Annotated in this window: 43 protein-coding genes; 21 read left to right on the top strand and 22 right to left on the bottom strand. The window is 74.9% G+C overall.

Going from position 1 to position 43,904, the window contains the following annotated elements; all coding sequences use genetic code 11:
* Positions 1 to 108, top strand: a 108-nt coding sequence (locus A3CO_RS37965; RefSeq protein WP_018332118.1) for an integrase core domain-containing protein, incomplete at its 5' end; no start/stop codon positions are given.
* Here A3CO_RS37965 and A3CO_RS0110060 read toward each other — a convergent pair.
* Positions 105 to 1,001 (bottom strand): hypothetical protein, encoded by an 897-nt coding sequence (locus tag A3CO_RS0110060; protein ID WP_157647353.1) that lies wholly within the window; start codon positions 999 to 1,001, stop codon positions 105 to 107. The genes A3CO_RS37965 and A3CO_RS0110060 overlap by 4 nt on opposite strands.
* 53 nt (positions 1,002 to 1,054) lie before the next feature.
* On the opposite strand from A3CO_RS0110060, the gene A3CO_RS0110055 reads away from it, so the two are divergent.
* Positions 1,055 to 4,192, top strand: coding sequence for an ATP-binding protein (locus tag A3CO_RS0110055; RefSeq protein ID WP_018332116.1), 3,138 nt, complete (start codon positions 1,055 to 1,057; stop codon positions 4,190 to 4,192).
* Between the two features lie 420 nt (positions 4,193 to 4,612).
* Positions 4,613 to 5,467 (top strand): hypothetical protein, encoded by an 855-nt coding sequence (locus tag A3CO_RS35605; RefSeq protein ID WP_051085905.1) that lies wholly within the window; start codon positions 4,613 to 4,615, stop codon positions 5,465 to 5,467.
* Between the two features lie 308 nt (positions 5,468 to 5,775).
* On the opposite strand, the gene A3CO_RS0110040 is transcribed toward A3CO_RS35605, so the two are convergent.
* On the bottom strand, positions 5,776 to 6,498 hold the full coding sequence (locus A3CO_RS0110040; protein ID WP_018332115.1) for a hypothetical protein: 723 nt from the start codon (positions 6,496 to 6,498) through the stop codon (positions 5,776 to 5,778).
* A gap of 124 nt (positions 6,499 to 6,622) precedes the next feature.
* On the opposite strand from A3CO_RS0110040, the gene A3CO_RS0110035 reads away from it, so the two are divergent.
* The 6 genes from A3CO_RS0110035 to A3CO_RS0110005 all read left to right on the top strand — a co-directional run bounded on the left by A3CO_RS0110035 (position 6,623) and on the right by A3CO_RS0110005 (position 13,340).
* Entirely contained in the window at positions 6,623 to 8,461 is a 1,839-nt protein-coding gene (locus A3CO_RS0110035) for an ABC transporter ATP-binding protein/permease (RefSeq protein ID WP_084681678.1), read from the top strand.
* Between the two features lie 249 nt (positions 8,462 to 8,710).
* On the top strand, positions 8,711 to 10,315 hold the full coding sequence (locus tag A3CO_RS0110030; RefSeq protein WP_157647351.1) for a hypothetical protein: 1,605 nt from the start codon (positions 8,711 to 8,713) through the stop codon (positions 10,313 to 10,315).
* A gap of 225 nt (positions 10,316 to 10,540) precedes the next feature.
* On the top strand, positions 10,541 to 10,960 hold the full coding sequence (locus tag A3CO_RS0110025) for a hypothetical protein (protein WP_018332112.1): 420 nt from the start codon (positions 10,541 to 10,543) through the stop codon (positions 10,958 to 10,960).
* A 28-nt stretch (positions 10,961 to 10,988) separates the two neighbouring features.
* Positions 10,989 to 11,807 carry a CBS domain-containing protein gene (locus A3CO_RS35600; protein ID WP_157647349.1) on the top strand — a complete coding sequence of 273 codons (819 nt, stop codon included), beginning with the start codon at positions 10,989 to 10,991 and terminating at the stop codon, positions 11,805 to 11,807.
* Between the two features lie 239 nt (positions 11,808 to 12,046).
* On the top strand, positions 12,047 to 12,649 hold the full coding sequence (locus A3CO_RS35595; protein WP_026204459.1) for a hypothetical protein: 603 nt from the start codon (positions 12,047 to 12,049) through the stop codon (positions 12,647 to 12,649).
* A 91-nt stretch (positions 12,650 to 12,740) separates the two neighbouring features.
* A complete protein-coding gene (locus A3CO_RS0110005; RefSeq protein ID WP_425393407.1) occupies positions 12,741 to 13,340 on the top strand; it encodes an Rv1733c family protein in 600 nt (199 codons plus the stop codon).
* 5 nt (positions 13,341 to 13,345) lie between these two features.
* Here the strand turns inward: A3CO_RS0110005 and A3CO_RS0110000 are convergent, their stop codons facing one another.
* Genes A3CO_RS0110000 through A3CO_RS0109990 form a run of 3 tightly spaced genes read right to left on the bottom strand, consistent with a single transcriptional unit; the run spans position 13,346 to position 16,958 of the window.
* Complete coding sequence (locus A3CO_RS0110000) at positions 13,346 to 15,427, bottom strand: xanthine dehydrogenase family protein molybdopterin-binding subunit (protein ID WP_018332109.1); 2,082 nt, start codon at positions 15,425 to 15,427, stop codon at positions 13,346 to 13,348.
* Positions 15,424 to 16,431, bottom strand: coding sequence for an FAD binding domain-containing protein (locus A3CO_RS0109995; protein WP_018332108.1), 1,008 nt, complete (start codon positions 16,429 to 16,431; stop codon positions 15,424 to 15,426). The genes A3CO_RS0110000 and A3CO_RS0109995 overlap by 4 nt, the downstream gene beginning before the upstream one ends.
* The gene (locus A3CO_RS0109990; protein ID WP_342663154.1) at positions 16,428 to 16,958 is read right to left on the bottom strand and encodes a 2Fe-2S iron-sulfur cluster-binding protein; all 531 of its coding nucleotides are present in this window, start codon (positions 16,956 to 16,958) and stop codon (positions 16,428 to 16,430) included. Before A3CO_RS0109990 ends, A3CO_RS0109995 begins: the two co-directional genes overlap by 4 nt.
* Positions 16,959 to 17,331: 373 nt before the next feature.
* On the opposite strand from A3CO_RS0109990, the gene A3CO_RS35590 reads away from it, so the two are divergent.
* The 5 genes from A3CO_RS35590 to A3CO_RS0109965 all read left to right on the top strand — a co-directional run bounded on the left by A3CO_RS35590 (position 17,332) and on the right by A3CO_RS0109965 (position 21,269).
* Positions 17,332 to 17,820, top strand: a complete 489-nt coding sequence (locus A3CO_RS35590) for a thermonuclease family protein (protein ID WP_018332106.1) — start codon at positions 17,332 to 17,334, stop codon at positions 17,818 to 17,820.
* A 90-nt stretch (positions 17,821 to 17,910) separates the two neighbouring features.
* Positions 17,911 to 18,060: a hypothetical protein gene (locus tag A3CO_RS37960; protein WP_018332105.1), complete on the top strand. Its 150-nt coding sequence runs from the start codon at positions 17,911 to 17,913 to the stop codon at positions 18,058 to 18,060.
* Positions 18,057 to 18,647, top strand: a complete 591-nt coding sequence (locus A3CO_RS0109975; RefSeq protein ID WP_018332104.1) for a hypothetical protein — start codon at positions 18,057 to 18,059, stop codon at positions 18,645 to 18,647. The genes A3CO_RS37960 and A3CO_RS0109975 overlap by 4 nt, the downstream gene beginning before the upstream one ends.
* Positions 18,648 to 18,750: 103 nt before the next feature.
* Positions 18,751 to 19,632: an SDR family oxidoreductase gene (locus A3CO_RS0109970; RefSeq protein WP_018332103.1), complete on the top strand. Its 882-nt coding sequence runs from the start codon at positions 18,751 to 18,753 to the stop codon at positions 19,630 to 19,632.
* A gap of 116 nt (positions 19,633 to 19,748) precedes the next feature.
* Positions 19,749 to 21,269: a DICT sensory domain-containing protein gene (locus A3CO_RS0109965; protein WP_026204458.1), complete on the top strand. Its 1,521-nt coding sequence runs from the start codon at positions 19,749 to 19,751 to the stop codon at positions 21,267 to 21,269.
* Between the two features lie 2 nt (positions 21,270 to 21,271).
* Here the strand turns inward: A3CO_RS0109965 and A3CO_RS31240 are convergent, their stop codons facing one another.
* From A3CO_RS31240 to A3CO_RS0109940, 5 genes are all read right to left on the bottom strand, one after another.
* Positions 21,272 to 21,499, bottom strand: a complete 228-nt coding sequence (locus tag A3CO_RS31240; RefSeq protein WP_018332102.1) for a hypothetical protein — start codon at positions 21,497 to 21,499, stop codon at positions 21,272 to 21,274.
* A gap of 217 nt (positions 21,500 to 21,716) precedes the next feature.
* Entirely contained in the window at positions 21,717 to 22,181 is a 465-nt protein-coding gene (locus tag A3CO_RS0109955) for an Asp23/Gls24 family envelope stress response protein (protein ID WP_018332101.1), read from the bottom strand.
* 130 nt (positions 22,182 to 22,311) lie between these two features.
* Complete coding sequence (locus tag A3CO_RS0109950) at positions 22,312 to 22,944, bottom strand: TetR/AcrR family transcriptional regulator (protein WP_018332100.1); 633 nt, start codon at positions 22,942 to 22,944, stop codon at positions 22,312 to 22,314.
* Positions 22,945 to 23,218: 274 nt separating this feature from the next.
* Positions 23,219 to 24,028 (bottom strand): alpha/beta fold hydrolase, encoded by an 810-nt coding sequence (locus A3CO_RS0109945; protein WP_033414219.1) that lies wholly within the window; start codon positions 24,026 to 24,028, stop codon positions 23,219 to 23,221.
* Positions 24,029 to 24,083: 55 nt separating this feature from the next.
* Entirely contained in the window at positions 24,084 to 24,422 is a 339-nt protein-coding gene (locus A3CO_RS0109940) for a hypothetical protein (protein WP_157647345.1), read from the bottom strand.
* Positions 24,423 to 24,515: 93 nt separating this feature from the next.
* On the opposite strand from A3CO_RS0109940, the gene A3CO_RS0109935 reads away from it, so the two are divergent.
* Positions 24,516 to 25,277: a sulfite exporter TauE/SafE family protein gene (locus A3CO_RS0109935; RefSeq protein WP_018332097.1), complete on the top strand. Its 762-nt coding sequence runs from the start codon at positions 24,516 to 24,518 to the stop codon at positions 25,275 to 25,277.
* Between the two features lie 71 nt (positions 25,278 to 25,348).
* Here the strand turns inward: A3CO_RS0109935 and A3CO_RS0109930 are convergent, their stop codons facing one another.
* Both A3CO_RS0109930 and A3CO_RS0109925 read right to left on the bottom strand, forming a co-directional pair.
* On the bottom strand, positions 25,349 to 26,218 hold the full coding sequence (locus A3CO_RS0109930; protein ID WP_018332096.1) for an LLM class flavin-dependent oxidoreductase: 870 nt from the start codon (positions 26,216 to 26,218) through the stop codon (positions 25,349 to 25,351).
* A gap of 13 nt (positions 26,219 to 26,231) precedes the next feature.
* Positions 26,232 to 27,203, bottom strand: a complete 972-nt coding sequence (locus A3CO_RS0109925; RefSeq protein WP_018332095.1) for an aldo/keto reductase — start codon at positions 27,201 to 27,203, stop codon at positions 26,232 to 26,234.
* 102 nt (positions 27,204 to 27,305) lie between these two features.
* On the opposite strand from A3CO_RS0109925, the gene A3CO_RS0109915 reads away from it, so the two are divergent.
* Entirely contained in the window at positions 27,306 to 28,166 is an 861-nt protein-coding gene (locus A3CO_RS0109915; RefSeq protein WP_018332093.1) for a helix-turn-helix transcriptional regulator, read from the top strand.
* On the opposite strand, the gene A3CO_RS38990 is transcribed toward A3CO_RS0109915, so the two are convergent.
* Entirely contained in the window at positions 28,167 to 28,622 is a 456-nt protein-coding gene (locus tag A3CO_RS38990; RefSeq protein WP_018332092.1) for a MarR family winged helix-turn-helix transcriptional regulator, read from the bottom strand.
* Between the two features lie 61 nt (positions 28,623 to 28,683).
* On the opposite strand from A3CO_RS38990, the gene A3CO_RS0109905 reads away from it, so the two are divergent.
* Positions 28,684 to 29,898, top strand: a complete 1,215-nt coding sequence (locus tag A3CO_RS0109905; RefSeq protein ID WP_018332091.1) for an FAD-dependent monooxygenase — start codon at positions 28,684 to 28,686, stop codon at positions 29,896 to 29,898.
* 9 nt (positions 29,899 to 29,907) lie between these two features.
* On the opposite strand, the gene A3CO_RS0109900 is transcribed toward A3CO_RS0109905, so the two are convergent.
* Both A3CO_RS0109900 and A3CO_RS0109895 read right to left on the bottom strand, forming a co-directional pair.
* A complete protein-coding gene (locus tag A3CO_RS0109900) occupies positions 29,908 to 30,765 on the bottom strand; it encodes a cytochrome c biogenesis CcdA family protein (protein WP_018332090.1) in 858 nt (285 codons plus the stop codon).
* Between the two features lie 3 nt (positions 30,766 to 30,768).
* A complete protein-coding gene (locus tag A3CO_RS0109895) occupies positions 30,769 to 31,485 on the bottom strand; it encodes a DsbA family protein (RefSeq protein ID WP_026204456.1) in 717 nt (238 codons plus the stop codon).
* A 455-nt stretch (positions 31,486 to 31,940) separates the two neighbouring features.
* On the opposite strand from A3CO_RS0109895, the gene A3CO_RS0109885 reads away from it, so the two are divergent.
* Positions 31,941 to 33,734, top strand: a complete 1,794-nt coding sequence (locus tag A3CO_RS0109885; RefSeq protein WP_018332087.1) for an outer membrane protein assembly factor BamB family protein — start codon at positions 31,941 to 31,943, stop codon at positions 33,732 to 33,734.
* A 94-nt stretch (positions 33,735 to 33,828) separates the two neighbouring features.
* On the opposite strand, the gene A3CO_RS0109880 is transcribed toward A3CO_RS0109885, so the two are convergent.
* From A3CO_RS0109880 to A3CO_RS31220, 7 genes are read right to left on the bottom strand one after another with little or no spacing between them, the layout of a single operon-like run.
* A complete protein-coding gene (locus tag A3CO_RS0109880) occupies positions 33,829 to 34,284 on the bottom strand; it encodes an SRPBCC family protein (RefSeq protein ID WP_033414214.1) in 456 nt (151 codons plus the stop codon).
* Between the two features lie 60 nt (positions 34,285 to 34,344).
* Positions 34,345 to 35,097, bottom strand: a complete 753-nt coding sequence (locus A3CO_RS0109875) for an enoyl-CoA hydratase/isomerase family protein (protein WP_018332085.1) — start codon at positions 35,095 to 35,097, stop codon at positions 34,345 to 34,347.
* A gap of 31 nt (positions 35,098 to 35,128) precedes the next feature.
* Positions 35,129 to 36,376, bottom strand: a complete 1,248-nt coding sequence (locus A3CO_RS0109870) for an acyl-CoA dehydrogenase family protein (protein WP_018332084.1) — start codon at positions 36,374 to 36,376, stop codon at positions 35,129 to 35,131.
* Positions 36,373 to 37,887: an AMP-binding protein gene (locus A3CO_RS0109865; RefSeq protein WP_018332083.1), complete on the bottom strand. Its 1,515-nt coding sequence runs from the start codon at positions 37,885 to 37,887 to the stop codon at positions 36,373 to 36,375. The genes A3CO_RS0109870 and A3CO_RS0109865 overlap by 4 nt, the downstream gene beginning before the upstream one ends.
* Positions 37,887 to 38,807 carry an amidohydrolase family protein gene (locus tag A3CO_RS35585; RefSeq protein ID WP_018332082.1) on the bottom strand — a complete coding sequence of 307 codons (921 nt, stop codon included), beginning with the start codon at positions 38,805 to 38,807 and terminating at the stop codon, positions 37,887 to 37,889. Before A3CO_RS35585 ends, A3CO_RS0109865 begins: the two co-directional genes overlap by 1 nt.
* Positions 38,804 to 39,574 (bottom strand): enoyl-CoA hydratase/isomerase family protein, encoded by a 771-nt coding sequence (locus A3CO_RS31225; protein WP_018332081.1) that lies wholly within the window; start codon positions 39,572 to 39,574, stop codon positions 38,804 to 38,806. The genes A3CO_RS35585 and A3CO_RS31225 overlap by 4 nt, the downstream gene beginning before the upstream one ends.
* Positions 39,571 to 40,800: a CaiB/BaiF CoA transferase family protein gene (locus tag A3CO_RS31220; protein ID WP_157647336.1), complete on the bottom strand. Its 1,230-nt coding sequence runs from the start codon at positions 40,798 to 40,800 to the stop codon at positions 39,571 to 39,573. The genes A3CO_RS31225 and A3CO_RS31220 overlap by 4 nt, the downstream gene beginning before the upstream one ends.
* Before the next feature lie 119 nt (positions 40,801 to 40,919).
* Between A3CO_RS31220 and A3CO_RS0109845 the strand changes: the two genes are divergently transcribed.
* Genes A3CO_RS0109845 through A3CO_RS0109835 form a run of 3 tightly spaced genes read left to right on the top strand, consistent with a single transcriptional unit; the run spans position 40,920 to position 43,855 of the window.
* Positions 40,920 to 41,561: a TetR-type transcription factor C-terminal domain-containing protein gene (locus tag A3CO_RS0109845; RefSeq protein WP_018332079.1), complete on the top strand. Its 642-nt coding sequence runs from the start codon at positions 40,920 to 40,922 to the stop codon at positions 41,559 to 41,561.
* Positions 41,558 to 42,883: a phosphotransferase family protein gene (locus A3CO_RS0109840; protein ID WP_051085908.1), complete on the top strand. Its 1,326-nt coding sequence runs from the start codon at positions 41,558 to 41,560 to the stop codon at positions 42,881 to 42,883. The genes A3CO_RS0109845 and A3CO_RS0109840 overlap by 4 nt, the downstream gene beginning before the upstream one ends.
* Positions 42,884 to 42,886: 3 nt before the next feature.
* The gene (locus A3CO_RS0109835) at positions 42,887 to 43,855 is read left to right on the top strand and encodes an NADPH:quinone oxidoreductase family protein (protein WP_026204452.1); all 969 of its coding nucleotides are present in this window, start codon (positions 42,887 to 42,889) and stop codon (positions 43,853 to 43,855) included.
* Positions 43,856 to 43,904 lie beyond the last annotated feature (49 nt).

Here is a 43,904-nt window from a genome sequence, read left to right as displayed (position 1 = left end):
GCGCTGCCGGGGTGGCTGCACGAGTACAACCACCACCGGCCCCACAGCGCCATCGGCAGGCAAGCCCCCATCACCCGCTTGACCAACCTGTCCGGTCAGTACAACTAGTCCGCCGGCTCCCGGACGCGCTCGACCTGGTCGCCCGTCCACGCGGCGTCGAGCAGCATCCGCGGCGTCACGAGGGCGGGCGGCAGCCAGTCCTGCTCCGGGGCCCGGCCGGCAGGGCGCTTGTGGGGCTTGCGCCGGCCCCGGGACACGGGCGCCCCGTCGTGCCGGGCGAAGGGACTGAGCAGGATGTCGAGGGCGGACCGGTCGAAGAACGTCGGCATCACCTGCTCGACGACGACCGCGAGCTCCTCGAACGCGGCCTTGCGCTCGGCGTCGGCGAGGAAGGCGATCGAGCGGACGAGCACGGTGTCGAGGAACCCCTCGCGGGTCCGCGGGCCCGGTTCCTGCGGGTCGACGGGAGCGAGGTCCTCCACCGTAAACCGCGCGCCGTGCAGGTGCGCGACCAGTTCCGCGCAGAAGAACTCGCGGCGGTCGGCCACGCCGTCCCACGTCCGGGCCGCCTCGATCGCCTGGGCCCGGACCCGTGCCGCGTCCGCCGGGGCGAGGTCCGGGCCGAAGCTGGCCAGCGCGATCGCCACGATCATGAGCTTCGGGACGCAGAACCGGCCGTCGTCGTCGGGCAGGCGGACCTCGGCGAGCCGGTCGAGGGCCGCGGCGCGACGGTCGGCGGAGGGCACGGGCAGGCGGTAGACCTGCTGGCCGTGCTCCCAGAAGTGCGACAGCCGGTCCGCGCGGACGCCGCCGATGTCGAAGGGGTCGCTGCGGCAGAACGACAGGTGCGCCGACGCGACCCCGTCCCCGCCGAGGGCGATCCCGCTGTGGGAGAAGCCCGAGCCGTCGAGCCTGGTGATCATCTCGCCGAGCGGCTCACCCGGCATCGGGGTCACCAGCAGTACGTCGCCCGGCTGGATCCGGTCTAGGTCGATAACCACATCGGACGTATGGTCGAGATGACATGTCACTGGCGGTCACTCCTGGGGGAGCGGTGACGGGGATCCGTCTGCTGGGCGAGGTGGCGGTGGTGGGCGCACCGCCGCAGCGCAGCGCCGTGCTGCGCTCGCTGCTCGCCCACCTCGCGGTGGAGCCGGGGCGGCCGGTCGCCACGTCGGCGCTGATCGACGAGCTCTACGACGCCGAGCTGCCGAAGAACCCGTCGGCGGCGCTGCAGACCCAGATCACCCGGCTGCGCAAGTGGGTCGCACCCGCCGTCGTGACGAGTACCGGCGGCGGTTACGTGCTGGAGGTCCTGCGGCAGGACGTGGACCTCACGCGCTTCCTCGACGCCGGTCCCGACGACGCGGTCGCGGCGCTCGCCGCGTACGGCGGTGAGGCGTTCGCGGGCTGCCGGGTCGGGCCGCGGCTCGGCGCCGAGCGCCGGCGGGTACGGCGCCGCCATCTCGAGGTGGTCGAGGCGCGGGCCCGGGAGCTGCTCGCGGCCGGGTCCGCCCGCGAGGTCGTGGCGCTCACCGCCGACGTGCTCGACGGCGACCCCGATCACGAGGGGCTCGTCGCCGTCGCGGCCCTGGCCCTGCACGCCGAGGGGCGCGCCGGGGAGGCGCTGCGGCTGGTCACCGGGACCCGCCGGCGGCTGCGCACCGAGCACGGGGTCGACCCGGGTGACGCGCTCCGGGACGCCGAGCGGACGGTGCTGGACACCGAGCAGCGGCGCCGCCGCGACGTCGTCGGGCGCGGTGCGCCGCTGGCGCGGATCCGCGAATCGCTCGACGACCCTCACGCCGGGCGCATCGTGATCGTCGCCGGGGAGGCCGGGATCGGGAAGTCCACCCTGCTGCGCGCCGCCGCCGAGGAGGCCGAGCGACGCGGGGCGACGGTCGGGCACGGCCTGTGGGAGCACGACCAGGCGCCGTTCGCGGCCTGGGTCCAGGCGCTGCACGCCGTCGGCGTGGCGCCGCCGTCGCTGCGCGACCCGACGCCGGGCCGGACGCTGCGCCGACGGCTGTCCGCCGCCGCGGCGGCCGCCGAGGGGATGGTCCTCGTCGTGCTCGACGACGCCCACCGCGCCGACCCGGCCTCGCTGCACGTCCTGCGCGGCCTCGGCGGGGCGGGGCTGCCGCCCGGGGTCGTGGTGCTCGTCGCGGCCCGGGAACCGGACGCGACCGCGCACCCGGCGTGGAGCGAGGCGGCCGCCGACCTCACCCTGCTCGACGGCGTGCTCCGCCTCCCGCTCGCCGAGCTCGACGAGGCCGGCACGCGGGCGATGGTCGGCGACCCGCTGGGCGGCACGGCCACGGAGCGGCTCGTCGCCACGCTGTGGGCGCGGACCGGCGGCCACCCGCTCCACCTCTCGGCCCTGCTCGCCGAACTGCGCGACCTGCCCGACGACGAGTCGCGCGAGGCCGCGACCCGCCGGGTCCCGGCCCGGCTGCGCCCGCTGCTGGACCACCAGCTCGACGCCCTGCCCGAGGAGTGCCGGACCGCCCTGGAGGCCATGGCCGTCCTCGGTCCCGCGTCGCTGGCCGCCCTGGCCGACGCCCTCGGCACCGACGGCCGCACCCTTGCGCGGGACCTCCGACCCGCCGTCCGGATGACCCTCGTGGTGCCCACGCCCGACGGCTTCGCCTTCCGCCACGACCTGACCGCGGCGGCCGTCCTCGACGCCGTCCCCCCGGTGGTCCGGGCACAGCTGCACCGGGCACGGCTCGCCGCGCTCGGCCCCGACGCCGAGCCCTTCACCGTGCTGCGCCACACCGTCGGGGCGGCCGCGCTGCTGCCCGCCGCCGAGGTCGCCGACGCCCACCTGCCCGCGGCGCACGCCGCCTACCAGGACGGCGCGCTGGCGGCGGCGCTGGAGCTGCTCGACGTCGCGGCGGGTGCGACGTCGCAGCCCGTCCACGCCCGGATGCTGCGGGGACTCGTGCTGGAGGGGCTCGGCCGGGTCGAGGAGGCCGCGGACCTCTTCGACGCCGTCGTCGCCGACCCGGCCGCGGACATCGCCGACGCGGTGACCGCGGCGCTCGGCGACGACGCGCAGGGGCCGTCGATCGCCGGCCGCCCCCGCCGCCTCGAGCGGCTGCGACGGGTGCACGGGCTGCCCCTGACCGACGTCCAGCGGGCACGGGTGCTGCGCGGCCTCGTCGTCGAGGAACAGCAGCTCGACATCGAGGGGTCCGCCGCCCTGCTCGCCGAACTGCTCGCCCTCGGCGCGACCGCCGACGAGCCGGTGCTCGCCGCCGAGGTGGCCGTCACGGAGGCCTACCTGCAGCTCGGCCTGTCGATCCCGTCGGCGCAGCGGGTCGCGACCGCCCGTCGGGCGGCGCACCTGGCCCGCGCGGCCGGTGTGACCGCGCTCCGGTTCGAGGCCGACGAGCTCCTCGTGGCAGCACTGGTCGGCGGCGGTGAACTGGCCGGGGCCATGGACCTGCACGCCGCCCTGGCCCCGGAGGCCGAGCGGCGGCACCGCCCGCGCACGATGTGGGCGGTGCGTCTGGTCGAGGCGTCGCTGATGCTGGCGGCGGGCAAGATCGAGGAGTCCGACCACGCGGCGCAGGAGGCGTTCCAGCGCGGTGTGGAGCTCGGCATCGCCGACGCCCTGGGCGCCTTCGGGGCCCACCTCGTCATCCGGCACCTGCTGACCGGGAGCCTGCCCGTCCTCGGCGGCCTGCCCGCCCGTACCGCCGCCGACTACCCCAACGTGCCCGCCTGGGCGGCCTGCGCCGCCGTGGACGCGGTGCAGGGTGGCGACCCTCCGGCGGCCGCCGCGCACCTGGCCGAGTTCCACCGGCGACGGCAGGGCCGCGAGTCCGGGCTGTTCGACCGCGTCGGGCTCTGCCTCGCCGCGTGCGCCGCCTTCGCCCTCGACGACGGCCCGACCGCCGACCTCGTCCTGCGGGCGCTGCCCGACGACCCGGGCGGCACCGTCGTGGTGGGGATCGGCGCGGCGTTCCTGGGCCCGGTCGACCTGTACCGCGGCCTCGCCTGCGCCGCCCGTGGCGACCTCGAGGCGGCGCGGCGGCTCTTCCGGTCGGCGGCCGGCACCGCGACCGCGCTCGGTTGGACGCCCTGGGCCGACGCGGCCGAGGATCTGGCCGAGGTGACGGCCCCGGGGCGGCCCTCCGACACCCCGGGACCCTCGCTCCCCCTCGGACTCCGGCGAGCGCTCTGAGAGCGTTCCCACCCGGCCAGCGTCCATCGTCGGTATCGAAGCTGGTTCCACTTTCCGGAACCTTTCCCCGACGGCCGGGGTGATCACGGCGACAGGCGGGGCCCGGTCCGCGGGGCGGCCCGGACCGATCATGAATGGCTCCGGGAAATCGTGCATGACTCCCGGCGTGCCGGGGTAGCTTAGTCGGTTTTGTTTTCGGTCACGATTCGTGGTGGGTCGTGCAGACGGGCCATGTCGGTGTTTCTGCTGCTCACCGACGTGACGGCGTTCTTTTTCGTGATTTTCGCGAATGGTGCCGTCACCCGTTCGTGATCACCTCGTTATCCGCATCAAGCGACGGTCCGTGACCGTCGTTCCCGGTTCGGGGGACACCGGGTCCTCCTGCCGTGCGATGTCCACGGACGACCCGAGGAGGACCTCATGGGTGCACACCACGCTCCCCGCCGTCGCGACGGCCGGCTCGGCACCATCGCGGGACGGGGCGCCTTCGCCACCGTCGCGGCGCTGACGCTCGCCGGTGGCGGCGCCGGTGTCGCGCTCGCCGGTGAGATGCCGACGACGCACACCCACAGCACGGAGTCCGACGAGCACCAGCAGACCCACGAGTGCGGCTGTGGCCAGGGGGGCGAGCACGGCGGGAAGCACCACGGCGGCAAGCACCACGGGCACGGCTCGACGGGCGAGCACGTGAAGCCGACCCACCCGGACGGGATGCTCCCGGGGATGCTGGGACTGCCTGGAGTGCCGACGTTGCCGGGTTCGGGTACGAAGCCGGACCCGGGCACCACGGGCACCTCGACGTTGCCGGGTTCGGGTACGAAGCCGGACCCGGGCACCACGGGCACCCCGACGTTGCCGGACGCGGGTACGAAGCCGGACCCGGGCACCACGGGCACCCCGACGTTGCCGGACGCGGGCACGAAGCCGGACCCGGGCACCACGGGCACCCCGACGTTGCCGGACGCGGGCACGAAGCCCGACCCGGGCACCAGCGGGACCCCGACGTTGCCGGGTTCGGGTACGAAGCCGGACCCGGGCACGAAGCCCGACCCGGGCACGAAGCCCGACCCGGGCACGACGCCGCCGGTCGACGGGGGTACGACCTCCACGGCCGACGGCTCGGCACCCGATGGGCTCACCAGTCTGCCCGGCGACCAGACGCCCTCCAAGGACGGTGGACTGACCGATGGCTCGTCGACCGACGGGACCGACGGGAGCACGGCGCAGGCACCCTCTGACGCCTCCGCCATCACCTCGAACCTGATCTCCACCTGACGGTCGCCGAGACCGGGCGGGCCGATGCGAGGGAGGCGGCCCGCCCACGGGGGTCCGGACGTGTGTGGCGACACGCCCACGAGATGAGGCGACACGCCACACAGGTCCGGATCCGCCCGTCGCGCTCGGCGGCGGGTGGCGCCGGCCACGAGGTGCGCGCCGGGCAGGACCGGAGGTCCCGGTCCTGCCTCAGATGCCACTCGTGGTCGGCGTTCCCGGAACGGCGGACCGGATGTCAGTGGCACCGGGCGCCCGTCAGGTCGCCCCGCGCCACTGACATCCGAGGCCGCTGCCCGCGGCCGGACCCGTCAGCCCACCCGTTGCCACGTCCCGGGTGTCGTCTCCGTCCAGACCGAGGCGGCCGAGTCGGTGACGGCGTCCGGGACCGGGGTGGAGAGCAGGGTCCCGCCCGCCTCCTCGTCGGGGGCCAGCATCGCCGACCCGCCCGAGACCGAGGTCCGCGCCTCGAGCACGCACGCGCCGGCGGGCAGTCCGGGATAGGACGCCGGGCCCGACCCGAGCGGCGACACCGCCGGGCGGTTCTGGCAGAGCACCGCCGAGGGGCCGGTCGTCACCGACGCCGGCAACGACGCCAACCCGACCTGCACCCGCAACGACGCCACCGGGTTCGGGGCGGGCGCGCCCGACGTGTTCCGTACGACCAGGGGCGCGAGCAGCAGGTGCGAGCCTGCCGTCGAGCCGCGTGCGCTGGCCACGAAGGGGCCGACGCCCACCGTGTACGAGTAGCCCCCGAGCTGCACCGGCGTCCCCGGGGTGACGCCCTCACTTGCGAGCACCGGGGGCGGCGGGCCCCCCACCGCGGCCGCGCCCGACCCGGCGTCCGAGTCGGACAGGAAGGTCAGCGCGAGCACGACGACGAGCACCGCCGCGAGGACGCCGAGGACCACGAACACGGGGACCCGACCGCGGCCACCCCACGTCGTGCGCTCCCCGGGCCAGTAGCCGTCGTCCGGGTCGTCGGACGGCGGGTGGTCGGACTCCGGGAGTTCGCCGAACGGCGTCCGTGGCACGTGCTCTCTCCCTGCGACGACGGTCCGGTCGGGACACAGCCTGCCCCAGTCCGCCCGACGCGCGCACCCGTAACAACATCGTCAGACCCCCTCGCTACTCTCCCGCGCCAACCGGGTCGGGGCGATGAGCAGGGGGAATGCGGTGGAGTCGATCGACTGGGGCACGGAGTGGCTGCGGAGCCTGGCCTGGATCGCGGGCGTCTGGGTCGCGACCGTCATCGGGTTCGCCATCGTGGCGACGATCATCGTCCGTTCCCTGACGTGGGGGCGGCAGTTCTGGCGCCTCGCGGGTCCGTGGATGGACCTTCGGACCGGGCCCGACGGCTACCGGCCGGTGTTCTACGTGCTGGGGCTGCTCGCGTTGGTGGTGCTGCAGGTCCGGTTGACGATCCTGTACACGTACCAGACGAACGATCTCTACACGGCGCTGCAGAACCTCGACGCCGGGGCGTTCTGGCGGTCCCTCGGGGTCTTCGCCGTCCTCGCGACGCTGTCCGTCGCCGAAGCGCTCGTCACCTACTACGTCGGGCAGCGGTTCCTCATCCGGCTCTGGGAGTACCTGACCGACCGTTTCCTGCGTGACTGGCTCGGCGACCGCGTCTACCACCGGTCCCGCTTCGCGGAGACGCAGGTCGACAACCCCGACCAGCGCATCCAGACGGACATCGCCTCCTTCGCCCAGAACTCCTACTCGCTGTCGATCGGGCCGAGCGGGGCGGTCCAGGCGCTGGTCACGCTGCCGTCGTTCACGATCATCCTGTGGCAGCTGTCCGGGCCGTTCACGCTCCTGGGCGTCCAGGTGCCGCGTGCGATGACGTTCATCGCGTTCCTCTACGTCATCGTCGCGACGGTCTTCGCGTTCCGGATCGGCAGGCCGCTGATCAGGCTGAACTTCCTCAACGAGGGGCTGGGCGCGTACTACCGCTACGCGCTGGTCCGGGTCCGGGACAACGCCGAGAACATCGCCTTCTACCGCGGCGAGCCCGTGGAACGCCGCACCCTGGACGGGCGGTTCCGCGACGTCATCGCGAACTACCGGCGCATCGTCGTCCGGACCCTGAAGTTCAACGGCTTCAACCTCGTCGTCACCCAGGTGTCGCAGATCTTCCCGATCGTCCTGCAGGCACCGCGGTTCTTCGCCCGGCAGATCAGCCTCGGGGACATCCAGCAGACGGCCCAGGCGTTCGGTCAGGTCCACGACTCGCTGAGCTTCTTCCGCAACGCCTACGACACGTTCGCCGGCTACCGCGCGGTGCTCGACCGGCTCACCGGGCTCCTGGACGCCGACGAGCAGGCCCGTGCGCTCCCGACCGTCGCGGCGGAGGACCGCGCGGACGGGGTCGCCGTCCGCGAGCTGACCGTGCGGACCCCCGAGGGCACGGTCCTCGTCGAGAACCTCGATCTCTGCCTCGCCGAGGCGGACACGCTGCTGATCACCGGCCGCTCCGGCTACGGCAAGACCACGCTGTTGCGGAGCCTCGCCGACCTCTGGCCGTACGCCGCGGGAACGGTCGAGCGTCCGGAGGGGCCACGCTCGATGTTCCTGTCCCAGCAGCCGTATCTCCCGCTGGGCACGTTGCGCACGGCCCTCGCCTACCCGAATCCGCCCGAGCAGGTCGACGACGACGAGGCGGTGCGCGTCCTGCGGGCGGTCGCGCTCGGGCACCTGGCGGACCGGCTCGACGACGACGAGGTCTGGTGGCAGGTCCTCTCGCCGGGCGAGCAGCAGCGGCTGGGGTTCGCGCGCCTCGTCCTGGCCCGCCCGGACGTGGTGTTCCTGGACGAGGCCACGGCCGCGCTCGACGAGGGGCTCGAGCACGATCTCTACACGCTGGTGCGCACGGAACTGCCGACGTCGGTCCTGGTCAGCGTCGGGCACCGGTCGAGCCTGGAGGCGTTCCACGACCGACGGCTGGACCTCCGCGGTGATGGTCGGTGGGAGGTCGAGGCGATCTCGCGGTAGTCACGCAGGGTCCCCTCGTGCTCGGCGTCATGACCCGTCCGGGCGCCGTCGCGTCCACGCGACGGGGCAGTGCTACCGGGGGCGACCCCGATCGCGCGCCGGAACGTCCGGGGGAACCGCCGGCGCGGGCGGCTCCACCGGGCGGCCGTCAAGACCGGCCCGGCGCCGCGGCGGCAGGTCGAGAACTGGTCACCGGGCCCGGATGCCACGATCCTGGGGGAGGACCGGGGCGCCGAGCAGGGGAGAGGCATGGGCACGCTCTACCGCGCGATCTGGGCCTCCGACGACCCGGCCGCCGTCGAGCTGGCCGACGACGCCTTCACCCGCTGGGCCGAGCGGGCCGCCGAGCGGGACCACCGTCCGCTGACCCCGGCCGGGCCGCGGACGCGCACCAGCAAGCAGGACCGGTACACGCTGCGCCGCGACGTCCACCGCGACCCGACCGACACCAAGATCACCGCGATCGTCCGGGCGGTGTTCATCGCGAACCGCCGCGACGGCATCCGGTGGACCACCACGCTGCGCACGTGGTCGGGCGGGACGGCGGAGCACGAGGGGGCCCGCGCGTGGGTGTGGGTCGACGTCGACGCGTCCACCCACCACCCCAACGAGCCGATCGTGCCGCGGCCGCCGATCTTCGTCGGCGAACTCCTGACCGCCACGAAGGCGACGCGGCGGGGGGTCCCGCTGCGGGCGGCCCCGACGCGGTTCCACGGCCGGGACGGGGCGGAGGAGCTCGCCGACCTCGTCACGCTCGCCGACCGCGACGTCCCGGTGGTCGTCCTCGCCGACCTGGGGGAGGACGTCGGGGTCGACGACGGGCGGGTGCTCGACGCCGTCGTGCGCCGCACGGTGCGGGACGTCGCGGGGCTCGCGCCGGTCACGGTCATCGATCCCGACGGCGGGTCGGCGCTGGCCGAGGCGCTCGGCGAGCCGACCCCGATCGGCCCCGGCGGGCTGCGCGTGTACCTCCCGGGTTTCGACCCCGCCGGGGAGTCCGACGACGCGTGCCTCGACCTGCGCGCCGAGCGGTTCTGGACCAAGCCCGGCCTCGCGGGCCGGCTCGTCGCGGGCCTCGTCGCGCCGCTGTCCACCGGCCGGCGCCCGCCCGACTCCTACGACCGCGCGCGGGCCCATCTCGACGCCCAGGCGCCCGCCGAGGTCGGCGCGACGCTGGAGAAGGCCACCGCCCGGATCGCGGACCTCGAGCAGGACCTCGCCGCGGAACGGTCCCTGTCCGAGGGCGTGATGGAGGAGTACGGCGACCTGGAGCACGAGGTCGCGAGCCTGCGTGACCAGCTGCGGTCGCTGTCCGGCGAGCTCGCGCGGCTGCGCGGCGAACGCGCGGACGCCGGGCTGGAGGACCTCGACGTCGCCCCCGTCCACGCCCGCGACTGCAGCGACGCGGCCGCCCTCGCCCGCAAGCACCTCGGCCCCTACCTGACCTTCCCGACGACGGCCGGGGTCGACCTGGAGCTCCTCGACCGGCAGTCGGCGGGAGCGGCGTGGGGCGAGCAGGCGTGGCGGGCGCTCCGGGCGCTGGCCTGGTACTCCCGCGCCCGCTCCCGCGACGGGATCGAGGCCGACTTCTTCCAGTGGTGCTGGAACTCCGGGCACCCGATGGCCTGGCCGGCCAGTCCCCGCAAGCTCGCGATGCGCGAGTCGAAGTCGGTGATGGACCGCTGGCCCGACACCCGCACCTTCGACGTCGACGGCGAACCGCGGATCGTGGAGTCCCACATCAAGATCTCGTCCGCCGGCCTCGCACCGAGGATCTACTTCACCTGGGTGGAGCGCACGCGCTCGGTGCACGTGGTCTACTTCGGCCGGCACCTGCGCAATACCATGACCTGAGGTCGACGCCGACACCGGGGCTCGCACCGACACGGAGGCGACGTGACCCAGCTCGACCGCACCGCACCCCCTATCGGAGTGCTCGGTTCAACTGTCGGGGAAAACATCCCGTCGCCGCGGCGGCCGCTGGAGCCGTGGACGCCGACCCCGCCGAGCGGCATCCGGTGGCTCGACGCGGAGGCCCCGGTCCCGCCCGCACCGGCATCCCCGTCCCGGGGACCGGCGGTGCGGTGGCTCGTGGCGGCGGTCGTGGCGCTGGTGACGGCCGGAGGGATCGTCGCGGTCCTCTCGTCGGGGTCGTCGACGATGACGGTGCAGGGGTCGGTGGTGGTCGCGGTGTCCGGCGCCACGCTGCCCGGGGTGCCGTGCACGGCGCCGTCGGCGTCGGGCCGGACCGCGTCAATCTGGTCCGCGGACGGGACGCGGGTGGCGTCCGCGGCGGTCCCGCCGACGGGCTACGCGGTGGACCGGTGGGGCACCCGGACCCCGTTCGCCGACGCCTGCCGGTTCGACCTGCTCTTCACCGACGTGCCCGCGGACGACTCGGTCTACCGCGCGGGCCTGGGCGGCAGCCTCGCCGACGCCCAGCGGTTCTCCCGCGACCAGCTCGCGACGACGGGTGCGTCCATCACGTACGGGCGGTAGAACTCCGGGGGTGCGGGTCGCGGCGGTGATGACGAGGGGTGTCGTCACGGTCCGGCCCGACACCCCGCTGGCGGACGCCCGCACGCTCGTGACCACCAACCGGTTCTCGGCCCTGCCGGTGACCGACGGCGGTGGGCGGCTCCGGGGGATCGTCACCACGCTGGACCTGCTGCGGGCCGACGTCGAGGGGCGGGCCGACGCGCGGGTCGCGGAGTACATGACCCGCGACCCGATGACGGTGGGGCCGGACACGCTCGTCGGCATCGTCGCGCACCGGATGCGGCGCTACGGCGAGGTCCGGGTGCTGCCGGTGGTCGACCAGGGCGTGCTCGTCGGGATCGTCACGCGGGGCGACCTGCTGCGCACCCCCGAGCGCCGCTCCCTGCTCGACCGCCTGCTCGGCACCCCGGACGTCGACCTCGACGTCCCCCCGCCCGACCGCCCGCGCGTCGGAGCCACCGCCGGCGAGGTCATGACGCCGATCGACGAGTGCTGGGTCGCGGTCCCCGCCACGCCGGTCGGCGACGCCGCGTCCTGGCTCGCGGCGCAACGGCTGAGCGCCCTGCCGGTGCTCGACGACGACGACCGGCTGCTCGGCGTCGTCAGCGAGGCCGACCTCCTGCCCGACCGTCTCTCCGGCCGCGGGCCCGCTCCGCGGACGTGCGGCGAGGCGATGACGGCGAGGGCGACGGCGGTCCGGCACGACGTGCCGTTGCCGAAGGTCGCGAAGGCGATGGTGCGCCGCGGGTACCGCTCGCTGCCGGTCCTGGGCGACGACGACCGGGTGGTCGGGATGGTCAGCCGCGGTGACCTGCTCCGGGCGCAGGCCCCGTCGACCCCGTCCTGACGACGGGTCGTCCCCCGGCGGGGTCCTCGACCGTGGCCGTCCGGGCGCGGCATACTCCGCCCGACGGTCGGCCCGACGGGCCGACCAGGAGCAACCGGACGGGAGTACCGGTGGTGGAGCGACGAGGCAGCGGTGCGGCGCCGACGGGCACTCCGCCGTCCGGTGAGCCCCTCACCGTCCGCATGCCCCCGACCGGCCCGGTCCCGGCGGCGTCGACGGGAGCGCCGACGGGAGCGCCGATGGACCCCGAGCCCACCCTGGTGGGCGCCCCGCCCACGGGACCCGCTCCCGTCGTCGGGACCGGGCCCCGGTGGCCGCTCCTCGCGCTCGCGGGCCTGCTCCTGCTCGCCCTCGGCGGGGCCGGCGGTTGGCTGGCGCGCGGGGCCGTGGGCACGACGAGCGCCGCACCGGCCCCGGTCCCGGCCGTCAGCGTGACGGCCGCGCCGACCAGCACCGTGCCGCCGCCACCGGTGGTCGGGGCGCCGATCGTGCCCGCGACGAGCACGAGCGCCGGGGACGGCCCGGCCCTCGGGCGCAGCCAGGGGACGCAGCGCGGCTACGGTGCCGTGCGGCCCGCGGAGATCGACGGCGGGCCCGACCGGGGTCTGGTCACCGGCATCACCTGGCAGAACTGGGGCGACGACCGGGCCACGGGTCGCGGCACCGCGCTCTACCGGCCGAGCGACCAGCCGGGCGCCCGCGGCGTGCAGGACCGCGCCACCGTCGTCGCGTTCGACCTCGGCGACTGCGACGGCGAGCAGGCCTACCGGCGCGTGACGTGGTACTTCCCGCAGCACGGCGAGTCCTTCCGGGAGTCACGCGCCCAGAAGATCTGCAACTGAGCGTGACGACCCGGCCGCCGGACCGGGCCTGCTCGTTGCGTTCCGTCACACCGTGGACTGACCCCGGGGCGCCCCGGGAATCCCGGTCGACATGGGGATGGGGCGCTGTGCCGATCGGGTCCGGACGTCGCTGTTCCCACGGCGGAGCCGGCTGCGTCGATGGTCCGACCGCGTGGAGACGGCCGTCCTGCGGTGTGCGGTGGTGCTGTTCCTGCTGCTCGTGCCGGTCGCGGTCGTCCTCGGCCACCACGGCACCGCCGACGCCACGGCCACCGCGGACCTCACGCGGACCACGGCGCGCCCGGTCGAGGCGACGGTGCTGTCCGCGCCGGTGACGACCAGCCCCGCCGTCGGGTACACCGCCGCCCTCACGGACGTCGAGGTCGCGTGGGTCGAGCCCGACCTGACCCGGCACACGGCCGCCGTGCCCGCCGGCCCGTCGGTGACCGCGGGCGACCGGATGCGCCTGTGGGTCGGCCCCGACGACCGCCCCGTGATCCCGCCCGCCAGCGCCACCGACGCGACCGTCGAGGGGATCGTCGACGCGGTCGGTGCCCTGGTCGGGGCGCTCCTGGTGCTGGCCTCGGTGGTGCTCGCGGTGCGGTTCGCCCTCGACCGCGGCCGCATGCGGGCCTGGGACGCGGACTGGTGGAGCTTCGTCCACCGCCGCGACCGCGGCACCACCGGCTAGGGCCGTCAGGGCGAGAGCAGACCCGACGTCAGGAAGTCGTCGCAGGTGATCGGCAGCGACCGCACCCGCACGCCCGTCGCGTGGTACGCGGCGTTGGCGATGGCCGCGGCCACCCCGACGATGCCGATCTCCCCGATGCCCTTCGCGCCCATCGGGTTGACGTAGGGATCGTCCTCGTCGATCCACTCGGCCTCGACGCGACGCACGTCGGCGTTGGACGCGACGTGGTAGCCGGCGAAATCGTGGTTGATGACCTCGCCGAAGCGGGGGTCCACCACGCTCTCCTCGTGCAGGGCCATCGACAGCCCCCACACCATGCCGCCCTGCAGCTGCGAGCGGCCGAGCGTCGGGTTGAGGATGCGGCCGACCCCGAACATGCCGAGCAGGCGCGGGACGCGGATCTCGCCGGTGTCGGCGTGCACCGCGACCTCCGCGAACTGGGCGACGTACGCCGCCATCGCGTACTCCCCGGCCCACGGGTTGTCCGGGGTCGCGGCGTCCGCGTGGTCGCCGTCGTCGGGGTTCTCGCCGTACTTGTCGCGGAACCGGTCGGCCGCCTCGACCACCGTCGAGCCCCACGACGCCGTGCCCGCCGACCCGCCCGCGATCGACCCGACCGGCACCTGCGTCGACCCGATCTCCACCGCGATCGCCGTGACGTCGACGCCCAGCGCATCCGCAGCGATCTGGGTCAGCACCGTCCGGGCGCCCTGCCCGATGTCGGCGGCGCCGATCGCGACGACGTAGCGACCGCCCGTGAAGGTGATCTCCGCCGTGGACCCCGGGAACCGAAGGGTCGGGAAGGTCCCGCAGCCGACGCCGACGCCGTGCCACCAGCCGTCGACCAGCCGGCGCCGCGGCGCCCGGTCCCAGCTGGACCAGCCGAAGCGCTCGGCCCCGGTGCGCAGGCACTCGACCAGTCCGCGCGAGGAGAACGGCAGCCCGTTCTCCGGGTGCACCTCGGGCTCGTTGCGCACGCGCAGCTCGATCGGGTCGAGGTCGAGCGCGACCGCCAGCTCGTCCATCGCGCACTCCAGCCCGAAGCTGCCCGGGGCCTCGCCCGGACCGCGCATGTACGTGGGCCCGTCGAGGTCGAGCGGGACCGCGCGGTGCGAGGTCCGGCGGTGCGGGGCCGCGTACATCGAGCGCGTCGACCCGCCGGCGGGCTCCACGAACTCCTTGTAGCGCGCGGTCGCCCCGACGACGTCGTGGGCGACGACCTCGAGCCGACCGTCGTGCGAGGCCCCCAGCGAGAGGTGCTGCAGGGTCGCCGGGCGGTACCCGACGGCCTCGAACATCTGCCGCCGGCCCAGCGCGAACCGCACCGGCCGACCCGGCACCGTCCGCGCGGCGAGCACTGCGAGCACCGTCCCGGCGTGCAGGCCCTTCGACCCGAACCCGCCGCCGACGTGCGAGGCGTGCACCACGACCTCGACGTCGAACAACGTCGCCAGCGTCTGCCGGGAGGACTCCACGCCCTGGGTCGCCTCGAACACCTCGAGCCGCCCGTCGACCCACGTCGCCGTGGTCGTGTGCGGCTCCATGGGGTTGTGGTGCTCCATCGGCGTGGCGTAGGACGCCCGGACGACGACGGGTGCCGCCGCCAGGGCCGCGTCCGGGTCGCCGGCCCCGGAGTCGGCGGGCTGTCCGTTGGCCAGCGCCGACGGGGCGTAGGCCTCGCCGTCCGGGTCGAACCCCGTCGTCGACGGGGCCTCGTCCACCGTCACGACGACGAGGCCCGCCGCCTCGGCCGCCACCTCCGCGTGCTCGGCGAGGACCGCGGCGACGAACTGGCCGCGGTGGTGGATCGTGGTGCCCTGCAGGACGCGGTGCTCGGGGTCGCCGGTGTCGCCGAGCGTCGGCGCGTCGCGGTGGGTGAGGACCGCGACCACCCCGGGCAGGGCCTCCGCCACCGCCGTGTCGATCGCCGTGATCTCGCCGCGCGCCACCGTCGCCTGCACCGGGTGGAGCACGAGCGTCCCGTCGGCCACGGTGTCGCCCGCGTACGTCGCGGTGCCGGTGACCTTGTCCGGGCCCTCGATGCGCCGGACCGAGGCGCCCATGCTGCGGGCGTCCATCGTCGTCATGCCGCACCTCCGGCCAGTGCTCGCAGGGTGCTGACGACCGTGCCGGTCACCAGCGGGATCTTGAACGCGTTGCCGCCCAGCGGGCTGTCCACCGGCGCCGCCGCGTCGAGCTCCGCCGCGATCGCGGCCCGGAACTCGTCGTCCGTGGCCGGGCGTCCGCGCAGGGTCGCCTCGGCGGTGGTGGCCCGCCACGGCTTGTGGGCGACCCCGCCGAGCGCGATCCGCACGTCGACCACGGTCCCGTCCGCCACCTCCAGCGCCACCGCGGCGCTGACCAGTGCGAACGCGTACGACGCTCGGTCGCGCACCTTCCGGTAGGTCGAGTTCCGGACGGCGGGGGTGGTCGCCGGGAGGTCGACCGCGGTCACCAGGTCGCCGTGGGCGAGCACGGTGTCGCGCGTCGGGTCGTCGCCGGGAAGCCGGTGGAACTCGCCGATCGGGATGGTGCGCGCGCCGTCGGGGCCCAGCACCTGCACCTGCGCGTCGAGTGCCACGAGGGCGACCGCGAGGTCCGACGGGTGCGTCGCGATGCAGCCGTCGGCCGCGGTGCCGAGGACGGCGTGGTAGCGGGCCCAGCCGCCGCGGGCCGAGCAGCCCTGGGAGAGGTCGCGCTTGGTGCACGGCGTCGTCGGGTCGGCGAAGTAGGCGCACCGGGTGCGCTGCAGCAGGTTGCCGCCCGTCGAGGCCATGTTGCGCAGCTGTCCCGACGCGCCCGCGAGGATCGCCGCGGCGACCGCCGGGTACCGCTCCCGGACCCGCGCGTCGGCGGCGAGGTCGGAGTTGGGGACGCCCGCGTCGATGCGCAGGCCCCCGTCCGCGAGCTCCTCGATCGCCGTGCCGGTCACGCGGGAGACGTCGACGAGCTGCGACGGCTCGACGACGCCGAGCTTGAGGTGGTCGAGCAGGTTGGTGCCGCCGGCGAGGAACCGGGCATCGGGGTCGGCCGCGAGCGTGGTCACCGCCTCGGACGCCACGGCCGGCCGGGCGTAGGTGAAGGGCTTCACGCCTGTGCCTCCAGGGTCGAGCTCCGCGGCGCGGTCCCGTGCGCGGCGTCCTCGACGGCCGACACGATGTTCACGTAGGCCGCGCACCGGCAGAGGTTGCCGCTCATGCGCTCCGCGATCTCGGTGCGGTCGAGGGTCACCTCGCCGGTGAGGTCGGCCGTGACCGCGCTCGGCATGCCGCGGCGGGCCTCGTCGATCGCCCCGACGGCGGAGCAGATCTGGCCGGGGGTGCAGAAGCCGCACTGGTAGGCGTCGTACGCGAGGAACGCCTCGGTGACGGGGTGCAGCCCGTCGTCGGTGGCCAGGCCGTCGGCGGTGACGACGTGGGACCCGTCCTTCGCGACGGCGAGCGTCAGGCACGAGAGGACCCGGCGACCGTCGAGCAGGACGGTGCAGGCACCGCACTGGCCGTGGTCGCAGCCCTTCTTCGCGGTCGTGACGCGGAGCCGCTCGCGCAGGGCGTCGAGCAGGGTGGTGCGGGGGTCGACGGCGAGGTCGTGCCGTTCGCCGTCGACCGTGATGGACATGGGGATGGTGGTGGACATACCCGCCTCTGGTCTCCGGGACCGATCCGGTCCGGAGGTCACCGTCCCACGTGGGGGCGGTCGCAGCCTGGCCGCGCGGGTCCCAGGATCAGCGGACCGCGCCCGCGGCGACGCCCAGGCGGCTCCGACTCCGTCCTGTCGCGGGCCCTCGTCCGCGCCATCCCACCTTGTCGTTGTGAATCACTGCGACAAGGTCGGCGTCGGGCGTCGGGAGCCCGTGACAGGAGGCGCAGCCACTCCGTCACCCGATCGCAGGACCGCGGGTAACGGCACCGCGAGGTCGTCCGACATCCGCGACGTCGGAGGTGCTCGGACGGTGTCCGGGGACGCGGGTCGGGGACGTCGGGGAGCGCGCGTGGTGGGTACGGCCGAGAAGGTGTGGTCCGGGATCGGCGCGGCGCTGGTCGGCCTCGTCGGGGTCGGCGCGCTGACGCCGTCGACGGGGGCCGCGGGCCCGCTCGCCCTCGGCTCGACCGAGGGCCCCGCCCTGAGCACCGTGACCGTCACCGACGTGATCGACGGCGACACCGTCCGCGCCGGCAGCCAGGTGATCCACGTGATCGGGATCGACTCGTGCCCGGTGTCGACCCCGGGCGGGATCGAGGCCAAGGAGATGGCGGAGGCGATGCTCGGCGGACGCCGGGTCACGCTGCGCACCGAGCCCGGCGTCGACCGCGACGCCAGCGGGCGCCTGCTGCGGCGCATCGACCTCGCCGACGGCGGCGACTACGGCACGTTCATGGTCCCCTTCGCGCACACCGCCGCCGACGCGTCGTACGGCGTGAGCCGGCAGTACCTGGCGGACCTGCGTGACAACGACGGGAACGGCCGCACCTGCGGCTGAGCCGGTTCCATCGGAGTCGCCGAAGGTTGCATTCGCGAGACGCTTCCGGCCCTGCTGGAAAGCGCTCGCACGCCGTGACAGGCTCGTGGCATGGACATCGGACGCGTCCAGCGTCGTTTCACCGCCGAGCCCGTCGAGAGCCCCGTCCCGGCCGCCCCCGAGGCGCCCGTGGAAGCCGTCGAACCGGTGGGACACCGCGAGACCGAGACCGAGACCGTCACGGCCGACGCCCGCTCGTGACCGCCCCGCACCGCGTGACGGCGGTGCCGGACGTCCCGGCCGCCGTCCTGGGCTGGCGCACCTGGCGCGTCGGCCGGCGTGCACAGCATCGTCATGCGCTCTTCTCCCCGCTGACCGGCACCCCGTGGCCGGCGGCCCGCCCGATGGTCGCGGCCTGCGCGAGTCCCCGGCACACCCCGCCCGGTGACTCCTGCCCGTGCGGGCTCTACGCGGTGGCCGACACGACCACGCTCGGCTGGAGCCCCTCGGACCACGAGGTGCTCGGGGTCGTCGCGCTGTGGGGCGACGTCGTCGAGGGGCAGTACGGCTGGCGCGCCTCGCACGCCTACCCCCGCTTCCTCGTCACCGGCCCGGGCATCTCGGCCGAGCAGCGTGCCGTCATCGCCCGGCGCTACGGCGTCGGGGTGCACGCCAGCGAGCTGCCGCCCCGCGAGCTGGCCCGCCGGCTCGACCGGCCCACCGCGGACGTCCTGCGCCACACCGACGCGGCGGACGCGGGCGACCTGCTCGCCGAGGTCACCCGTCGTCGGGACCCGGTGCTCCCGGCGCCGCGGCGGCGGAGCTGGCGGTCCTGGCTCACGTCGTGAGGCGCGGCGGCGTCCGCACCACGACGGTGCCGCGGGCGCCGCTGGGCGGCTCGCCCGGTCGCGACGGGTGTGGCACCGCCGTCGACGGGCCACCCTGCGCCCCATGAGCACGCCCGTCACGCCCGCCCCGTCCTTCGCCGTCACCGGGGCCACCGGTCACCTCGGTCGGCTCGCCGTCGACGCCCTGCTGCGCCACGGCATCCCCGCCGGGAACGTCTTCGCGCTCGTCCGCGACCCCGACAAGGCCGGTGACCTCGCCGAGCTCGGGGTCGGCGTCCGCGTCGCGGACTACGACCGCCCCGACACCCTCGGGTCGGCCCTCGAGGGCATCGAGCGGCTCCTGCTCGTGTCGAGCCCCGACCCGGGCGACCGGGTGCGCCAGCACTCCGCGGTGATCGACGCCGCGAAGGCCGCCGACGTGGAGTTCGTGGTCTACACGAGCGTGATCCACGCCGACGACACCGAACTCGTCCTCGCACCGGAGCACGCCGCCACCGAGGACGTGCTGCAGGGCTCCGGGCTGCTGTTCGCGGTCGCGCGCAACGGCTGGTACATGGAGAACTACACCGCCCAGCTGCCCCGCTACCTCCAGGCCGGCGAGATCCTCGGGGCGGCCGGCGACGGCCGGGTGTCCGCAGCGACCCGCGCGGACTACGCCGAGGCCGCCGTCAGCCTGCTCACCGGCGACGTCGTCGACCAGCAGGGCTACTGGGAGCTGGGCGGGCCGGCGTTCACCATGACCGAGCTCGCGGGGACGATCACCGAGGTGACCGGGACGCAGGTCGTGTACCACGACCACACCCCCGAGGAGCTCACGGAGGCGATGGTCGCCGCCGGTGCCGACCGCGGCACCGCCGAGTTCGTGACCGCGCTCGAGCGCTCGCTCGCGCGTGGGGAGCTGGAGACCGACAGCCCCGCCCTCGAGAACCTGCTCGGCCGCGCGCCGACCTCGCTGCGGGACGCGGTCCGGGCGGCGCAGCTCTGACACCCCGCCGCCGCTGACCGCCACCGGTGGACCGCTCGCCGGGCGGTCGCGGCGTGCACCGCTCGTGATCACTCGTCCGAGGTAGTACCCCGGTGACGACGCACCCAGGGGGTCTCATGGAGGGTCCGCTCGCCCACGCCACCCGGACCCGGGTGGAACGGGCCTTCATCGACAACCTCTCCGACCACACCCGCGTGGCGCGGGACCGGGCGAGCGGGCAGCGGCCGGAGCGGTTGTCGAAGCGGCTGCTGGTCGACATCTCGCACGCCGTGGAGAAGGCGGTGATGGCGGGGACCGTCGACCACCCGACGGTGGTCGTCGCGCTGTTCCAGCAGCTGCCCTACTTCGACCGGGAGCGCGCGGTCTACGAGGCCATGGCGGCCGCGGGGGTCACCGCCGTCGTCGGGTTCGTGGCGGGGGAGGCGCACGAGGCGCCGGTCGGGGTGCCGGTGGTCGAGCTCGATCCGGCCGAGGCGCTCGCCGACGAGTGGACGGTGGTCGCGCTCGGCCCGCGCGCCGGGGCGTTCCTCGTCGCGACCGACCAGCACGGGTACGACCCGGGCGACCCCGCCGTCGAGCCCAGCCGGGTCTTCGACGGCCGGTGGGGTTTCTCGCGGGCACAGGCGGCCACCGAGCTCGCGCGGCTGCGGTTCGCGCTCGGCACGCGGTTGGACCCGGAGGTGCTCCGCACCATCGACGACCTGCTCGCGAGGACGATGCCCGCGGGCGGCGACGCCGCCGGCTCGGCGGGCAGCCCCGGCGAGATGTGGGCGACGACGTCGCTCTACCACCTGCTCGATCGCATGCGCGACGCCCACGCGGGCACCCGGGAGCTGCGCGAGCAGATCGCCGACGCCCACGCCGCCGCGGGAGCCCGCGCGACGGCGGGCACCGACGCGGCGAGCGGCCTGCCCGACGCCGGGTTCCTCGACCGGTGGACCCCACGCGGCGGACCGGGCGCCCTGCAGGTCGGGGTCGCGCTGTTCGACATCCCTGCCTTCGCCGACGCCGCGCTCGCCCCCGACCGCGCCGCGTACCACGCCGGGCACCGCGTCGCGGCCGCGCTGACCGAGCCGCTCGGCCCGGTCGACGTCGCGGTGCGGCTCGACCGGCGCACCTTCGTCGTCCTCGTCCCGGGCGCGTCGGCGGTGCACCTCAACGACCTCGCCGACCGCATCGGCGAGGGGCTGACGCTGGCCTCCGAGGGACACCCCGGTGTCGCGCTGACCGCCCGGGTCGCCACCACGACGACCCGCGACCGGCCGCTCCCGATCGACGATCTGCGGGCGGCGCTCGAGCACGTCGGGACGCGGGGGGAGCCGGTCGACGCCGGACGTACTCCGTCCGGACGGCGGATCATGGTCACCGTGGGCGGCCCCGGGCCGGTGGACGACGGGCCGGCTCCGGCCGTCCCCGACGAGGCGGAGCAGCCCGACCCCGCCGGGCGGCACGTCCGCCTCGTCGCGGACATCCCCACGGTGGGGCCGCCGCCGGAGCCGGGGGAGTACGGGCCCCAGGAGCCTCGTGCTCCGCGCCCGGGCCCGCCCGGGACGACGGCCGCGCGCCCGCCCCGGCCGTCCGCCCCGACCTTCGACGGGCTGGACGGTCCGGCCGACTGGTTCCGCGCCGACCGCTGACCTCACGCCCCGTCGGCGGGCGGGGCGGGGTGGAGGGGGACCACGGCGACGAGCACGTCGACGAGGTCCCCGCGGTCGAACTCCTCGCGGCGACGGCACGCCTCCACGAGCGCGCCCGGATAGTCGTACGGGCCGTAGGAGTCGAGTTCCCCGGTCACCGGGTCCAGCACGAGCACGATGAACGACGACGTCCCGTCGTCGGGACGTCGGGTCCGCTCCGACCCGGGCATGATCGGAGAACCTACAGACCGGTCGGTCTCATGGGTGCATCGGCCGCACCGGCCGCTCCGGTCGGCGCCGGCTCAGGCGACGTCGGCGACGACCACGTCGGCCGGGGTGTCGACGTCGCGGGGACGCACCGGCCGCTCCGGTCGGCGCCGGCTCAGGCGACGTCGGCGACGACCACGACGGCCGGGGTGTCGACGTCGCCGGGACGCACCGGCCGGTTCACCGGACGCGGGCGGGGGCCGGGGCCGGAGCCGGGGCGTCGTCCTCCTCGTCGGGGAGGTGGAGGTCGACGACGTCCACGTTGACCTCGGTGACCTCGAGGCCGGTCATCTGCTCGACGGCGCCGATGACGTTGCGGCGGATCGCCCGCGCCAGCTCGGCGATCGCGACGCCGTACTCGACGACGACGGTCAGGTCGACGGCGGCCTGGCGCTCGCCGACCTCGACCGACACGCCCTGCGAGGCGGACGAGCGGCTGCCGGGGATGCGCTCGGTGATGGCGCCGAAGGCGCGGGCGGCGGTGCCGCCGAAGCCGTACACGCCATTGACCTCGCGTGCGGCGAGGCCCGCGAGCTTGGCGACCACGCCGTCGGCGATGGTGGTCTTGCCCTGGGTGCTCGTGAGGGCCGAGCCGGTGGGGGCCGGCGTCGTCGTCCTCGGCACGGCGGGAGTCGGGGTGCTCATGGGGAACCTCCTGCGTCGGTGGTCCGCGTGCCCCGCCCCCGGTGGGCGGGGCGCTCCGTCGAACTCATCCGGTAGGACGCGATCCGATCGCGGATCCTCACGGCCGATCCCGATGGCTCCCGTCACACCGTCAACGGGGGTCGAGGAGGCGGACCGCCAGTCGCTGGAGCCGGGCGACGGCGAGTTCGCGGTCGGTGTCCGGCGCCGTGAGGTGGCTCAGCGCCGCCCGCACGATCACGTCGGCGGCGTCGTCGACCAGGGGGCGTGGCAGCCGTGGGTGGTGGCCGCGCAGCCAGGTCGAGAGCATGATGCGCGCGCGGGCGATGATCGCGCTGCTCCCGGTGGTGAGCTGCGGGAGCAGGGTCACGTCGTCGTGCGCCGCCGTCAGCACCGTGTCGAGCAGCGGGTGGGTGTCCCGCGCCGCCATGGCGGTGCGCAGCGCGGCCGTGAGTCCCGCGCGCCAGTCGGATGCGTCGATCAGGGCCTGACCGACCTCGGCGATCACGCGGTCGGACTCGTGGGCGACGAGCGCGTCGGCGACGGCCTCCTTGTCGCCGAACTCGCGGTGGATGGCCGACCGGGACACCCCGGACCGTCGGGCCAGTTCGCTCATGCGGACCTGGCCCCATCCCTGCTCGGTGGCGGCGGTGGAGGCGGTCTCGAGCACCCGCTCGCGCAGCGTCTCGCGGAACTGCGCGCGCAGCCCGCGGGGGAACGACGGGGGGTGCGGCGGGGCGGTGGGGCGTGCGGCGGACCGGGTCATGAGGCGTTCGCCCGCCCTTCGTGCTGTGCGCCGTGCAGCGGACACAGCGGGTTGACGAACTGGGTCGGTTGCTCGGGGTCGTTCAGCAGGAACGAGCACTGGCAGCCCTGGTCCAGGGCCTCCGGACTTCCTGGTGGCTGCGGTGTCGGGACGTTCATCGGGCCTCCCGTCGGGGTCGACGTCGGGCAAGGGGCACTCGGGGACTATCGCCACCACCCCCGTCGGCGTTACCCCGCCGTGACAAAGAGGTGTGGACCAGAAGCGTTCCCGCAGGTCAGAGTCGTCGACGTACCCATTCGAGGGCGGCGTCACAGCGCCGCAGGATCGAGAAGTGCCCGTCGACGGGGGAGACCCACTTCTCCGCCTGCGGCATCGTGGCGCCGAGCGCGCGGGCGTGCGTGGCGGGGACGAAGGTGTCGCCCTCGCCGTGGACCAGCAGCGCCGGGCAACCGACGTCCGCGGGGTCGAAGCCCCAGGGCGAGACCAGGGCGACGTGGTCGTCGGTGCGGGCGACCGCCCGGGCATCGCCCGTGGTGTCCTCGTCGATGAACCAGCCCTGCTCCAGGGCCTCGACGTCGACGTCGGGCAGCAGCCAGCGCAGATCCGGGTGCTCGCGTTCGAAGGCCAGCTTGTGCTCCCGGCCCTGCTCGGCCGCCCGCAGGGCCAGGGTCGCGGCCGGATCGAGGTGGGCGTACCAGTCGAGGCCGGCCACGTCCCGGGGTGCGTAGGCACCGATGGCGACGGCAACGGGCACCCGCCCCGGGAGCAGTGCGGCGCACGCCAGCGCGTGCGCCGCGCCGGCGGAGTGCCCGACGACGGCGAAGCGGTCGACCCCGAGGTGGTCCGCAACGGCGGCGACGTCGCGGGCGACGGCGGCGACCGAGCGCCCGGGGCGTGGCGAGGACCGGCCGTGGCCGGGCCGGGCGACGCTGATCCACCGCAGGCCGAGACGGTGCGCGGCGGTGACGAACGGACGGGGCGGAGTCCCGTCGCGCAGCGTGCCGTGGTGCCAGAACACCGTGCCGGAGCCCGACCCGTGGGACACCGACAGCCGGGCGGCCAGTCGCCGTCCGTCCGCTGCCATCACGTCGATCGCGTCGAGCTGCACCAAGATCCCCCCGAGCGCATCGTGGCACAGCTCACGGCGGCCCGACGACGGACCCGGGGTGCATGCGCCCGTCCGTGACGCTCGCTTCCGCGGCAGCGCTCCGGACGTGCGCGTCGAGCGGGGAGCGGGCGCGCAGGATGGCGTCGGTCAGGCTGCCGACCCGGTCCTGGACGTGGACGTTCAGGGCCTCGTAGATCTCGGGCCGCCCGCACACCGCGAGCATCTCGATGATCCGTCGACGGGCGTCCTCGTCGAGCTCGTCGCCCTCCCGCAGCGCCTCCGCGGCGCGACGGGTGCGTTCGGCCTGGCGTGCGAGGGCGGCGCGGAGGCGGGGGTTCGGCGTGCGGGCCACCCACCTACGTTCGCACACCAGTTCGATGATCGCCCCATGTCGTCGGGAGCGGGACGTTCGTCACCGGCCACTCGTCTGGCCGCGGGCGCCGGGGAGGACGACCATCCGCACGTGACCCTCGGCGAAGCGGCGATCATCGCGGTCGCGGGCGTGTGGGCCGGCATGATCAACACGATCGTCGGCTCCGGCACGCTCGTCACCTTCCCGGTGCTGCTGGCGCTCGGGTTCCCGCCGCTCACGGCGAACGTGTCGAACGGTCTCGGTCTCGTGCCGGGCTCGGTGACCGGGGCCATCGGGTACCGCCGGGAACTGCGCGGCCTGGCGGGCCGGACCCTCCGGCTCGCGATCCCCACCGCCCTCGGCGGCCTCGCCGGCGCGCTGCTCCTGTTCGCCCTGCCGTCGTCGGTGTTCGACGCCGTCGTGCCGGTGCTGGTCGCGCTGGCCGTCGTGCTCGTGGTGGTCCAGCCCGCGGTGGCGCGCCGGATCGCGGCGCGGCGCCCGTCCGGCGAGCCGCGCACGGCGGTCCGGCCCGGGCTCGTGGCGTCGGTGTTCGGCACCGGGCTCTACGGCGGCTACTTCGGTGCCGCGCAGGGCGTGCTCCTGCTCGGGGTGCTCGGCATCCTGATCGACGACGACCTGCAGCGCCACAACGCCGTCAAGAACATCCTGGCCGCCATCGCGAACCTGGTGTCCGGGATCGTGTTCGCGTTGGTCGCCCCGGTGTCCTGGCCGGTGGTCGGGCTGATCGCGGGCGGCTCGATCGTCGGGGGTCTGATCGGCGCGCTGATCGGTCGCCGACTCCCGCCGATCGTGCTGCGCGGCGTCATCGTCGTGGTCGGGCTCGCGGCGCTGGTGCAGCTCCTCCTCCGCTAGGTGGCCTCCGGCCCTGTGAGTACTCATCCGTGCCCTGGCACGGAAAAGTACTCACAGGGCCGGAGGCCACCTCAGCCCCGCAGCGGCGCGATGACCTGCTCCGCGAAGCGCAGCACCGGCTCGGTGGAGCGCGGGTGCCCGAAGTCCATGACGACGTGGTCGACCCCGAGGTCCCGGTGGCCGGCGAGCTCCTCGACGAGCTTCGCCGAGTCCTCGTCGTTCTCCGGCAGCGGGCGCTCGAGCGTCACCGTCACCTCGATGGCGTCGGGGTCGCGCCCGGCCTGCTCGGCCGCGTTGCGCACGATGTCCCGACGGCGGGTGAAGCCGTCGCCGGCGGGCCCGTTCCAGGAGTCGGCGAGCCGACCGACCATCGGGAGCCCGACCTTCTCGCCCGCCGCGCCGATGCACACCCGCGGTGGCGGATCGGTGAGCGGGGGAGCGGAGGCCTCGGTGATCGTCGTGAACCGACCGGAGTACGACGGGTACTCCTCGGTCCACATCCGCCGGCAGATCTCGATGGTCTCCGCGAGCTGCGCGAACCGCACCGACGGCTTCGGGAAGTCGTAGCCGTACGCCTCGTACTCCTTCTCCCGCCAGCCCGCGCCGATGCCGAGCACGAACCGCCCGCCGGAGAGGTGCTGCAGCGTCGCCGCCATCTTCGCCAGCAGGGGCGGGTGCCGGTAACCGACGCCGAGCACGTGGTGGCACAGCTCCACGGACTCGTGGCGCGCCGCGAGCCACGTCAGCGTGGTCCACGCCTCGAGGAACGGGTCGGTCTTCTCGTCGAAACCGTAGAAGTGGTCGGCGATCCACAGCGAGTCGAAGTGCGGCAACGCCGTTGGCAGGATCTCCGTGTCCTGGTACGCGGCGATCGGCACGTGGTCGCTCCACCGGTTGCCGATCACGGGGGACAGCCATCCGAACCGCAGGCCCTGAGTCACGGGCGTGATCCTCTCACCGCTCGCTGTCGAGCTGCGCCATCGCCGCGGCGGGGTAGCGGTCGCCGGACACGGAGCCGGGCGGGACGAGCTCGTCGATCCGGGCGAGGTCGTCCGCGGTGAGCTCGACGTCCACCAGCGACGACGTCACCTGGTCGACCCGTCGTGCCCCGATCACCGGCACGACGTCCTCGCCCTGCGCGCTCACCCAGCCGATCGCCAGCTGCGCCACCGTGACGCCCTTCGCCGCGGCCAGCTCGTGGAGGCGCGCGACGAGCGCCTGGTTGTGCTCGCGGTGCTCGCCCTGCCAGCGCGGGGTCATGGCCCGGCCACCGGTCACCGCCCCGCTGCCGCCGATGAGCCCGCGGCCCAGCACGCCGTAGGCGGTGATCCCGACGCCGAGCTCGCGGCAGGCGGGCAGGATCCCCGCCTCGATCTCGCGGCTGAGCACGGAGTACTCGATCTGCAGGTCGCAGACCGGCGTCACGGCCGCCGCGCGGCGGACCGTCGCGGCCGACACCTCGCTCAACCCGACGTGGCGCACGTACCCCTGCTCGACGAGCTCGGCGATGGCGCCGACCGTGTCCTCGATCGGCACCTGGGGGTCGAGCCGGGCGGGGCGGTAGACGTCGACGTGGTCGACGCCGAGCCGCTGCAGGGAGTAGGTGAGGAAGTTGCGCAGGGCCGCAGGCCGCGCGTCGACCCCGCCGATCCCGCCGTCGGGACCCCGCAGCGCCCCGAACTTGACCGAGAGGACGACGTCGTCGCGGGACCGGTCGGCGAGCGCGCGGCGGATGAGCATCTCGTTGTGGCCGGAGCCGTAGAAGTCGCCGGTGTCGAGGAGGGTGCCGCCGGCGTCGAGGTAGGCGTGGATCACGCGGACCCCCTCGTCCTCGTCGACGGCGCCGTAGACGCCGGACAGGCCCATGCATCCGAGGGCGGGGGAGGTGACGACGGGACCGGTGCTGCCGAGCTGTCGGTGCTGCATGGGCTCCACCCTGCGCCGCCCGGGCGCCCCGCGGCAGGCCCGGCCCAACCAGGGACCGGTGGACCCTGGCTGGGCCCGGTGCGACCGGGCGATGATCGGGGCGTGATCGACCGCGACGGCCTCGGGGACTTCCTCCGGCGACGACGGGAGCTGGTGCGGCCCGCGGACGTCGGGCTCGCGCCGGGGGTCCGGCGTCGGACGCCCGGGCTGCGTCGCGAGGAGGTCGCGCAGCTCGCGGGGCTGTCGGTGGACTACTACGCCCGCCTCGAGCAGGCGCGCGGGCCGCACCCGAGCGAACCCGTCGTCGCGAGCCTGGCGCGGGCGCTGCGGTGCGACCTCGACGAGCGCGACCACCTCTTCCACCTCGCGGGTCTCACGCCGCCGGTCCGGCGGGCCGGCCGGCACGTGTCGCCGGGACTGCTCGCGCTCGTCGACCACCTCACCGACGTGCCGGCCCGTATCCACACCGACCTGCACGACGTGCTGTGGCAGAACCCCCTGGCCGTCACGTTGTTCGGGACGAGCCCGGTGAACCCGGTGCGGGCCTGGTTCACCGACTCCACGCTGCGGGCGATCACCCCCGAGGAGGACCGGGCCGCCCTGTCCGCGGCGCACGTCCGCGACCTGCGGGCCACCGCCGCCCGCCGGGCCGGGGACGCGGACGTGGCGGAGCTGGTCGACGACCTGCTCGCCCGCAGCGCGGAGTTCCGGGAGCTGTGGGGGCGCCACGAGGTGGGGGTGCGGCGGGTCGGGCGGAAGCGGTTCGCGCACCCCGAGGTGGGGCTGGTGCACCTGACCTGCGAGGTCCTCCTGACCCCGGAGGCCGACCGCGTGCTGCTCGTGTACTTCCCGACCGAGGGCACCGACGCCCGCGAGAAGCTCGACCTCCTGCGGGTCATCGGCACGCAGTCGATGGTCGAGCCCCGCTCCGTCCCTCCCGAGGAGCTGCACCCGTCGTCGTGATCAGGCGGGGCGGCCCGCCCGGTCCATCGCCGCGGTGAGCCGCTCGAGGAAGGCCCGGACGACGACGGCCTCGTCCGGGGAGAGCGACCGCCCGACCTCGTCGATCAGCCGCAGGCCGGGGAGCCAGACGCGCAGGGCGTGGGCCTGGGCGTCGGTCGTGGCGGCGAGCGTGACGCGGCGGCGGTCGGTGGGGTGCGGGGTCCGCTCGACGTGCCCGGCGGCCTCGAGCCGGTCGACCAGCACGGTGGCGGACGCCGACCGGATGCCGAGCCGTTCGGCGAGCTCGGCCGCGCCCATGGGGCCGTGCTCGCCGAGCAGGTGGATCGCCGTCATGTCGGTGACGTTCATCCGCATCTCCTTCGCCATGCGGACGACGAGGTCCTGCGAGGCGCCGATCAGGTCGCGCACCGCGAAGGTGGTCGCGTCGAAGTGTGCGATCTCGGCCTCCGGGTCCACCTCGCGAACTCTCTCACGTCCCTGGTAGTTAGAGAATCTAGCGACAGGGTATCCGGACGGCATGACACGCCACGCACTCATCTCCGGCGCGAGCATCGGCGGTCCCGCCCTCGCGCACGAACTCACCGCGCGGGGCTGGCGCACCACGATCGTCGAGCGCCATCCGCGGCTGCGTGACGAGGGGCAGAACATCGACGTCCGCGGGGCGGGGCGGGTGGTCCTGCGCCGGATGGGCCTGGAGGCCGAGGCGCTCGCGACGAGCACGACGGAGGTGGGTACGCGGTTCGTCGACGACCGCGGCGGGACGGTCGGGGAGTTCCCGGCGGGCGAGGACGACCTCCACGGGCCCACCGCGGAGCTCGAGATCCTGCGCGGCGAGCTGGCCCGCATCCTCTTCGAGCGCACCGTCGACGACACCGACTACCGGTTCGGGGAGCAGATCGCCGACCTCGAGGACGCCGACGACCACGTCACCGCCACGCTGGCGAGCGGGGAGCGGATCGAGGCCGACCTCGTCGTCGTCGCCGAGGGCACCCGATCCCGGACGCGATCCCTCGTCGTGCCCGACGCCGAGCTCTCCGAGCTGGGCCTCGTCGTCGCCAACATCACGATCCCGCGGACCCCCGACGACGACCGCTGGTGGCGCTGGATGCACACCACGCGCACCCGCGGCGTCAGCCTGCGCCCGGACAACGTGGGCAGCACCCGCGCGATGCTGACCTTCCTCACCGACGTGCGGGGCCTCGAGCAGCTCGACCGCGACGACCAGGTCATGATCCTGCGGAGGACCTTCGCCGACGTCGGCTGGGAGGCGCCGCGCGTCCTCGCCGCGCTCGACGACGCGCCGATGTACGTCGACGCCGTCGCCCAGGTGAAGCTCGACCGCTGGAGTTCGGGACGACGGGCGCTGCTCGGCGACGCCGCCTGGGCCACCGGACCGTTCGGCACCGGCACCACGCTCGCGCTGACCGGGGCCCACGTCCTGGCCGGGGAGCTGGAGCGGACCGCCGACCACCGGGTCGCGCTCGAGCGCTACGAGGAGGTCATGCGCCCGTTCGTCACGGAGGCGCAGAACGTGAACCCGACGATGATCCGGGCCCTCAACCCGGGCTCGCGCGCCGCCCTGTTCGCCCAGCGCTCCGTGCTCCGCACGGTGGCCACGCTGCAGCGCTGGACCGGGCTCGCCGACCGTGTCTTCAGCCCGCCGGCGGACAAGGTGGAGTTGCCGGACTACCCAGGTGAGCTTCGCTCGGGTGAGCAGAAAGTGGGCCTATAGCCCCTCTGCTCACGAGCGAAGCACCTTCTCCTCCCGGGCGCTCGACCCGCCGTCGGGAACCCGGAGCACCCGCCAGAGCACCACGCCGACCGTCACCGCCGCGATCACCCCGAGCACCACCAGGTCGGGCACCGCGTCGCCCAGGGTCACCGCGCCGTTCTCCGCGGCGGCCGACCTCGCCGGGTCGGCGCCGAGGAGTCCGGCCGTGCCGTCGTAGACGATGAACAACACGCCGATCACGATGAAGAGCAGGCCGGAGACCACCGACGTCGTGTGCAGGCGCAGCCGGCCCACCGAGAACTCCCGACCGCGCAGCCAACGGCGCCGGCCCAGGTCGAACCGCTGCCAGAGCAGGGCGAGCACGAACAGCGGCAGGGCCATCCCGACGGCGTACACCGCGAGCAGCGCCGCGCCGCGGACCGCCTGACCGCTCGCCGCCGCGACGGTGAGGACCGCCCCGAGGATCGGCCCCGAGCAGAAGCCGGCGAGTCCGTACGCGGCACCGAGCCCGAGCGTGGCGAGCCACGTGCCGCGGCGGGCCATCCGCGACTGGAACCGCGCGGCCGCGCCGAACGCCCAGCCGCCACCGAGGAGCTGCACGACGCCGAGCGCGATGATCACCGCCCCGGCCACCGTCACCACGACGGAGCGGTACTGCGTGAGCACGCCCGCGAGCGCCCCCGACCCGGCTCCGAGGGGTACCAGCACCGCCGCGAGTCCGAGTAGGAACACCCCGGTGCGCGCCACGAGTTCGGTGCGGCCGCTGAACGCGTAGGCGAAGAACGAGGGGAGCAGCAGCGCGCTGCACGGGCTGAGCAGGGCGAGGACCCCGCCGAGCAGGGCGGCGGCGTAACCGAGGTCGGGCACGGGTCAGCGGGCGCGGGCGAGCGCGGCGTCGAGGGCCTGCTGGAAGGTCGGCAACGGCTGCGCACCGAAGATCAGCTGGTCGCCGATGACGAAGCTGGGCACGCCGCCGACCCCGAGCCGTGACCCGAGTTCCTGGTCGGCCGCGACGTCGGCGGCGATCTGCGGGTCGGCAAAGTCCTGCCGGAATCGCCCGACGTCGAGCCCGAGCCGCCCGGCGAGCGCGGTGAGCGTCGCTTCGGTGACCTCGCCGCGGTTCTCCGGCGCCTGGTCGGCGTAGAGGGCCGCGTGGAACGGCCAGAACTGCCCCTGGCGTCCCGCCGCCCGGGCGGCGCGGGCCTCGAGCACGGACTCCGGGCCGAGGTAGGCGAAGTCGTGCCACTCGAGGCGGACCTGCCCGGAGTCGACGTACTGCCGCATCAGCGCGGGTTCGGTCGACGTCGCGTACAGGCGGCAGAACGGGCACTGGAAGTCGCCCCACTCGGCCAGCACCACCGGCGCGTCCACCCGGCCCAGCGCCAGGGGGTCCCCGGCCTGACGGCGGGGCACGTCGAGCCGGGCCTGCGCCACCGGATCCGACGACGTCGACGTCGGGGTCGCCGCCGGCGTGCTCCGGGAGGTCGTCACGGTCACGACCGCGAGGACCACCAGGACGACCAGGACGATCCCGGCGCCGATCACCAGCCGGGTGCGGGTCGGACGGCGCTGCTCGGTGTCGGTCACGACCGCGGGGTACCCCGCTCCGCCGTCCGGACCCGTCGTCGGGAAGGGATCGTGACGGCAGCGTCCCTGACCGGGGTCGCCGATCACCGTCCACTGTTCATCTCGGGGCCGGGACCCGTACGCGGCCCCTGCCTACGGTGCGGTCACATGCGAGGACACGTCCGTACCCGGGCCGGGGAACCCCGCCCCGGCGTCGCCGTCTCCGACGGCCTCACGGTGACCGTCACCGCCCACGACGGTTCGTGGTCGCTGACGCCGACGGGGCCGTTCGTCCACGTCGTGCGTCCCGCGGACTCCGCCTGCGAGCCGTGGTTCGTCCCCGCCTCCGCCGACCCGGGCGCGACCCACGACTTCGTCCTGGACCCCGTACCGGACGTCTTCCCGCACCGCTTCGTCCACGTCAGCGACACCCACGTCGGAGCCGGCCCGCGTCTCGGCAGCCTGATCCGGCTCCGGTGGAGGTCGGGACGGGGGAGGTCTTCGGCCGCTTCCTCGCGCGGGTGCCGGAGATCGTCCCCGACGTCGCCTCGGTGGTGGTGACCGGCGACCTCACCGACCTCGGGCTCGACGAGGAGTACGCCGCCCTGCACGCGGCGCGGGCCGCGAGCCCCGTCCCGCTGCACCTGCTGCCCGGCAACCACGACCACATGAACGGCACCTACGAGGTGGTGACCAGCCGCTACGGCCACATCCTGCACACCGCCGACCCGGCCGGGTACGAGCGCCACCTCGGCCCGCGCTGGTACTCCTTCGACCTGCCCGGCCTGCACGTGGTCGCCCTGGACTGGCACACCCACGAGCTCGGGATCGACCACGAGGCCCAGGACGCGTGGATCCGCGCCGACCTCGGGTCGATCCCCAGCGGGACGCCGTGGATCCTGCTCGCCCACGACCAGCCCTGGACCTCGATCCTCGACGGTCTGCCGTGGCAGCCCGTGGCCACGTTCTCGGGCCACCGGCACGCCTCCCGCGTCGTCGAGGTCGGCGCCACGCTGCACGTCAACACCCCGACGCCGTTGTTCGGCGCCCTCGACTTCTCCCCGCCGAGCCTGCGCGTGGTCACCTGGGACGGGGACCGAATCGGCCTGCGCACCCGGTCGCTCGACGGTCCCGCCTCCGCCACCTTCTCCGTCCCCGAGGTTCGCACGGTCGTCCCGACGACGGGTCCGGGCGGCCTGCTGCGGTGGCGTCACCAGCTGGCCGGCGCCGGGCACCGCGCGGCGGCCCGGGTGCACGGCGACACCGTGCTCGTCGCGGCCCAGGACGAGGACCGGGCCGCCGGCGGGGTCGAGGCGCTCGACCTGGCGACCGGCGCCCTCCGGTGGCGTGCAGCGACCGGCTCGGCGGTGAAGGGCACGCCCGCGTTCCACGGCGACACCGTGATCGCGGTGGCGGTCTCGGGCGACACCGTGGGGCTCGACCTGGCCGACGGCACGGAGCGCTGGCGGGTGCCCAGCCCCGACCCGCTGCGCCTGTTCGCCTTCGCCGACCCCGTGGTCGTCCGCGGGACCGTCGTCGTCGGAGACGTCTGCCACCTGCGGGCCCACGACGCCACCACCGGCGCCCTGTGCTGGGAGCGGCGTGACCTCAGCGACTACCAGTCCATCGCGGCCGTGGCCGCGCCCGTCCTCGCCGGGGACGTCCTTGTCGTCGGCACCTGGCCGTGGCCGCCGACGCTGATCGGGCTCGATCCGGCGACGGGGAGGACCGTCTGGCCGGCGGCCGCCTCAGGGGGTAGCGCGATCGGGACGCCGCTCCACGACGGCGGCGTCCTCTACTTCGCCGGGCTCGGGTTCCTCGGCACCACCGACGCGGCCACGGGCGCCCCGGGGTGGCGTCGCCCCCTGAGGTTGCCGTGGAACCCCGCGAGTCCGGTGGCCACCGACCGCGGGATCGCGGTGATCGACGCCGGGCACGAGGTCCTCCTGCTCGACCGGGCTACGGGCGACGAACTCTGGCGGACCCGCGTCGAGGGGGACGCCCCGTTCGCTCTCTCGTCCTACCAGCGGACGCCGCACCCGCTGTTCGCCGGGCCCGCCCTGTTCGGGGAGCGTCTCCTCGTCCCCGGCCTCGACGGGGGCCTGCACGTCCTCGACGCGGCGACCGGCGCGATCCTCCGCCGGGTCGAACTCGGGGTGCCGGTGGCCGCCCCACCCGTCGTCGCCGGCGGGCTGGTCCTGCTCGTAAGGACCGACGGGGGCGTGCTCGCGCTCGATGCGGGAACGCTCCGGGAGGCGGACCGGAGCTGACCGCTTCGGCGTCACCTGGATCGTGGGGACGACGCCGGGCTGAGGCGTTCCGCGCGGGACCGTGTCCGACGGACACGGTCCCGCCTGCGGACCGTCAGACGGCCGCCGACGGCGGCTGCGCCTCCATCAGCTTCTTGAACGCGTCGAGGGCCTCCTCGACCTTCTTCTGCGGGTCGGCGAAGAGCTTCGCGACGACGTCGCCCAGCGCCCCGGCGGGCGTGTCGACGTGGAGGCTGACCTCGACGCCGGTCGACGCGCCGTGGTCGTCGAAGCGGACCGCGCCGCCGGTCTCCACGGTGTTGTTGCTGCCCTCGATGGAGGTCCAGGCGATCTTGCGGTCGACCTCCTCGTCGATGATCCGCGCGTCCCACTCGACGTCCTTGCCGAGCGGGCCGGAGACCACCCAGTGCGTCTCGGTGGCGGAACCGTCCTTGGGTTCGACGCTCTTCACGTCCGGCATGATCTGGGGGAGGTGGGTCAGCGGGCGCCACCACTGGTAGCAGCGGTCGGCGGGGGCCTGGATCTCGAGGTAGTGCGCGACGGTCGCCATACCGCCCGGGTCGTCGCGCGCGGACCGGTCGAAACGGACCACCACCCGGTTGCCCGACCGTCACCCGCCGCGGGTGTCGGGGCTCCACCCGCCGGTGAACGACGTCGGGCGCTTCTCGCGGAAGGCCTCGAAGGCCTCCGCCGCGTCGTCGCCGGCGAGGTTCACGGCCTGCGCCCGGGCCTCGTGGCGCAGGGCCTCCGCGAGCGTCAGCCCGACCGCGCCGTGCAGCAGTTCCTTCGTCTGGGCGAGGGCGACCGGCGGCCCCGCGACGAGTCGCGCCACGAGCGAGGCGACGGTCGCGTCGACCTCGGCGGGCTCCACGAGGTAGGAGACGAGCCCGAGCCGGTGCGCCTCCTCGCCGTCGATCATCTCGGCGAGCAGCGCCAGCCGCTTGGCCTGCGCCATCCCGACGAGGCGGGGGAGCAGCCAGGACCCGCCGAGGTCGAGCGAGAGCCCGCGGGCCGCGAAGATCTGCGAGAAGCGTGACCGCGGGGTGGCGACGACGAGGTCGCACCCGAGCGCGAGGTTCCACCCGGCGCCCACCGCCACGCCGTCGACCACCGCGATCGACGGCACGGGGAGGTCGTGGAGCGTCAGCGCCACGTCGTTGATCCGGCGCATCCGGGCCAGCGGGTGCCCCGGCCCGACGTCGGACAGGTCGGCCCCGGCACAGAGGTCCCCACCCGTGCCGCGGAGGACCAGCACCCGCGTCCCGTCGTCGCGCGCGGCGGCGAGCTCGGTGGCCAACGCCGCCCACCCGTCGGCCCCGAGGGCGTTCTTCCGCCGCGGGTTGTGCAGCGTCAGCGTGCGCACCCCGTTCTCGGAGCTGCTCAGGACGACGGGCTCAGAGGAAGCCGAAGAGCTGCCCGGCGACACGACGGATCTGCACCTCCTCCGCGCCCTCGGTGATGCGGTACCGGCGATGATGCCGGTAGATGTGCTCGAACGGTTCGTGGCGCGAGTAGCCGACGCCGCCGAACACCTGCATCGTCCGGTCCGCCGCCTCGCACACGAGCCGGTTGGCGCGGTAGTTGCACATCGAGACGTGGTGGCCCACCGACACCTCGGGGCGGCCCTCACGCCGGCACCCGTCGAGTTCGGCGGCGGTGTCGCGGATGAGTGCGCGCAGCATGGTGGCCTCGGTGTGCAGCTCGACGAGTGGCCACTGGATCGCCTGCCGACTCGCGAGGGGGCGGCCGAACGTGTGCCGCTCCCGGGCGAAGGCGACCGCACGGTCGATGCAGTACTGCGCCGCGCCGAGGCTCGAGGCTGCCTGTCGGATGCGGTTGGCGTGCACGAACGTCTGTGCCACCGACAGCGCCTCGCCCTCGCCCCCGAACAGGGCGGACGCCGGGACGCGCACGTCGCGCAGCACGACTTCCCCGTGGTCGGTGGGCATGTTGAGCGTCCACCAGTAGAAGGGGACCTCGAACCCCGGGGTGTCGGTGGGCACCAGGAACGCGGACAACCCGCGGGCGCTCCCGGGTTCACCCGACGTCCGCGCGAAGACCATCTCGTGGCTCGCGCGGTGCACGCCCGTGCTCCACCGCTTCGCCCCGTCGATCACCCAGGCGTCGCCCTCGCGGCGCGCCGTCGTCTCCATCCATGTCGCGTCGCTGCCGTGCCCGGGCTCGGTCAGCCCGAAGGCCAGGCCCCGCCGCCCGGTGATGACGTCCTCGACCAGCTCCTCACGCTGCTCCGGCGTCCCGTAGAGATACAGCAGGTGCGCGAAGACGAGGTTCCCGACGACGGAGTGCTCGTTCTGGAGGTCGTTGTGCAGCCCCAGCCCGCGGTGGGCGAGGTGCTCCCGGATCGCGGCCATCGCCGACTCCGTGCCGGCGCGGCCGCCGAGTTCGGTGGGCAGCGAGTAGCGGTAGAACCCGGCCGCGTCCGCCCGACGGCAGGCCTCGGCGAGCAGCTCCTCCCACTCCCGTCGCGGGAGCCCGCCCGCCTCGACGTCGGTGCGGGCGAACTCGCGGCGGTGGTCGAAGAACCGCTCGTTGTCGTCCTGCGCCTGCAGCGGGACGATCTCGGCGTCGACGAAGGCGTCCAGCTCCTGCAGCAGGAGGGCGACGTCGGGGTCGGGGCTCACCGGAACATCTCCCGCAGGACGTGCTTCTGGATCTTCCCGACGGCGGTCCGCGGGAACGCGTCGACGAAGTGCACCCGGCGTGGGGTGTTGTAGCCCGCGAGACGGGCCCGCACGAAGGCCGCGAGCTCGTCGGCGAGCGCGTCCGACCCGCCGTCGTGCGGGACCACGACGGCCACGACCTGCTCCTCGTAGACCGGGTCCGGCGCGCCGATCACGGCCACGTCGACGACGGCGGGGTGGTGGGCCAGGCAGTCCTCGACCTCCTTGGACCACACGTTCTGCCCGCCGGAGCGGATCATGTCCTTGGTGCGGTCGACGATCGTCAGGAAGCCGTCGGGGTCGGCGACGGCGACGTCGCCGGTGTGCAGCCAGCCGTCGGCGAGGGCCACCGCGCTCGCCTCGGGGTTGCGCCAGTAGCCCGACATCCGCGGGCCGCGGACGCAGATCTCGCCGGGCTCGCCCGCCGGCACCTCCCCGCCGTCGGGCGCGAGCAGGGCGACGTCGACGCCGGGCATCGGGCGGCCGACCGACCCCCACCGCGCGAAGACGTCCTCGGGCGGGCACCAGGTGACGAACGGGCCCGCCTCGGTGAGCCCGTAGGTGTGCGCGAACGCGACGCGGCCCTCGCGGGCACCGAGGGCCGCGGCGGTGCGGTCCATGATGCCGCTCGGGTCGTAGGCGCCGTAGTACAGCAGCCGGATCGACGACGTGTCCGTCGTCGGGAAGCGCTCGTGGGTGATCAGGGCGTGGAGCATCGTCGGGACGCCCAGGACGACCGACACCCGGTGGCGGGGGAGCAGGGTCAGCACGACGTCGGGGTCGAACTCGCGGAGCAGGATCACCGTGCCGCCCATGAGCAGGAACGGCTTCATGTGGTCCCAGTTCCCGACGTGGAACGGCGGGAAGTAGTTCATGAACACGTCGCGGTCGTGCGCGCGCAGCACGGCGGCCATCGCGAGGGCGTCGTCCACGGTGCGCCGGTGCGACAGGACCGCGCCCTTCGGGCGTCCCGTCGTCCCGGACGTGTAGAGGATCATGTGGGCGTCCTCGTCGGCGACCACCGACGGGGGCACCGCGACGGCGGCCGCGAGGAAGGCGTCCCAGTCGGCACGGTCGCCCTCCGGGCCGGGGATCCGGAGCACCGGCAGATCCGGGTGCGCGGCCCGGGCCTCGCCCACGACGTCGTCGTAGCCGGCCTCGACGAACCACAGCGCGGGATCGGCGTCGTCGATCGTGTAGGCGTGCTCGCCCGCGCGGTGCCAGAAGTTCAGCGGGACGAGGATCGCGCCCAGACCCGCCGTCGCGAAGTAGAGCTGGACGTACTCCAGGCTGTTCTTCGCGAGCACCGCGACGCGGTCGCCGTGCCCGACGCCGCGGGCGGCGAGCGCGCCGGCCGTGCGGTCGACGAGGTCCTGCAGTGCCCGGTAGGTGATCTCCCGGTCGTCGACCACGAGGGCGACGGCGCCGCCGCGGGCCCGGGCGTGGTGGCGGACGATGTCGTGGACCAGCATCAGGCCCTCCCGAGCAGTCGCGCGGCGTTCCCGCCGAGCCAGCGGTCGATCGTGGCGTCGTCGAGGGGGAGCGCCCGGACCTCCTCGACGAGCCGACCCGGCGGGACGCCGAGGAGCGTCCAGGTGGAGGCGAACAGCACGCGGTCGGCGAGCTGGCGGTTGCCGAGGCGCAGCAGCGGCGCCCATCCCGAGTCGGGCCGGGTGAAGGTGCGTGGCCGATGCGCGGACAGGTCGACGTACACGTGCCGGTGCCGCCAGGCGACCATCAGCATGTCCTCGACCCACGGCCATCCCGCGTGCAGCGCGACGAGCTTCAGGTCGGGGAACGCGCGGGCGACGGCGTCGACGTGGCGGGGGTGCCCGACGTCGTAGGCCGCGTCGAGCGACCAGTTGATCCCGGTATGTAGCAGCACCGGCACGCCGAGCGCCTCGCACCGCCCGAACACGCGGGCCATCCGCGGGTCCTCGGGCAGCAGCTGCTGCTTGAACGGGGAGAGCACGACGCCGGACAGACCCCGCGCGACGGCCTCGTCGACGTGGCGCCCGGCATCGGCCTCCCAGGGGTCGATCCCGGCGAAGCCGACCACCCGGGCGGGATGCCGGGCGACGAAGTCCGCGACGACGTCGTTGCCCGCGGTCGGGACCCCGAGCCGGGACCCGAACGACTCGGTGTAGACCCCGGCGAGGTCGATGCCGCCCTCGTCGAGCATGGCGAGGAACTCGGTCTCGGCCGGGGCCCGGTCGCGGGCGGACACCCGGGCCGCGCCCCAGCGTGCGGTCACCTCGTCGTGGGTGCGGGCGGGCTCCAGGTCGCCCCCGAAGTGCTCGGCGTACCCGCGCAGCCGGCCCAGCGTGACGGCCTCGGAGAGCGCGAAGGCCTCGGCGTCGGGCACGGCGCCGGCCAGCAGGTCGATGATCATGACGCAGGCCGCTGCGAGGTGAAGTGCGGCCGCCGGCCCTCGAGCGCGGCCGCTGCGCCCTCGGCGAAGTCGGGCCCGCGGAAGGTCAGGAACGCCGCCTCCTGCTCCGCGGCGTCGAAGCGGCGCGCGTCGGCGCCGTAGCAGCGGTGCACGCCCTGCTTGGTGAAGGCGAGGGCGAACGGCGGGTAGGCGGCGTAGCGCTGCGCGGCGCGGACCGTCTCGCCCGCGAGGTCGTCGGTGACGGTGGTGACGAGGCCGAGTTCGTGGGCGTTGGCGGCGGTGAGCAGTCTCCCGCCGTAGAGCAGCTCCTTGGCCCGACCGATCCCGACGAAGGCGGTGAGCCGCTGGGCGGGCGCGACGAACCCGACGCGCATCTCGGGCAGGCCGATGCGGGCGTCGGCGGTGCAGAGCCGGAAGTCACAGGCCAGGGCGAGCTCGGTGGCGTTCCCGACGCAGGGCCCGGCGATCGCCGCGACCGTGACCAGCGGCAGCGCCTCGACCTCGGCGAACAGCCGGTACTCGGTGGCGAGGTAGTGGCGGTAGGTGTCGTCGTCGAGGGCGCCGAGGGAGGTGAGGTCGGCGCCGCCGGAGAACACCGTCGGGGTCCCGGTGATCACGAGGACCCGCACCGCGCGGTCGGCGTCGACCTCCCGCACCCGCGCGAGCAGGTCCTCGAGCGTGGCCAGGTCGAGGACGTTGGGGTGGTCGCCGACGAAGCGCAGGGTGGCCACCTGCCCGTCGTCGGACCGCTCCAGGGTGACGGTCATCGGGTCCCTCCGGGGATCGGGCCGTGGACGACGCCTTCGTCGAACAGGGCGGTCACGGCGTCGTCGTCGAGGTCGAGGACCTCGCGCAGGACGGCCGTGGTGTCGGCGGCGATCGCGCCCGGCGGGGCCCCGGGGCGCACCTCGGCCCCGGAGAACCGGAAGGGCGCGGTGGGCAGGAGCACCTCGCCGTGCCCCGGGACGTCGACGGGGCTGAGCGTGCCGCGGGCGATCAGGTGAGGGTCGGCGAGATTCTCGCGCACCCCGCGGACCCGTGCGGCGGACAGGCCGTGGGCGACGAGGTGCCCGACCAGCGCGTCGGCGGTCGGCCAGGTGGCGGCCCACGCCTCGATGCGGTCGTAGAGCGGGCCGGGGTCGGACACCCGCGCGGCGACCGTGCCGTAGCGCTCCGCGAGGTCGGGTGCGTCCATGGCAGTGACCAGCCGGGCGAAGAAGACGTCGCCCGCCATCCCGTAGGCGACGTGGGTGCCGTCGGCGCACGTGGCCACCCCGGACGGCACGCTCGTGGTGTGGCGGTTCCCGTAGCGGCCGTGCACCGCCTCGCCGTCGGTGAAGGCGCCCGCGGCCGGCTGCTGGTCGATCATCGCGAACAGCGAGTCGAAGGCCGACACGTCGACGTGCGTGCCCTCCCCGGTGTGCTCCCGCCGGTACAGCGCCGCACCGATCGCGGCGAGCCCGTGGACCGCGGAGTTCACGTCGGCCAGGGCCGTGCCGAAGTGCATCGGCGGGCCGCCCTCGGAGCCGGTGAGCGACATCAGGCCGGAGTACGCCTCCGCGACCAGCCCGAAGCCGGACAGGTGCGCGTACGGCCCCTCGGTGCCGAAGGTCGACAGCGAGCACAGGATCGTCCGGGGGTCGCGGGTGTGCAGGACCTCCCAGCCCAGCCCGAGCCGGTCGAGCGCGCCCGGGGCGAAGTTCTCCACGACGACGTCGGCCCGGTCGGCCAGCGCGAGGGCGAGCTCGCGACCGCGCGGGTCCTTGAGGTCGAGGCCGATCGAGCGCTTGCCGCAGTTGTACTGCGCGTAGGCGCTGGAGACGTGGTCCGCGGGGTCGCCGACGGGGACCGGCAGAGCCCGCATGAGGTCGCCGCTCGGCTGTTCGACGCGGATCACCTCGGCGCCGAGGTCGGCCAGCAGCCGGGTGCAGAAGGGTCCGGCGATGACGTGACTGAGGTCGAAGACCCGCAGTCCGGAGTATGGCCCTGCCACGGCGGACACCTCCCACCCTTCCCGGTCGACCTTGAACGAGCGTTCAACGACGTTAGAACCGCGCTGCTCACGAGGTCAACGATTGGTTGAACGATCGTTCGACGGCTAGGGTCGCCGACATGGCACGTGTCGAGACCGCGGCCCGACGGCGGGCCGTCCCGCCGACGGTGCTCACCCGTCCCGACGACGACCCGACGGCCGCGACCCTGCTCGCCGCCGCCGTCGAGGTGATGGCGGTGAACGGTTACCACGGCAGTTCGGTGCGCGACATCGCCGTGGCCGCGGGGACGAGCCCGGCGCTGCTCTACCACCACTACGCGTCGAAGCAGGGCCTGCTGGTGACGTTGTGCGACCGCGGGCTCGACGTCCTGATCCGCGCCACCGAGGAGGCCCTGGACGCCGCGGGGCCCGACCCGGCCGACCGGCTGGGCGCGGTCGTCGCCGCCCACGTGGGCGTGCACATGGAGTCGCAGCGCGAGAGCCTCATCGGCAACAGCGAGGTCCGCGCCCTCGAGCCGGCCGGCCGCGCGCTCGTCGTCGCGAAACGGGACACCCAGCGACGCCTCTTCGACCGCACGGTGCGCGAGGGGGTCCGCGACGGGCGCTTCACCACCGCCCACCCCGACGACGCGGCGCGCTTCGTCCTCACCGCCTGCACCGGCGTCGCCGCCTGGTACCGCCCCGGCGGTGGGCACTCGGCCGCGGAGATCGTGGCGCGGCACCGCGCCATCGCCCTCGACGCGGTGGGGTGCGTGCGGTGACCGACGCGCTCCGCGAGGCCCTCGCCGAGGTGCTGGGCGGCGCGGCGATCACCGGGCTCCGGCGGCTGACCGCGGGCGCGAGCCGCGAGACGTGGTCGTTCGACGCCGACGGGCGGGAACTGGTGCTGCGTCGCGACCCGCCCGAGGTGCCGCGCCCCGTCGAGGTGCGCCGCGAGGCCGAGTGCTTCCGCGCCGCGGCCCGGGCGGGCGTCCCGATCCCGCGGCTCGTGGCGACCGGCGACGGCTCCGACGCCGTCGGCAGCCCGTACCTGATCATGGAGCGGCTCGACGGCGAGACGCTGCCGCCCCGCCTGCTGCGCGAGGAGCGCTTCGCCGCCGCCCGCGCCGGACTGGCCCGCGAACTCGGCCGCACCCTCGCGCGCCTCCACACCATCCCGCCGGACGAGGTGCCGTCCCTGGAGCACGTCGACGACCCGCTGGGGCGGCTCCGTGCCGAGCACGACGCGTACGGCGAACCCCGCCCCGCGCTCGAGGTGGCGTTCCGGGCGTTGTCCGCGCACCCGCCGTCGGGAACGGCGCCCGCCGTGGTGCACGGCGACTTCCGCCACGGCAACCTCCTCGTCGGAGAGGACGGGCTCCGGGCCGTGCTCGACTGGGAGCTCGCCCACGTCGGCGACCCGCGCGAGGACCTCGGGTGGCTGTGCCTGCGGGCGTGGCGGTTCGGCGCCGAGGCGGAGGTCGGCGGGTTCGGCTCGCTCGACGAGCTCCTCGACGGCTACGCCGAGCTGGCGGAGCGTCCCGACCCCGCGGCCGTGCGCTGGTGGGAGCTCTACGCGTGCGTGCACTGGGCGGTGATCTGCCGGATGCAGGCGGAGCGGCACCTGGGCGGGTCGGAGCGGTCGATGGAGATGGCCGTCCTCGGGCGCCGCGCGGTGGAGGCCGAGTACGACGCGCTCCTCGTCCTCGGCCTGGTCGCCCCGGAGGACCCGCTGCCCGAGGTCGCGGCCACGACGACCGGCTCCGACCGTCCGACGGTGGACGAACTGCTCGACGCGGTCTCCGGCGCACTCGTCGGGGAACTGACGTTCGCCGACGACCGGTCCCGCTACCTGGCGCGCGTCGCCCGGACCGGGCTGGGCGTCGTGGCGCGCGAGGTGTCCCTCGGCCCGGAGCTGCGCCGACAGCACCTCGACCGCCTCGCCGACGCCGGCTGTCCCGACGACGTCGCTCTGGTGGCGGGTCTCCGCGACGGCTCGCTCGATCCCGACGACGAGGCCGTGTCCGCCGCCGTCCGCAGCTCGACGTTGACCCGCCTCGCCGTCGCGAACCCGCGGTATCCCCAACCCCGACCCCGGAGGTAGCCCGTGCGCGCCGTACGCGTGACCAGCCACGACGGGCCGTCGGCCGTGACGGTCGAGGACGTGCCCGAGCCGCAGCCCGGCGACGGGGAGGTGCTCGTCGACGTCGAGGCGGCCGGCGTCAACTTCCCGGACCTCCTGCTCACCCAGGACCGCTACCAGTACAAGCCGGAGCTGCCCTTCACCCTCGGCGGCGAACCGGCGGGGACGGTGCGATGGGCCCCGCCGGACTCGGGGCTCGCGGTGGGGCAGCGGGTCGCGGCGGCGAGCACCGTCGGCGCGTTCGCCGAGACCGTTGCGGTCCGCGCCGACGCCGTCTTCCCGCTGCCCGACGGCGTCACGTCCGCCGCCGGGGCGTGCCTGCCGATGAACTACCTGACGATGTCGTTCGGGCTGGGCATCCGCGGCGGGCTGCAGGCGGGGGAGACCGTCCTGGTGCACGGCGCGGCCGGAGGCATCGGGACGGCGAGCGTGCAGCTCGCGCTGGCACTCGGCGCCCACGTCATCGCCGTGACCTCCACCGACGAGAAGGCGACGTTCGTCCGGTCGCTCGGGGTCGACACGGTGGTGGGGAGCGAGGGGTTCAAGGACGCGGTCCTCGAGGCGACCGGCGGCGCGGGCGTCGACCTCGTCGTCGACCCGGTCGGCGGTGACCGGTTCACCGACTCGCTGCGCTGCCTCGCCCCGCTCGGCCGCCTGCTGGTCGTCGGCTTCACCGCGGGCGACATCCCGACGGTGAAGGTGAACCGGCTCCTGCTGAACAACATCGACGTCCGCGGCGTGGGCTGGGGCGCCTACGCCCTGCCGCGCCCCGGGGCGCAGCGCCGCGAGTGGGACCGGATCGTCCCGCTGCTCGAGTCCGGGGCGCTCACCCCGCCGATCGGCGGCACCTACCCCCTGGACCGCGCCGGGGAGGCGGTCGCGGCTCTCGGCGGGCGCTCGGCGCTGGGCAAGCTCGTCGTCGCGGTGCGCTGAGGCCCGACCCGCCTTCCCCGCGCGAGGGGAACCCTGGGGCGACAAGAGC

Origin of the sequence: Actinomycetospora chiangmaiensis DSM 45062 (assembly GCF_000379625.1) — a bacterium.
GTDB classification, from domain to species: domain Bacteria; phylum Actinomycetota; class Actinomycetes; order Mycobacteriales; family Pseudonocardiaceae; genus Actinomycetospora; species Actinomycetospora chiangmaiensis.
Note: the sequence above shows the minus strand (reverse complement) of the source record. Positions and strands in the feature narration are given on the sequence as shown.

What these genes read in the sequence shown, in the direction of transcription:
- A3CO_RS0109925 (WP_018332095.1), bottom strand. Translation starts at nt 27,203, where the DNA reads ATGCAGCACCGACAGCTCGGCAGCACCGGTCCCGTCGTCACCTCCCCC.
- A3CO_RS31240 (WP_018332102.1), bottom strand. Translation starts at nt 21,499, where the DNA reads ATGCCCGGGTCGGAGCGGACCCGACGTCCCGACGACGGGACGTCGTCG.
- A3CO_RS37960 (WP_018332105.1), top strand. Translation starts at nt 17,911, where the DNA reads ATGGACATCGGACGCGTCCAGCGTCGTTTCACCGCCGAGCCCGTCGAG.
- A3CO_RS35600 (WP_157647349.1), top strand. Translation starts at nt 10,989, where the DNA reads ATGACGAGGGGTGTCGTCACGGTCCGGCCCGACACCCCGCTGGCGGAC.
- A3CO_RS0110035 (WP_084681678.1), top strand. Translation starts at nt 6,623, where the DNA reads ATGAGCAGGGGGAATGCGGTGGAGTCGATCGACTGGGGCACGGAGTGG.
- A3CO_RS0109970 (WP_018332103.1), top strand. Translation starts at nt 18,751, where the DNA reads ATGAGCACGCCCGTCACGCCCGCCCCGTCCTTCGCCGTCACCGGGGCC.
- A3CO_RS0109880 (WP_033414214.1), bottom strand. Translation starts at nt 34,284, where the DNA reads ATGGCGACCGTCGCGCACTACCTCGAGATCCAGGCCCCCGCCGACCGC.
- A3CO_RS0110000 (WP_018332109.1), bottom strand. Translation starts at nt 15,427, where the DNA reads ATGACGACGATGGACGCCCGCAGCATGGGCGCCTCGGTCCGGCGCATC.
- A3CO_RS0109865 (WP_018332083.1), bottom strand. Translation starts at nt 37,887, where the DNA reads ATGCTGGTCCACGACATCGTCCGCCACCACGCCCGGGCCCGCGGCGGC.
- A3CO_RS0109965 (WP_026204458.1), top strand. Translation starts at nt 19,749, where the DNA reads ATGGAGGGTCCGCTCGCCCACGCCACCCGGACCCGGGTGGAACGGGCC.
- A3CO_RS35585 (WP_018332082.1), bottom strand. Translation starts at nt 38,807, where the DNA reads ATGATCATCGACCTGCTGGCCGGCGCCGTGCCCGACGCCGAGGCCTTC.
- A3CO_RS35605 (WP_051085905.1), top strand. Translation starts at nt 4,613, where the DNA reads ATGGGTGCACACCACGCTCCCCGCCGTCGCGACGGCCGGCTCGGCACC.
- A3CO_RS0109950 (WP_018332100.1), bottom strand. Translation starts at nt 22,944, where the DNA reads ATGACCCGGTCCGCCGCACGCCCCACCGCCCCGCCGCACCCCCCGTCG.
- A3CO_RS0109845 (WP_018332079.1), top strand. Translation starts at nt 40,920, where the DNA reads ATGGCACGTGTCGAGACCGCGGCCCGACGGCGGGCCGTCCCGCCGACG.
- A3CO_RS35595 (WP_026204459.1), top strand. Translation starts at nt 12,047, where the DNA reads ATGGACCCCGAGCCCACCCTGGTGGGCGCCCCGCCCACGGGACCCGCT.
- A3CO_RS0109990 (WP_342663154.1), bottom strand. Translation starts at nt 16,958, where the DNA reads ATGTCCATCACGGTCGACGGCGAACGGCACGACCTCGCCGTCGACCCC.
- A3CO_RS31225 (WP_018332081.1), bottom strand. Translation starts at nt 39,574, where the DNA reads ATGACCGTCACCCTGGAGCGGTCCGACGACGGGCAGGTGGCCACCCTG.
- A3CO_RS0109945 (WP_033414219.1), bottom strand. Translation starts at nt 24,028, where the DNA reads ATGGCAGCGGACGGACGGCGACTGGCCGCCCGGCTGTCGGTGTCCCAC.
- A3CO_RS0110005 (WP_425393407.1), top strand. Translation starts at nt 12,741, where the DNA reads ATGGGGATGGGGCGCTGTGCCGATCGGGTCCGGACGTCGCTGTTCCCA.
- A3CO_RS0110030 (WP_157647351.1), top strand. Translation starts at nt 8,711, where the DNA reads ATGGGCACGCTCTACCGCGCGATCTGGGCCTCCGACGACCCGGCCGCC.
- A3CO_RS0109955 (WP_018332101.1), bottom strand. Translation starts at nt 22,181, where the DNA reads ATGAGCACCCCGACTCCCGCCGTGCCGAGGACGACGACGCCGGCCCCC.
- A3CO_RS0109905 (WP_018332091.1), top strand. Translation starts at nt 28,684, where the DNA reads ATGACACGCCACGCACTCATCTCCGGCGCGAGCATCGGCGGTCCCGCC.